The sequence below is a fragment of the Salmonella enterica subsp. arizonae genome (genome assembly GCF_008692845.1).
Lineage (GTDB): Bacteria > Pseudomonadota > Gammaproteobacteria > Enterobacterales > Enterobacteriaceae > Salmonella > Salmonella arizonae.
The window spans coordinates 1-57671 of sequence record NZ_VXJW01000009.1; the positions used below are offsets into that span (position 1 = coordinate 1).

42 protein-coding genes, 1 tRNA gene and 3 pseudogenes (1 of these 46 running past the window's edge) are annotated in these 57671 nt (G+C 51.9%); 23 read left to right on the forward strand and 23 right to left on the reverse strand.

Features of this window, described 5'->3' with window-relative positions:
* Together F4V61_RS16255 and F4V61_RS16260 are read left to right on the forward strand one after the other, a co-directional pair.
* Positions 1-394 (forward strand): annotated as a pseudogene (locus tag F4V61_RS16255) (DDE-type integrase/transposase/recombinase); the annotation flags it as partial.
* A gap of 139 nt (positions 395-533) precedes the next feature.
* Positions 534-1235, forward strand: coding sequence for a M91 family zinc metallopeptidase (locus tag F4V61_RS16260; protein WP_001247921.1), 702 nt, complete (start codon positions 534-536; stop codon positions 1233-1235).
* Positions 1236-1323: 88 nt separating this feature from the next.
* Here the strand turns inward: F4V61_RS16260 and F4V61_RS16265 are convergent.
* Positions 1324-1512, reverse strand: a pseudogene (locus F4V61_RS16265) (DinI-like family protein).
* Between the two features lie 328 nt (positions 1513-1840).
* Here F4V61_RS16265 and F4V61_RS16270 point away from each other — a divergent pair.
* On the forward strand, positions 1841-2164 hold the full coding sequence (locus F4V61_RS16270; RefSeq protein WP_001160725.1) for a heavy metal-binding domain-containing protein: 324 nt from the start codon (positions 1841-1843) through the stop codon (positions 2162-2164).
* Entirely contained in the window at positions 2161-2991 is an 831-nt protein-coding gene (locus F4V61_RS16275) for an N-acetylmuramoyl-L-alanine amidase (RefSeq protein ID WP_079782382.1), read from the forward strand. Before F4V61_RS16270 ends, F4V61_RS16275 begins: the two co-directional genes overlap by 4 nt.
* Here the strand turns inward: F4V61_RS16275 and F4V61_RS16280 are convergent.
* From F4V61_RS16280 to F4V61_RS16310, 7 genes are all read right to left on the reverse strand, one after another.
* Positions 2988-4001, reverse strand: a complete 1014-nt coding sequence (locus F4V61_RS16280; protein WP_079799635.1) for an NAD-dependent epimerase/dehydratase family protein — start codon at positions 3999-4001, stop codon at positions 2988-2990. The two genes, F4V61_RS16275 and F4V61_RS16280, sit on opposite strands and share 4 nt — an antisense overlap.
* Before the next feature lie 95 nt (positions 4002-4096).
* Positions 4097-5530: an SDR family oxidoreductase gene (locus tag F4V61_RS16285; protein ID WP_079782381.1), complete on the reverse strand. Its 1434-nt coding sequence runs from the start codon at positions 5528-5530 to the stop codon at positions 4097-4099.
* A gap of 10 nt (positions 5531-5540) precedes the next feature.
* The gene (gene ltaE, locus F4V61_RS16290) at positions 5541-6542 is read right to left on the reverse strand and encodes a low-specificity L-threonine aldolase (RefSeq protein WP_000566414.1); all 1002 of its coding nucleotides are present in this window, start codon (positions 6540-6542) and stop codon (positions 5541-5543) included.
* Positions 6543-6580: 38 nt separating this feature from the next.
* Positions 6581-8299, reverse strand: a complete 1719-nt coding sequence (gene poxB / locus F4V61_RS16295) for a ubiquinone-dependent pyruvate dehydrogenase (RefSeq protein WP_000815319.1) — start codon at positions 8297-8299, stop codon at positions 6581-6583.
* 119 nt (positions 8300-8418) lie between these two features.
* Positions 8419-9387: an NADH oxidoreductase gene (gene hcr / locus F4V61_RS16300; protein WP_141029328.1), complete on the reverse strand. Its 969-nt coding sequence runs from the start codon at positions 9385-9387 to the stop codon at positions 8419-8421.
* Positions 9388-9398: 11 nt separating this feature from the next.
* A complete protein-coding gene (hcp, locus tag F4V61_RS16305) occupies positions 9399-11051 on the reverse strand; it encodes a hydroxylamine reductase (RefSeq protein WP_000458769.1) in 1653 nt (550 codons plus the stop codon).
* A 143-nt stretch (positions 11052-11194) separates the two neighbouring features.
* The gene (locus F4V61_RS16310; RefSeq protein WP_000491115.1) at positions 11195-12094 is read right to left on the reverse strand and encodes a lysine exporter LysO family protein; all 900 of its coding nucleotides are present in this window, start codon (positions 12092-12094) and stop codon (positions 11195-11197) included.
* Between the two features lie 200 nt (positions 12095-12294).
* On the opposite strand from F4V61_RS16310, the gene F4V61_RS16315 reads away from it, so the two are divergent.
* A complete protein-coding gene (locus F4V61_RS16315) occupies positions 12295-13953 on the forward strand; it encodes an ATP-dependent endonuclease (protein ID WP_038396321.1) in 1659 nt (552 codons plus the stop codon).
* Here F4V61_RS16315 and F4V61_RS16320 read toward each other — a convergent pair.
* Positions 13950-14900, reverse strand: coding sequence for a VirK/YbjX family protein (locus F4V61_RS16320; RefSeq protein WP_038396320.1), 951 nt, complete (start codon positions 14898-14900; stop codon positions 13950-13952). The two genes, F4V61_RS16315 and F4V61_RS16320, sit on opposite strands and share 4 nt — an antisense overlap.
* A 145-nt stretch (positions 14901-15045) precedes the next feature.
* Here F4V61_RS16320 and macA point away from each other — a divergent pair, with 145 nt between their 5' ends.
* Entirely contained in the window at positions 15046-16164 is a 1119-nt protein-coding gene (macA, locus tag F4V61_RS16325; protein WP_038396319.1) for a macrolide transporter subunit MacA, read from the forward strand.
* A complete protein-coding gene (gene macB / locus F4V61_RS16330) occupies positions 16161-18107 on the forward strand; it encodes a macrolide ABC transporter ATP-binding protein/permease MacB (RefSeq protein ID WP_000125883.1) in 1947 nt (648 codons plus the stop codon). The genes macA and macB overlap by 4 nt, the downstream gene beginning before the upstream one ends.
* Before the next feature lie 152 nt (positions 18108-18259).
* Here the strand turns inward: macB and cspD are convergent, their stop codons facing one another.
* Positions 18260-18481 (reverse strand): cold shock-like protein CspD, encoded by a 222-nt coding sequence (gene cspD, locus F4V61_RS16335; protein WP_000447499.1) that lies wholly within the window; start codon positions 18479-18481, stop codon positions 18260-18262.
* Between the two features lie 323 nt (positions 18482-18804).
* Between cspD and clpS the strand changes: the two genes are divergently transcribed.
* Both clpS and clpA read left to right on the forward strand, forming a co-directional pair.
* Positions 18805-19125, forward strand: coding sequence for an ATP-dependent Clp protease adapter ClpS (clpS, locus tag F4V61_RS16340; RefSeq protein ID WP_000520785.1), 321 nt, complete (start codon positions 18805-18807; stop codon positions 19123-19125).
* 30 nt (positions 19126-19155) lie between these two features.
* Complete coding sequence (clpA, locus tag F4V61_RS16345; RefSeq protein ID WP_038396315.1) at positions 19156-21432, forward strand: ATP-dependent Clp protease ATP-binding subunit ClpA; 2277 nt, start codon at positions 19156-19158, stop codon at positions 21430-21432.
* A gap of 326 nt (positions 21433-21758) precedes the next feature.
* Here the strand turns inward: clpA and F4V61_RS16350 are convergent.
* The 3 genes from F4V61_RS16350 to F4V61_RS16360 all read right to left on the reverse strand — a co-directional run bounded on the left by F4V61_RS16350 (position 21759) and on the right by F4V61_RS16360 (position 23551).
* Positions 21759-21846, reverse strand: a tRNA-Ser gene (locus tag F4V61_RS16350).
* A gap of 147 nt (positions 21847-21993) precedes the next feature.
* Positions 21994-22671 (reverse strand): isochorismatase family protein, encoded by a 678-nt coding sequence (locus F4V61_RS16355; RefSeq protein ID WP_038396313.1) that lies wholly within the window; start codon positions 22669-22671, stop codon positions 21994-21996.
* Positions 22672-22690: 19 nt separating this feature from the next.
* Complete coding sequence (locus F4V61_RS16360; protein ID WP_079828392.1) at positions 22691-23551, reverse strand: pirin family protein; 861 nt, start codon at positions 23549-23551, stop codon at positions 22691-22693.
* Positions 23552-23659: 108 nt separating this feature from the next.
* On the opposite strand from F4V61_RS16360, the gene F4V61_RS16365 reads away from it, so the two are divergent.
* Positions 23660-24571: a LysR family transcriptional regulator gene (locus tag F4V61_RS16365; protein ID WP_000977101.1), complete on the forward strand. Its 912-nt coding sequence runs from the start codon at positions 23660-23662 to the stop codon at positions 24569-24571.
* A 92-nt stretch (positions 24572-24663) separates the two neighbouring features.
* On the opposite strand, the gene infA is transcribed toward F4V61_RS16365, so the two are convergent.
* The 5 genes from infA to trxB all read right to left on the reverse strand — a co-directional run bounded on the left by infA (position 24664) and on the right by trxB (position 30514).
* Positions 24664-24882: a translation initiation factor IF-1 gene (infA, locus tag F4V61_RS16370; protein ID WP_001040187.1), complete on the reverse strand. Its 219-nt coding sequence runs from the start codon at positions 24880-24882 to the stop codon at positions 24664-24666.
* 310 nt (positions 24883-25192) lie between these two features.
* The gene (gene aat, locus F4V61_RS16380) at positions 25193-25897 is read right to left on the reverse strand and encodes a leucyl/phenylalanyl-tRNA--protein transferase (RefSeq protein WP_079828394.1); all 705 of its coding nucleotides are present in this window, start codon (positions 25895-25897) and stop codon (positions 25193-25195) included.
* 44 nt (positions 25898-25941) lie between these two features.
* Positions 25942-27663: a heme ABC transporter ATP-binding protein/permease CydC gene (gene cydC, locus F4V61_RS16385; protein ID WP_001202242.1), complete on the reverse strand. Its 1722-nt coding sequence runs from the start codon at positions 27661-27663 to the stop codon at positions 25942-25944.
* The gene (cydD, locus tag F4V61_RS16390; protein ID WP_080160845.1) at positions 27664-29430 is read right to left on the reverse strand and encodes a heme ABC transporter permease/ATP-binding protein CydD; all 1767 of its coding nucleotides are present in this window, start codon (positions 29428-29430) and stop codon (positions 27664-27666) included.
* Between the two features lie 115 nt (positions 29431-29545).
* A complete protein-coding gene (trxB, locus tag F4V61_RS16395) occupies positions 29546-30514 on the reverse strand; it encodes a thioredoxin-disulfide reductase (protein WP_000537410.1) in 969 nt (322 codons plus the stop codon).
* A 546-nt stretch (positions 30515-31060) separates the two neighbouring features.
* On the opposite strand from trxB, the gene lrp reads away from it, so the two are divergent.
* From lrp to F4V61_RS16435, 8 genes are all read left to right on the forward strand, one after another.
* A complete protein-coding gene (gene lrp / locus F4V61_RS16400) occupies positions 31061-31555 on the forward strand; it encodes a leucine-responsive transcriptional regulator Lrp (protein WP_000228469.1) in 495 nt (164 codons plus the stop codon).
* A 134-nt stretch (positions 31556-31689) separates the two neighbouring features.
* A complete protein-coding gene (ftsK, locus tag F4V61_RS16405) occupies positions 31690-35604 on the forward strand; it encodes a DNA translocase FtsK (RefSeq protein WP_085385988.1) in 3915 nt (1304 codons plus the stop codon).
* Positions 35605-35736: 132 nt separating this feature from the next.
* The gene (lolA, locus tag F4V61_RS16410; protein WP_139814956.1) at positions 35737-36348 is read left to right on the forward strand and encodes an outer membrane lipoprotein chaperone LolA; all 612 of its coding nucleotides are present in this window, start codon (positions 35737-35739) and stop codon (positions 36346-36348) included.
* Positions 36349-36357: 9 nt separating this feature from the next.
* Entirely contained in the window at positions 36358-37701 is a 1344-nt protein-coding gene (gene rarA, locus F4V61_RS16415) for a replication-associated recombination protein RarA (protein ID WP_080160843.1), read from the forward strand.
* 251 nt (positions 37702-37952) lie between these two features.
* Positions 37953-39245 carry a serine--tRNA ligase gene (serS, locus tag F4V61_RS16420; RefSeq protein ID WP_080160842.1) on the forward strand — a complete coding sequence of 431 codons (1293 nt, stop codon included), beginning with the start codon at positions 37953-37955 and terminating at the stop codon, positions 39243-39245.
* A 235-nt stretch (positions 39246-39480) separates the two neighbouring features.
* Complete coding sequence (dmsA, locus tag F4V61_RS16425; protein ID WP_080160841.1) at positions 39481-41925, forward strand: dimethylsulfoxide reductase subunit A; 2445 nt, start codon at positions 39481-39483, stop codon at positions 41923-41925.
* Positions 41926-41935: 10 nt separating this feature from the next.
* Positions 41936-42553, forward strand: coding sequence for a dimethylsulfoxide reductase iron-sulfur subunit DmsB (gene dmsB / locus F4V61_RS16430; RefSeq protein ID WP_000213069.1), 618 nt, complete (start codon positions 41936-41938; stop codon positions 42551-42553).
* Between the two features lies 1 nt (position 42554).
* Positions 42555-43418: a dimethyl sulfoxide reductase anchor subunit family protein gene (locus F4V61_RS16435; RefSeq protein ID WP_058345539.1), complete on the forward strand. Its 864-nt coding sequence runs from the start codon at positions 42555-42557 to the stop codon at positions 43416-43418.
* Here F4V61_RS16435 and F4V61_RS22080 read toward each other — a convergent pair.
* Positions 43333-43999, reverse strand: a pseudogene (locus tag F4V61_RS22080) (isochorismatase family protein). The gene F4V61_RS16435 and the pseudogene F4V61_RS22080 overlap by 86 nt on opposite strands.
* Before the next feature lie 304 nt (positions 44000-44303).
* Between F4V61_RS22080 and F4V61_RS16445 the strand changes: the two are divergent.
* Together F4V61_RS16445 and F4V61_RS16450 are read left to right on the forward strand one after the other, a co-directional pair.
* Complete coding sequence (locus F4V61_RS16445; RefSeq protein WP_058819420.1) at positions 44304-45452, forward strand: MFS transporter; 1149 nt, start codon at positions 44304-44306, stop codon at positions 45450-45452.
* Between the two features lie 217 nt (positions 45453-45669).
* Positions 45670-47091, forward strand: coding sequence for an APC family permease (locus F4V61_RS16450; RefSeq protein WP_000073214.1), 1422 nt, complete (start codon positions 45670-45672; stop codon positions 47089-47091).
* A gap of 726 nt (positions 47092-47817) precedes the next feature.
* Here the strand turns inward: F4V61_RS16450 and pflA are convergent.
* Positions 47818-48615 carry a pyruvate formate lyase 1-activating protein gene (gene pflA / locus F4V61_RS16460; protein ID WP_000067924.1) on the reverse strand — a complete coding sequence of 266 codons (798 nt, stop codon included), beginning with the start codon at positions 48613-48615 and terminating at the stop codon, positions 47818-47820.
* 572 nt (positions 48616-49187) lie between these two features.
* On the opposite strand from pflA, the gene sopD2 reads away from it, so the two are divergent.
* Positions 49188-50135 carry a type III secretion system effector SopD2 gene (sopD2, locus tag F4V61_RS16470; RefSeq protein ID WP_080160840.1) on the forward strand — a complete coding sequence of 316 codons (948 nt, stop codon included), beginning with the start codon at positions 49188-49190 and terminating at the stop codon, positions 50133-50135.
* A gap of 76 nt (positions 50136-50211) precedes the next feature.
* Here sopD2 and pflB read toward each other — a convergent pair whose 3' ends face one another.
* The 3 genes from pflB to ycaO form a co-directional block, all read right to left on the reverse strand.
* Positions 50212-52494 carry a formate C-acetyltransferase gene (gene pflB, locus F4V61_RS16475; protein ID WP_058345537.1) on the reverse strand — a complete coding sequence of 761 codons (2283 nt, stop codon included), beginning with the start codon at positions 52492-52494 and terminating at the stop codon, positions 50212-50214.
* 60 nt (positions 52495-52554) lie between these two features.
* Entirely contained in the window at positions 52555-53412 is an 858-nt protein-coding gene (gene focA, locus F4V61_RS16480) for a formate transporter FocA (RefSeq protein WP_058345536.1), read from the reverse strand.
* 403 nt (positions 53413-53815) lie between these two features.
* A complete protein-coding gene (gene ycaO / locus F4V61_RS16485; RefSeq protein ID WP_079832509.1) occupies positions 53816-55576 on the reverse strand; it encodes a 30S ribosomal protein S12 methylthiotransferase accessory factor YcaO in 1761 nt (586 codons plus the stop codon).
* Between the two features lie 136 nt (positions 55577-55712).
* Between ycaO and F4V61_RS16490 the strand changes: the two genes are divergently transcribed.
* A complete protein-coding gene (locus F4V61_RS16490; protein WP_000642865.1) occupies positions 55713-56405 on the forward strand; it encodes a DUF421 domain-containing protein in 693 nt (230 codons plus the stop codon).
* Between the two features lie 189 nt (positions 56406-56594).
* Positions 56595-57671 carry the 5' portion of a 3-phosphoserine/phosphohydroxythreonine transaminase gene (gene serC / locus F4V61_RS16495; protein WP_079829374.1) on the forward strand. Its footprint extends 12 nt past the window's final position, so 1077 of the gene's 1089 nt are visible here — the first part of the coding sequence; its start codon is at positions 56595-56597; its stop codon lies off the right edge, out of view.

The following is a 57671-nucleotide window of genomic DNA, read 5'->3' on the forward strand; positions in this document are numbered from 1 at the left end:
TCGCCAGGAAACCGGTGGGCCGGGCAATGTCGTTCTCACTGGACAGCAGACTGACCATCAAAGCGCTGGAAATGGCGTGGGAAACGCGTGGCAAACCAGCCGGGGTGATGTTCCACAGCGTCCAGGGTAGCCACTATACAAGCAGGCAGTTCCGGCAGTTACTGTGGCGACACCGGATCAGACAAAGTATGAGTCGGCGCGAAACTGCCGGGATAATAGCCCAATGGAACGCTTCTTCAGAAACCTGAAAAATGCGTGGGTACCGGTGACGGGTTACATAAGCTTCAGCGATGCGGCCCATGCAATAACGGACTATATCGTCGGGTGTTACAGTGTACTCAGGCCGCATGAATATAACGGTGGGTTACCACCAAACGAATCGATGAAGCTTTAAACAGCCGTAGCAACTCCGGTATCTTGCACGCATGTTCAAATTACACTACTGTATATAAAAGGGGCTTTCCCTGTTATGGTGGCGTACACGGTCCACCAAGTGTAATCTCTTGACTTGTTCTTATCCTCAGGTGGGGTTAATGCGTCCTACATCCCTTAAACTGACATTACCTTCGTTACATCTACCCTCATCTTCGAATTCAGCTACAGACATACAATCTCTGGTAAAAAGGTCGGGTGTGAGATGGATAAAAAACAATCAGCAACTTTCTTTCCACGGGACTGACCATAAAATCTACCAACAACTTGAAGCTGCTCTCGATAAGATCGAGTCCACAGACACTGGACGTATTCTTTTGAAGTGTATTGAATTAACATCCCAACTCAAATCAGAAAAACTGGCAATACATCTCAATTGTGCTGAGTTAGGGGTGGTCGCACACTGCAACACGGATGCTGAAAACGCCCGAGGAACTGGTTCCGACTTTCACTGCAATCTGAATGCAGTTGCATATCCTTGTGGGCAAGGAATTAGTCTGGTGGACTTTCATGCGTGCATTGTTTTCCATGAGCTTCTCCACGTTCTCCACAACTTAAATGGAGAGCGTCTGAAAGTTGAAAGTTCTCAACCAGAATCACAAACACACTACCCATTTTTACTCGAAGAAGCCAGGACTGTTGGGTTAGGCTCTTTTTCTGAGGAAGTTCTGTCAGAAAATAAATTCCGTGAAGAGATTGGGGTGCCCCGCAGAACATTCTATCCGCGTGATCCATATCTCATACATGATGACAATACAGTGACTCAGGGACTCCAACGGAAAAAACTGCATCCATTACTTTAGCTACGTTGCTAATATGAGGATTTATCTGCATATATGGATGAAAAATCGCTATACGCCCACATTTTCAACCTGTCTGCCCCATGGCAGGTCAAATCAGTTTTTCCCGATCACTTTTGCTGGCGTCACTATTCAAGCCGTTCGCCTGCATAGGCTTACCCCGAACATCAGCATCGGGAAAGATTTAGTGTACGCGTTTGGTTAGTTCATTCAGGATGATGTCTTTTGCCTTGGGCAAACCTACAACATTGCATTTGTCATAAACGAGTTCGACGACTATTTTTCATCTTCTCTCTTTTCTGATTGGATATGCAGTTGTTTTATCTGGTTATTTGTACAGCGTTAATATAAAGGTAGAGAAAGGCCTGGGGTAGTATTAGGGCAAAAAGGGGGCTTTTGGGGCTGCTTTGGGGCAAAAAAGAAGTTATAAAATTCGGTAAAGTTCACATAGTACCAAAATGAAACTTTTGTAACTCACTGAGAAATCATATGCTCTTGGACGATCTTTATTGATTTTGAAAATTACACAATCACATCCTTTCAATGATAGCGTATCAGCTTGATAATGCGTTTGAGATCGTGTGCTTAGCTAACCCGGGAGATTCACTATGCAGTTTTCAACTACCCCTACGCTGGAAGGACAAAGCATCGTGGAGTATTGCGGTGTGGTAACGGGCGAAGCCATTTTAGGTGCCAATATCTTCCGTGATTTTTTCGCCGGCATTCGGGATATCGTCGGCGGACGTTCCGGCGCGTATGAAAAAGAGCTGCGTAAAGCGCGAGAAATCGCTTTTCAGGAGCTTGGCGAGCAGGCTAAAGCGCTGGGCGCCGATGCGGTTGTGGGGATTGATATTGATTATGAAACCGTAGGCAAGGATGGCAGTATGTTGATGGTCAGCGTCAGCGGAACGGCGGTGAAAACGCGCCGATGAGAGCGCTACTGTGGCTGGTTGGTCTCGCGTTGCTGTTAACGGGCTGCGCGAGCGAAAAAGGGATTATCGACAAAGATGGATATCAGCTTGATAGTCGACATCGGGCGCAGGCGGCCTATCCGCGCATTAAAGTCCTGGTTATTCACTATACGGCGGAAAACTTTGACGTTTCGCTGGCGACGTTGACGGGTCGCAACGTCAGTTCGCATTACCTGATTCCCGCGATCCCGCTATTATATGGCGGTAAACCACGCATCTGGCAACTGGTGCCGGAACAGGATCAGGCCTGGCATGCGGGCGTCAGTTTCTGGCGAGGCGCCACACGTCTCAATGATACGTCTATTGGCATTGAGCTGGAAAATCGCGGCTGGCGAATGTCCGGCGGGGTGAAATCTTTCGCGCCGTTTGAATCTGCGCAAATTCAGGCATTGATTCCGTTAGCGAAGGACATTATCGCGCGCTATGACATCAAGCCGCAGAATGTGGTGGCCCATGCGGATATCGCGCCGCAGCGTAAAGATGATCCCGGTCCGCGCTTCCCGTGGCGCGAGTTGGCGGCGCAGGGTATTGGCGCCTGGCCTGACGCCCAGCGTGTGGCGTTTTATCTGGCCGGACGCGCGCCGTATACGCCAGTCGATACCGCAACGGTTCTTGCGTTACTCTCTCGCTATGGCTATGAAGTCAAAGCCGATATGACGGCGCGCGAGCAGCAACGGGTGATTATGGCGTTCCAGATGCACTTCCGTCCGGCGCAATGGAACGGTATCGCAGATGCCGAAACGCAGGCGATTGTCAAAGCATTACTGGAGAAGTACGGCCAGGATTAACGCGGTAAATTTCCGTGATCGCGCAGCCAGGCGGCGGTGCGCTCAATGCCTTCGTCCAGCGTGACGATGGGCTGGTAGCCCAGCTCATCCTGCGCGCGAGTCGTATCGAGCGTAAAGTCAAAATTCAGTTTTGACACGCCGTAATGCGTTAGCGGGGGCTCTTTGGCGGATTTTTTGCCGAATCGCTCCATACTGCGGGCGATCATATCCAGCATCGGGTAAGGAACAGAACGAATGCGGCAGTCTATAGCCAGTTCATCAATCAACTTTTGCACGATGCTACGTAAAGTGCGGTTTTCGCCGTTAGTGATGTTATAAGCGCGGCCAGAAGGCAGATGATCGCAGACCGGCTGGCTGGCCAGCCACATGGCATGGATCGCATTTTCATAATAGGTCATATCGACCAGCGCGCTGCCCCCGTGCGGTAATAAGACGCTGCCATAATGGTGCATCATATGCGCCAGACGCGGGATAAAGACTTTATCGTGCTGGCCAAACAGGCTTTGCGGACGCAGTACCGTAAAACGTGTTTGCGGATTAGCCTGCGCCAGCATATTAATCACCTCTTCGCCTGCGGCCTTACTGCGGGCAAACTCATTGGCAAAGCGATGCGGACGGAAATCTTCTTTGATATCTCGGTGATGGTGGTAATCAAAATAGAGTGAGGGAGAGGAGATATGAATAAAATTACGCACGCCCCAGGCGACCGCCCATTCGCCCAGACGGCGAGTGGCGCGAACATTCGCCAGATCGAAAGCTTGTTGGGTTCCCCAGGGCGAGGTAAAGCTGGAGCAGTGCCACAACGTGTCGATCCCGGCGAGCATCACTTTAGCCTGCGAGGAGACCAGTTCGGTTAAGTCCGCATGGACGAATTCTGCGCCCATCTTTTCAAGCAGCTTGCCCATCGCTTCATTGCGACCTGTTGCTCTGACGCTGATGCCCTTATTGCGTAAAAATTCAACCGCGTTTCGACCTAAGCCGCTGGTGGCGCCGGTAACCAGTACCTTCATATCAATCCACTGTGTTTAATAAACCGTCGTACGCATTCTTCCGTGAATTACGTCGGTATGCAATGGGAAACATGAAAGAATACAGTAAGTTTTTCTCATTTTTCTGTGATTTGTTCTGCAAGTCTGGCAATACGCTTTGCCATTCCACGGAAAATAAACAGGTGCGCCGGAATCATCAATAGCCAGTAAATCAGGCCCGGCATACCGTGTGGATGCCACCAGGCACGTACGTCAATTTCGCGATAGCGGCCTTTATCGCGCAGCGTGAAGCTAAGCCGCCCCAGACCCGGTGCTTTCATACCAAACAAGAGCGTGAGCTGTTTTTCGGGTTCGACAATGATCACTTTCCAGCTATCTACCGTATCGCCAGGTTTGAGAAGCGCATGCGGAGGCCGACCTTTCGCCAGCTTATGCCCCACCAGACGATCCATCGCGGCGCGTGTCTCCCACAAAATATTGCCGAAAAAATAGCCTTCCTTCCCGCCCAGCCGGTTCACGACCTGCCACAGCGCCGATAGGCTGGCCGGGGTCTGCGCGATAAAACCAGCCTGCTTTGGAAAATAACCGTATTCGGGTCGCCAGCGGGCAAAGGCCAGTGCGTCGTAGCCCCAGTCGCTGGAGTTCACCAGTTTTTCTTCTTCTTTCAGCGTACGGCGAACGGCGTCGTCAAAGGTGATAAGCGTTTGGGGAAGCAGCGTTTTTAACGCGGCGTCATCGGCCAGCAAATCGTGTCTTAATCCCTGGATTAACGCTTTTGCGATAGTCGGCGGCACGGAGGTAATGACGTTTAAAAACCAGACCGAAATCCAGCGGGTTGGAAAAGGTATCGGGATCAGCGGACGCCGTTTACCGCTGACCGCCATAAAACGTTCAAACTGCTGCTGATAGCTTAATACCTGCGGCCCTGCGGCTTCCAGAATACGGTGCTCGCGCGTGGGATGGTCCAATAATCCGACCAGGTAGTAGAGTAAATTATCCAGAGCGATGGGCGTGGTTCGCGAACGTACCCAGCGCGGCGGCGTGAGTATTGGCAGGTTGTAAACCATGTCGCGCATGACTTCGAAGGCGGCGGAACCTGCGCCGACGATGATCCCGGCGCGTAATTCCGTTACCGGTACGCCCGAGTCGCGCAGCGTGTCAGCCGTAAGCTGGCGGGCGCGCAAGTGATCGGATTGTTCATGTTCCGGCGCCTGCAATGAACTGAGGAAAATAAGTTGATTAACCGGCGTCTGCCGCAGCGCGTCGCGCACATTGAGCGCTGCCTGACGCTCATGAGCGATAAAATCGCCGCCTTCGCCCATACCGTGTACCAGATAGTAAACGGTATCAATATCGCGAAGCAGCGCGGGTAAATTTTCCGGCCAGTGCAGATCGACCTGATGACAACTGACGTTGGCGAGGCGCTGTTTTTCCAGACGTTCAATACAACGCGCCGCCGCGCGCACCTGATATCCTTGCTGACTTAGCGCAAAGACCAGGTGCTGGCCGATATAGCCGCTGGCGCCGAGAACCAGAATGCGTTGCGGCACGTTGCTCTCCTTAGCGGGCTAAAAAGGCGCGCCAGTGGGCGATGACGTCGGCAAGCTGCTGGCGAGAGACATCCAGATGTGTCACCAGACGCACAATCGGCGCGGCGTTGATCAGGATATTCCGTTCCCGCAAATAATCGCCAAGCGCGGCGGCCTGTCCTTCGCCAACGCGCACAAAAAGCATATTCGTTTCGTGGCGCATCACCTCCGCGCCCGCCTCGCGAAGCTGCTGCGCCAGCCAGGCGGCGTTATCGTGATCTTCTTGCAGACGCGCCACGTTATGCTCCAGCGCATACAGTCCGGCCGCTGCCAGAATTCCAGCCTGACGCATTCCGCCGCCGACCATTTTACGCCAGCGCGTCGCGCGTTTAATGTAGTCGCGGTTGCCGACCAGCAGCGAACCGACCGGCGTCCCGAGACCTTTTGACAGGCAGATGGTAAAAGAGTCGCAATACTGCGTAACCTCTTTTAGCTCACAACCGTAGGCTACCACCGCGTTAAAAATTCGGGCGCCGTCAACGTGCAGTGCCAGCCCACGTTCGCGGGTAAACGCCCAGGCGTCTTTCAGATACGCGCGCGGCAGCACTTTCCCGTTATGCGTATTTTCCAGACTGAGCAAGCGCGTACGCGCGAAGTGGATGTCATCCGCTTTAATCTTTGCCGCCACGTTCTCCAGCGGCAGCGTACCGTCTGCGGCGGCATCGATGGGCTGCGGCTGAATGCTGCCGAGTACCGCAGCGCCGCCGGCTTCATAGAGATAATTATGCGCGCCTTGACCGACGATATACTCTTCGCCGCGTTCACAATGGCTAAGCAGAGCGACCAGATTGGCCTGGGTGCCGGTAGGTAAAAAAAGCGCCGCTTCTTTGCCGGAAAGGGCGGCGGCATAGTGCTGGAGGGCGTTAACGGTAGGATCATCTCCGTATACGTCGTCCCCGACCGGGGCGGCCATCATTGCTTCAAGCATGGCGCGGCTCGGTCGGGTAACGGTATCACTGCGTAAATCAATCATGGCACATCCCTGGATTTTAAAAGGTGATGTGCATTGTTTTACCTTAGCCAGTTTGTTTTCGCCAGTTCGATTACTTCATCGCCGCGACCGCTAATAATAGCGCGCAGCATATACAGGCTAAATCCTTTGGCTTGTTCCAGTTTGATCTGCGGCGGGATCGCCAGCTCTTCTTTTGCCACTACCACGTCAACCAGTACCGGGCCGTTGATGGAAAACGCGCGCTGTAGCGCACTGTCCACGTCAGCGGCTTTTTCCACGCGAATACCGGTAATACCGCAGGCTTCGGCGATACGTGCGAAATTGGTGTCGTGCAGTTCGGTGCCGTTGGTAAGGTAGCCGCCGGCCTTCATTTCCATCGCCACAAAGCCCAGTACGCTGTTATTAAAGACCACGATTTTTACCGGCAGTTTCATCTGTACCACCGAGAGAAAATCGCCCATCAGCATACTGAAACCGCCATCGCCGCACATCGCGATAACCTGACGGCCAAGCGCCGTGGCCTGAGCGCCGAGTGCCTGCGGCATGGCGTTGGCCATTGATCCATGGTTAAACGAGCCCAGCAGGCGGCGCTTGCCGTTCATTTTCAGATAGCGGGCCGCCCAAACGGTCGGCGTGCCGACATCGCAGGTAAAAATGGCGTCGTCAGCGGCAAAATGACTAATCTGTTGCGCCAGATATTGCGGATGAATGGCTTTGTCGCTGAGTTTGGCCAGGTCATCCAGCCCCTTGCGGGCATCCCGGTAATGCTCCAGGGCTTTATCGAGAAATTTACGATCGCTTTTTTCTTCCACCAGCGGCAGCATGGCGCGAAGCGTGGCTTTAATATCGCCCACCAGCGCCATGTCGACTTTGCTATGCGCGCCAATACTGCCTGGGTTGATATCAATCTGAATGATTTTGGCATCGCTCGGATAAAAGGCGCGATAGGGAAACTGGGTGCCGAGCAGGATGAGCGTATCGGCGTTCATCATAGTGTGGAAACCGGAAGAGAAACCAATCAGGCCGGTCATCCCCACATCATAAGGGTTATCGTACTCAATGTGTTCTTTACCGCGCAGGGCATGAACGATTGGCGCTTTTAGTTTCGCCGCAAACGCAACCAACTCCTCATGCGCGCCCGCGCAGCCGCTACCGCACATCAATGCGATATTGCTGGAGTAGCGCAGCAGTTGCGCCAGTTTCTTCAGCTCTTCCTCCGCCGGCGTGACGACGGGAAGCGGGGCATGATACCAGTGGGTAACGGCGTTTTCAGGCGCGGGTTTTAGCGCCACATCGCCCGGAAGTACTACCACGGAGACGCCGCGGTTTAGCACCGCTTTACGCATGGCGATGGTGAGCACCTGAGGGATCTGCTCCGGGCTGGAAACCAACTCGCAATAGTGGCTGCATTCACGGAACAACTCCTGCGGGTGGGTCTCCTGGAAATAACCGCTGCCGATTTCACTGGACGGAATGTGCGCGGCGATCGCCAGAACAGGGACGTGGTTACGGTGGCAATCAAACAGGCCATTGATCAGGTGCAGGTTGCCCGGTCCGCATGAACCGGCGCACACTGCCAGCTCGCCGGTAAGCTGCGCTTCCGCGCCCGCGGCAAAAGCGGCGACCTCTTCGTGGCGGGTTGGCATCCATTCAATGCTTCCCATACGATTAAGACTATCGCTCAGGCCGTTCAGGGAGTCGCCTGTGACGCCCCAGATTCGTTTTACGCCAGCCTGTTCCAGCGTTTTGGCGATAAAAGCGGCAACGGTTTGTTTCATGGTTTGCCATCTCCTTAAATGTGATAACGGTTACAAGTTTAGTTGAAGATGGCGATGACGTTTTTCTTTGAAGGAGGCAGGGCAGGAAAAATGCCGGATAAGTGGATCCGGCAAAGAGATTATGCGAGTACAAGATCGCTCTGCGGATGGCAGGAACAGGCCAGTACGTAACCTTCGGCGATCTCCGTCTCGCTCAGCGTCATGGTGCTGCTGACCGTATAGTCGCCGGAAACGATTTTGGTTTTACAGCAGCCGCAAACGCCAGCCCGACAGGCGGCGGCAACCGGTACTTTATTACTCTCCAGCGCCTCCAGCAGCGTAGTGCCGACCGGGGAATAAAATTCCTGCGCAGGCTGCAGTTTGGTGAACTTCAGGCCGCTGGTTGCCGTTTCCGCCACCGGAGTGAAGAATTTCTCTTTAAAGAAGCGCGTTACGCCAAGCGCTTTCACTTGCTGTTCGACGAAATCCATATAGGGCGCCGGGCCGCATGTCATGATGGTGCGTGAAGCCAAATCGGGTACACGCTGTAACAGTTCCGTGGTCAGACGGCCCGCGACAAAACCTTCAGTGGCATGATTTTCCGCCACCAGCGTGACCGGGTACTGTCGCCACTCATCGGCAAAAATCACATCTTCCGGCGAGCGGATGTTAAAAATGACCTGCACGTCGGCCTGCGGGCGGTGTTTCGCCAGCCAGCGACGCATTGACATGATCGGCGTCACGCCACAACCGGCGGCGAGCAGCAGAAACTTATCTTCTATTTTATCGTCGCAGGTAAAATCGCCCATCGCGTCGGACAGCCATATATAGTCGCCGCGCTTGATGTCGCGAGTTAGCCACTGTGAACCCGCGCCATCGTCAATTCGACGAACGGTCAGCGTAATATATTCGCTGACGCCCGGCGTAGAAGAAAGGGTGTAGGCGCGCAGGGTCTGTGCTGAATTACGCACGCTTACCAGCGCATACTGTCCAGCGCGGTAAGGGTAGTAGTCATGGCATAATAGCGCAATTGACCATACATCCGGCGTCTCCTGGTGGATATGGTGAACCTGCATTCGCCAGGGACATTGTGAGGTTGGCATCGTCATCATTGACCTCCTTACGCGCTCAGCAATTGCTTCATATCTTCTTCAACGGTCGTGATCGACCGCAGGCCAAATTTCTCGTTCAGAATGGCCAGCAAATCGGGAGTGAAGAATCCTGGCGCGGTCGGCCCGGTGACAATATTTTTCACGCCTAACGACAGCAGCGTTAGCAGAATAACAATCGCTTTCTGCTCAAACCATGAGAGCACCAGCGATAGCGGAAGATCGTTTACGCCGCAGCCCAGTTTTTCCGCCAGCGTCACCGCCAGGATAATCGCGGAGTAAGCATCGTTACACTGACCGGCATCGACCAGACGCGGCAGCCCTTCGATGTCGCCGAACTCCAGTTTGTTGAAACGGTATTTACCGCACGCCAGAGTCAGGATCAGGCAGTCATCCGGTACGCTGGTGGCGAAATCGGTAAAGTAGTTGCGCTCGCCGCGCGCGCCGTCACAGCCGCCGACCAGGAAGATGTGGCGCAGTTTTTCACGACTGACCAGATCGATTAGCGTATCGGCTGCGCCGAGCAGGGTCTGACGGCCAAAACCGACGGTGATGAGATGCGGGATTTCGCTGTACGGGAAGCCCGCCATCTGCTGCGCCTGGGCGATAACCGGCCCGAAATCGTCGCCTTCAAGATGGCTAACGCCTGGCCAACCGACGATGCTGCGGGTCCAGATACGGTCGTCATAGCTGCCCACGGTTGGGTCAATAATGCAGTTCGAGGTCATCACAATCGGGCCTGGGAAGCGAGCGAACTCGACCTGCTGATTCTGCCAGCCGCTGCCGTAGTTACCGACCAGATGCCTGAATTTACGCAGTTGTGGATACCCGTGCGCGGGCAGCATTTCGCCGTGGGTATAGACATTAACGCCGGTGCCTTCGGTCTGTTCCAGTAGGTTGTAGAGATCTTTCAGGTCGTGACCGGAGATCAGAATGCATTTACCCTCAGTCGCTTTGACGTTGACCTGGGTCGGCGTTGGATGCCCGTATTTGCTGGTTTCACCGGCATCCAGAATACTCATCACTTTGAAGTTCATCTGGCCGATTTCCATCGCGCACTCCAGCAACGCGTTCATATCGGCAGGCCAGGTACCCAGCCAGGCCATGATTTTATGGTACTGTGCGTAGATGTCGTTATCGTATTGGCCGAGAACATGGGCGTGTTCCATATAAGCCGCCGCGCCTTTCAGGCCATACAGACAAAGCAGGCGCAGGCCGAGGATGTTCTCGCCAATGGCCGCTTTGTCTTTATTGGGGGTAAATTCCGCTGCCTGGCGTTGCAGCTCGCCCAGATCGTCGCTAATCAGTTGCAGTTCGGCCATCGGATTGTCGCAATGCGCATTGGTATCCACGCTCAGGCACTGGGCTTTCAACGCTTCACGCATGGCGATAGCGTCACTGGCATAGCCGACGATACGCGGAGAGTCGAAGTTAACGTTGGTTAGCGTGGAGAAAAACGCGCGCGGCGCAAAGTTATCAACGTCGTGATTAATGATGCCATATTCACGGGCTTTCGCCGCCCAGGCAGACAAACCTTGCAAGGCCGCAATCAGCAGATCCTGCAGATCGGACGTTTCAGCCGTTTTACCGCACATTCCCTGCGCGTAGGAGCAGCCGTTTCCGGCTGGCGTACGGATGGTTTGTTCACATTGCACACAAAACATGGTCACACCCTTTAAAGTTATATTTAATATACATGTTTAAGATTATGCCTGTGAACAAAGGGATAAAAGGGATTTCTGCCATAACTTGCAGGGAGATTGATTTAGCGCAATTTTGGCGGCAGATGCCTACCGCCAGAGTGGTATCAGGCCGAGAAGAACGCCATTAAGAGTGGTACCAACAGGCTGAGGATAAAGCCATGTACGATAGCCGCCGGAACAATCTCTACGCCGCCGGAGCGCTGTAATACCGGTAACGTAAAGTCCATTGAGGTCGCACCGCACAGGCCCAGTGCCGTAGAGCGGCTGCGGCGTACCAGACCGGGAATAAGCATAATGGCCAATAGCTCGCGGGCCAGATCGTTAAAGAATGCCGCGCTGCCGATAACCGGCCCAAATGACTCCGTCAGCAAAATACCGGAAAGAGAATACCAGCCGAAACCTGACGCCATCGCCAGGGCGGTTTTCAGTGGTAAGTCCAGGATAAACGCATTAATTACACCGCCCAGTAATGAGCTTGCGACAACAACAACCGCGACAATCATTCCCCGGCGGTTAAGCACAATTTGCTTTAAGGTCATGCCGCTATTTCGTAGCTGAATCCCCACCAGAAACAATAAAAATATCAGCGTATATTCACTGGCTTCCGTGGCGTGCTGTAAAAAAGAGAGCCCGCTCAGACCGACAACAAATCCCAATACAACCACGCCGCACAGTTGCAGCGACTCAAGCGCCATGGCAATACGCGAGGGTAGTTTTTCTTGCTGATGATGGTGGCGCCACGGTAGGGTACGTTCCAGCCAGAATAAGGCGGCGATATTGCACAATAAAATGATGGTAATACTGACGGCGGAATAATGAAAAATGGCGACCAGATTACTGGCGAGGTTATCCAAAAACGCCAGGCTTATCCCCATAAAAAAGAGAATAAGGTACACGATCCAGCTCAGTAGCCGGTTAATAAGTTGTAATGCGGCTTTATGTCGCAGTGGAATGAGATAACCCACAATCAGTGGGACCAGTATGATTAAAAGTCCTGAAAACATGAACAGCCGGGCCCTTTTTTATTGTTTGAATAGCGTCCATGACACTACCGAATTCCAGACTATCAGTAAAGTGACACCGCCATCTGTACATTTATCAGACAGTTGCCCCTGACTGGCGGGGGAAAGTCACGTCAGGCGGAAGCATTTACCGTTATACTGCGGTGAGTTTACTGGAGTGGTGACGCTTTTCTGGAGGAAGCATGATTCTCGAACGCGTTGAAATAGTGGGATTTCGCGGTATCAATCGGTTGTCGTTGATGCTGGAGCAAAACAACGTGCTGATTGGGGAGAACGCCTGGGGCAAATCTAGCCTGCTGGATGCGCTGACTCTGTTACTGTCGCCGGAGCTCGATCTCTACCATTTTGTGCGTGAAGATTTCTGGTTTCCACCTGGCGACATAAAAGGACGCGAGCATCACCTGCATATTATTCTGACTTTTCGCGAAACGCAGCCAGGGCGGCATCGGGTACGTCGTTATCGGGCGCTGGAGGCGTGCTGGTCACCTTGCCAGGATGGTTTTCATCGTATTTTTTACCGACTTGAGGGGGAATGCAGCGCCGATGGCAGCGTGATGACGCTGCGCAGTTTTCTCAATAGCGATGGGCAGCCGTTGCCGGTTGAAAATATTAACGAGCAGGTACGTCACCTGGTTCGCCTGATGCCAGTGCTACGTTTGCGCGATGCGCGTTTTATGCGACGTATTCGCAACGGTACCATGCCCAATGTTCCGGATGTTGAAGTCACGGCCCGGCAACTGGATTTTCTGGCGCGTGAACTGGCGACCCGACCACAAAATTTAACCGATGGGCAGATTCGTCAGGGGTTGTCCGCGATGGTGCAACTACTTGAGCACTATTTTTCGGAGCAGGGCGCAGGGCAGGCGCGTCACCGACTCATGCGCCGCCGTTCGCAAAACGAACAGCGTAGCTGGCGCTATCTGGATATTATTAATCGGATGATCGACAAACCGGGCAGCCGGTCGCATCGGGTGATTCTGCTAGGGCTTTTCTCAACGTTATTACAGGCGAAAGGAACGCTGCGGTTACATAAAGACGCACGACCGTTATTGCTGGTAGAAGATCCGGAAACCCGTTTACATCCCATTATGCTCTCGGTCGCCTGGCAATTGCTCAATCTGTTACCGCTACAGCGGATAGCGACAACCAACTCAGGCGAACTGCTCTCGCTGACGCCGGTGGAGCATGTAGTACGCCTGGTGCGCGAATCTTCCCGCGTCGCAGCCTGGCGTCTGGGGCCGGGCGGATTAAGCGCAGAAGATGGACGGCGTATCGCGTTTCATATCCGCTTTAATCGCGCGTCGTCGCTGTTTGCGCGTTGCTGGCTACTGGTAGAAGGCGAGACGGAGACCTGGGTTATTAATGAGCTGGCGCGTCAGTGTGGACATCACTTTGATGCGGAAGGCATTAAAGTGATTGAGTTTGCTCAGTCCGGCCTGAAACCGTTGGTGAAGTTCGCCCGCCGTATGGGAATCGAGTGGCATGTACTGGTAGACGGCGACGAAGCGGGGAAAAAATATGCCGCGACGGTCCGTAGCCTGCTCAATAACGATCGTGAAGAAGAGCGAGAACATCTCACCGCGCTGCCTGCGCTGGATATGGAACATTTTATGTATCGTCAGGGCTTTGCCGATGTTTTTTATCGGGTTGCGCAGCTTCCGCCTAATGTGTCGATGAATACCCGAAAAATTATCACTAAAGCTATCCATCGCTCGTCAAAGCCGGATTTGGCGATTGAAGTCGCGATGGAAGCAGGACGGCGAGGAATTGACGCGGTGCCCCCGCTGTTCAGAAAGATGTTTTCGCGCGTGGTTTGGCTGGCACGGGGCCGGGCGGATTAGCGCATGAATATGGCCGGAACCTGTTCGACGATGCTATCGAGTAAAGCATAGCGACGGCGATACTCGGCCCGTTTTTTACTGGCGATCTCCGCTTCGCTTTTTCGGGCGATCGTCAGCGGTAGCGCATAGTAATTCCCTTTAATCCTTTCACCGCCTAACGATTCCCAGAACGCGTCGTAGTCGGCATGCATTTGCGTCTTTTTATCCATATATCGCCAGCTACGGTAAACGTGCGCATCGTTACTCACGGCAATAATTTGCTTTGCCTGTAAGGCTTGCGCAAACTGACAGAGAGCCTCCATCACAATGCGTTTTGGAAAAAGACCATGGCAGGCTTTGGTCGCCTGCTGGATAACATCGTGAGGAACGTCGTTTGCCGCGCCCTGTAATCCGCCGATAAATAGTGTGCGTTTTTGGTTAAAGCGACACAGGGTAAATGTGATCTCTGCCAGAATACGTAACTGCGCGTCGCGAACAACAATGGTGCTTTCGCCTTCTTTATCCAGTGAGACCAAACTGACTAAATCAAGTTGAAACAACTCCCCGTTTTTAGTTTCAAATTTAGCAAGATTCAGGCCATACTGACTTAAATAGCTAACTTGTTGTTCTCGCGATAAAAGCTGGCGCATCTGTTGATAATGAAAACACAGAGCATCTAAGGCGAAATCGCGTTTAATATTCACAGCCATATAAGGACGATGTAATCGAATAGGCAAACGTGGCTGACGAGCAAGTAAAGTATTTAGCTCCGGCCATTGGGTGAGATTCGTCAGTAATTGGCTGGTCGCACGCGGCATGACTAATGAGCGGATTAAAAATTTGCGGCGAAAGCTGGCTTTACGCCAGAATTTTCCTGGCTGTAATTGCCCGCGCGTCAGACGAATAAATAATTGTAAAGGAGAGACGTAATCTGAAGTATACCAAGTATTATCTGTAAGCTGTGTCATGATCGTAATCCGCGACATAAGATTGCCGAGATTGAACCACAGAAAACATTAACCAATCGTCAATACAGTCCGCACTATCTTTATTGTGTTAGTTTTGTTTAGATTTGGTTTACTTTATGGTTAAATTTTTGCCGTTGGGATTTCTATGCGTGCTAAGGAAAAGAAATTTAAAAAGCGTTATCTGGTCATTATTTTAATTCTTTTGGTAGGGGGAATGGCCATCTGGCGAATGTTAAATGCGCCGCTGCCAAATTATCAGACATTAATCGTGCGGCCAGGCGATCTTGAACAGAGTGTACTGGCGACGGGAAAACTGGACGCGTTGCGCAAAGTGGATGTTGGCGCGCAGGTTAGCGGTCAGTTGAAAACGTTGTTGGTCTCCATTGGCGATAGCGTCAAAAAAGATCAGTTGCTCGGCGTGATTGATCCCGAGCAGGCGGAGAACCAGATAAAAGAAGTCGAGGCCACCCTGATGGAGCTGAACGCGGAGCGTCAGCAGGCGGCCGCCGAGTTGAAACTGGCGCGGGTCACGCTGACGCGCCGGCAGCAGTTGGCTAAGACGCAGTCGGTATCGCAACAGGATCTGGATACCGCCGCAACGGAGTTGGCGGTCAAACAGGCGCGTATTGGCACCATTGATGCCCAGATCAAGCGTAATCAGGCCTCTTTAGATACGGCGAAAACCAACCTGGAATATACCCGTATCGTCGCGCCGATGGCGGGGGAAGTGACGCAAATTACCACTCTGCAAGGACAAACGGTGATTGCGGCTCAGCAGGCGCCCAATATTCTGACGCTGGCGGATATGAGCACCATGCTGGTAAAAGCGCAGGTCTCGGAAGCGGACGTGATCCATCTTCGGCCAGGGCAGAAAGCGTGGTTCACCATTCCAGGCGATCCGCAGACGCGCTATGAAGGCGTCTTAAAAGATATTCTGCCGACGCCGGAAAAGGTCAACGACGCTATTTTTTATTATGCCCGGTTTGAAGTACCGAACCCCAAAAGAATTTTGCGTCTTGATATGACGGCGCAGGTTTATATTCAACTCATGGATGTAAAAAATGTGCTGATTATTCCCCTCGCCGCGCTTGGCGAGCCGGTGGACAACAATCGTTATAAAGTGGCGCTGCTGCGTAACGGCGAAAAACGTGAGCGCGAAGTGGTAATTGGCGAGCGTAACGATACAGACGTGGAAGTGGTTAAAGGGCTGGAAGCGGGCGATGAGGTGATCATCGGCGAGGGCCGGCCGGGAGCGACGCCATGACGGCATTGCTTGAACTGCGCAATATTAGACGCAGCTACCCCTCCGGAGAAGAACAGGTGGAGGTGTTAAAAGACATATCCCTGCAAATCCACGCCGGGGAGATGGTGGCGATTGTCGGCGTTTCCGGTTCCGGAAAATCAACGTTGATGAATATCCTCGGGTGCCTGGATAAACCAACCAGCGGCACTTATCGGGTGGCGGGGCGGGACGTCTCGATGCTGGATCCGGACGCACTGGCGCAGCTACGGCGTGAACATTTTGGTTTTATCTTTCAGCGCTACCATTTGTTGTCGCATTTAACGGCGGCGCAAAACGTTGAAGTCCCAGCCGTCTACGCCGGCATTGAACGCAAAAAACGACAGGCGCGCGCCAGGGAACTGCTTCAGCGGTTGGGGCTAAGCGATCGCGTCGACTACCATCCTTCGCAGCTTTCTGGCGGGCAACAGCAGCGCGTCAGTATTGCCCGCGCGCTGATGAACGGCGGACAAGTGATTCTGGCGGATGAACCGACCGGCGCGCTGGATAGTCATTCCGGCGAAGAGGTGATGGCGATTTTGCGCCAACTGCGCGATCGCGGGCATACGGTGATCATTGTCACGCATGATCCGCTGGTTGCCGCCCAGGCGGGGCGGGTTATTGAAATTCACGATGGCAAGATTGTCCATAACCCGCCCGCTCAGGAAAATGGACGCGAACAAGGCGTTGCCGCTGCCGCGGTTAATACAGCGTCCGGCTGGCGTCAATTTGCCAGCAGCTTTCGCGAAGCGCTGGCGATGGCATGGTTAGCGATGGCCGCTAACAAAATGCGTACTTTACTGACCATGCTGGGAATTATTATCGGTATTGCGTCGGTGGTGTCGATTGTGGTGGTCGGCGACGCCGCAAAACAGATGGTGCTGGCGGATATCCGCGCGATGGGCACTAACACGATTGATATTCATCCGGGCAAGGATTTTGGCGACGACAATCCGCAGTACCGACAGGTGCTGAAATATGACGATCTGGCCGCTATTCAGAAACAGCCGTGGGTCAACTCTGCGACGCCTACTGTTTCAAAGAGTTTACGTCTTCGCTATGGCAATATGGATATTGCGGTAAATGCTAATGGCGTCAGTGGCGATTATTTTAACGTTTACGGCATGTCCTTTAGCGAGGGGAATACCTTCAATGTGGTACAGCAACGGGATCGCGCGCAGGTGGTGGTGCTGGATGCCAACACGCGACGCCAGCTATTTCCAAATCAAGCGAATGTCGTAGGGGAAGTGGTGCTGGTGGGCAATATGCCGGTCATTGTTATTGGCGTAGCGGAAGAGAAACCGTCCATGTATGGCAATCGCAATCTGTTGCAGGTTTGGTTGCCCTACAGCACGATGTCAGATCGTATTATGGGTCAGTCATGGCTTAACTCGATCACCGTTCGCGTGAAAGATGGCGTTAACAGCGATCAGGCTGAACAGCAGCTTACCCGCCTGCTTACATTGCGCCACGGTCAAAAAGACTTCTTCACCTGGAACATGGACAGCATCCTGAAAACCGCTGAGAAAACCACCTATACTCTTCAGTTATTTCTGACGCTGGTGGCTGTCATTTCGCTGGTTGTCGGCGGTATAGGCGTTATGAATATTATGCTGGTTTCCGTCACCGAGCGAACGCGTGAAATCGGCATCCGTATGGCGGTAGGCGCACGCGCCAGCGATGTGCTACAGCAGTTTCTTATTGAAGCGGTGCTGGTTTGTCTGGTTGGCGGGGCGCTGGGGATAAGCTTGTCGATGTTAATCGCCTTTATGCTACAGCTTTTCCTGCCTGGCTGGGAGATAAGCTTTTCACTGATCGCGCTGGCGAGCGCGTTTTTATGTTCGACCTTTACCGGTATTCTCTTTGGCTGGTTGCCAGCGAGAAACGCGGCGCGACTGGACCCGGTGGACGCGCTGGCAAGGGAGTAATCTAGCCGGAGCCTTATTTTGCGCTAGTTGTAGCTCTGATAAGAGGCAACGGCGTCGTCATCAGGTAGTGGCGTGTTATCAGCCAGAAATAAAAATGCCAGCCGATCGGGCTGGCATTTTGCCTCCTGGATGTACACAATGAGACAGAGGAGCTATGCAACGGCCTCTGCTTCGATGGGCACGATGACGCTGGCGTGATTGCCTTTTGGCCCCTGGTGTACATCAAACCGGACAGACTGCCCGGCTTTAAGCGTTCTGTAACCATCCATCTGAATGGTGGAGTAATGGGCGAAAATATCCTCGCCGCCGCCTTCAGGGCAGATGAAACCAAACCCTTTGGCATTGTTGAACCACTTTACAGTACCCGTTTCCATGCTTCGACATCCTTCGTAAATCTTATATAAGTAAGATGGAATGAACCGGTGACGGAGTGGGGGCTGTTCAAAACCTCACCAACTCTCGACAGTACAATTTAGAGAAATCAGACGAGGCGTCAAGCATCTGGCAGGGGGAAACGGGTAAAAATGAATCAAAAATTTGAAGCAGTTAACGCTATTACCGGGAATGTGACAGATGTCGCGAATGGTACTGATAGATGTTAGTTATCTATCAATTGAGGTAGATTGATTGTGTGCATAGACTCTGGTCAACGGCAGATTTTCCTGCCGGCAACCGTAACCGATAATGACGACTGACAATGGGTAAGACGAACGATTGGCTGGATTTTGACCAGTTGGTGGAAGATGACCTGCGCGACGCGCTAAAACCGCCATCTATGTATAAAGTGATATTAGTCAATGATGATTACACTCCGATGGAGTTTGTTATTGACGTGTTACAAAAATTCTTTTCTTATGATGTAGAACGTGCAACGCAATTGATGCTTGCAGTTCACTATCAAGGCAAAGCCATCTGCGGCGTGTTTACCGCTGAAGTGGCGGAAACCAAAGTGGAGATGGTGAACCAGTATGCAAGGGAGAACGAGCATCCGTTGCTGTGTACGCTGGAAAAAGCCTGAATGCAGGTATAAAAATTGGGGGAGGTGCCTATGCTCAATCAAGAACTGGAACTCAGTTTAAACATGGCTTTCGCCAGAGCGCGCGAGCACCGTCATGAGTTTATGACCGTCGAGCATCTGTTGTTGGCGCTGCTCAGCAATCCATCAGCTCGCGAAGCGCTGGAAGCATGCTCCGTGGATCTGGTGGCGCTCCGTCAGGAACTCGAAGCCTTCATTGAACAAACCACACCTGTACTGCCTGCCAGTGAAGAAGAGCGTGATACGCAACCGACGTTAAGTTTCCAGCGTGTCCTGCAACGTGCCGTCTTCCATGTTCAGTCTTCCGGGCGTAGTGAAGTGACTGGCGCGAATGTGCTGGTGGCTATCTTTAGCGAACAGGAATCACAGGCGGCTTATCTGCTGCGTAAGCATGAAGTGAGCCGTCTGGATATCGTGAACTTTATTTCTCACGGGACGCGAAAAGACGAACCGAGCCAATCTTCCGATCTCGGCAATCAGCCAACTGGTGACGAACAAGCTGGCGGGGAGGAACGTATGGAAAACTTCACGACGAATCTTAACCAACTTGCTCGCGTGGGCGGCATCGATCCGCTGATTGGTCGTGAAAAAGAACTGGAACGCGCGATTCAGGTATTGTGTCGTCGCCGTAAAAACAACCCGCTGTTGGTGGGCGAATCGGGCGTCGGTAAAACGGCGATTGCTGAAGGACTGGCCTGGCGTATAGTTCAGGGGGATGTGCCGGAAGTGATGGCCGATTGCATCCTCTACTCGCTGGATATCGGTTCGCTGCTGGCGGGCACCAAATACCGCGGCGATTTTGAAAAACGGTTTAAGGCGTTGCTGAAACAGCTTGAGCAGGATACCAACAGCATCCTGTTTATCGATGAAATCCATACCATTATCGGCGCTGGCGCGGCGTCGGGCGGACAGGTGGATGCGGCAAATCTGATTAAACCACTGCTTTCCAGCGGCAAGATCCGGGTGATCGGCTCAACGACCTATCAGGAATTCAGTAATATTTTTGAGAAAGACCGCGCATTAGCGCGCCGTTTCCAGAAAATTGATATTACCGAGCCTTCGGTGGAAGAGACGGTGCAAATTATCAACGGCCTGAAGCCTAAGTACGAAGCGCACCACGACGTGCGTTATACCGCGAAGGCGGTACGTGCGGCGGTTGAGCTGGCGGTAAAATATATCAATGACCGTCATCTGCCGGATAAAGCCATTGACGTGATTGACGAAGCGGGCGCTCGGGCGCGTTTGCTGCCGGTGAGCAAACGAAAGAAAACGGTCAACGTAGCGGATATTGAGTCTGTGGTGGCGCGAATTGCGCGAATCCCTGAAAAGAGCGTCTCGCAAAGCGATCGCGATACGCTGAAGAATTTGGGCGATCGTCTGAAAATGTTGGTCTTCGGCCAGGATAATGCTATTGAGGCGCTGACTGAAGCTATTAAGATGAGTCGTGCGGGGCTGGGCCATGAGCATAAACCTGTCGGCTCGTTCTTGTTCGCCGGACCCACTGGCGTAGGGAAAACTGAGGTTACGGTACAGCTTTCCAAAGCGCTGGGTATTGAGCTGCTGCGTTTCGATATGTCCGAATATATGGAACGTCATACAGTGAGCCGTTTGATCGGCGCGCCTCCGGGATACGTTGGTTTCGACCAGGGCGGGTTGCTGACGGATGCGGTGATTAAACATCCACACGCCGTATTGCTGCTGGATGAGATCGAAAAAGCGCACCCTGATGTCTTTAACCTGCTGCTGCAGGTGATGGATAACGGTACGCTGACGGATAACAACGGACGTAAGGCGGATTTCCGCAACGTGGTGCTGGTGATGACCACCAACGCTGGCGTGCGAGAAACTGAACGTAAATCTATTGGTCTTATTCATCAGGACAACAGTACCGATGCGATGGGCGAGATCAAGAAAGTGTTTACGCCTGAGTTCCGTAACCGTCTCGACAACATTATTTGGTTCGATCATCTGTCTGGCGAGGTGATTCATCAGGTTGTCGATAAGTTTATCGTTGAGTTGCAGGCGCAGTTGGACCAGAAAGGCGTCTCCCTGGAAGTTAGCCAGGAAGCGCGCGACTGGCTGGCGGAAAAGGGCTATGACCGGGCGATGGGCGCAAGACCGATGGCGCGTGTGATTCAGGATAACCTGAAAAAACCGCTGGCCAATGAGTTGCTGTTTGGTTCGCTGGTTGACGGCGGACAGGTCACTGTCGCGCTGGATAAAGAGAAAAATGCATTGACGTACGGTTTTCAGAGTGCGCAAAAGCACAAGCCGGAAGCCGCGCATTAATCTTCGTTTCACTATCGTACAAGCCGGGCCTTAGCGCCCGGTTTTTTTATGCCGGATATAAGCCCTTGCGCAGCCATCCGGCAATGGGGTGGTGGCTTTATGTGAAAAAAAAGCCCGTACTTTCGTACGAGCTCTTCTTTGAAGATGGCGGTGAGGGGGGGATTGACTCGCTGCGCTCGCCCTGCGGGCAGTCTCCTCGCAGGCTCGTCGTCTGTCCAACTGGCTGCGCCAGTTGTCGAACCCCGGCCGGGTGTTCTCATCCCCCCGGTAAGGTGGCGTAATGCGAAAAAAAAGCCCGTACTTTCATACGAGCTCTTCTTTGAAGATGGCGGTGAGGGGGGGATTCGAACCCCCGATACGTTGCCGTATACACACTTTCCAGGCGTGCTCCTTCAGCCACTCGGACACCTCACCATATTGTATTGCTGCCTGACCGCTTGGGGGCAACGGGGCGCTACTATAGGGAGTTGCGCTAAAACGGTCAAGCAGAATTTACATATTCACTGTCGTTTGCTCATGCAATAGACATCATCCCTGCCTGAACCAGCGCGGGGAAGCAAATTAGCGTTGCGAATCTAACCTCTCGTTGTTCTTTACCACATCCTGCACTTTGCTGTAGCTTTCCATCAACAACTGATATGCCGGGAATACCTGAGTATAAACGTCGGCCCACGCGGCGGCATCTTCACGGTTCCAGGTGCCTTGCATCTCAGAGGCGACTGCAGCGGTATCCATCGGTACGACGCCAGCCTGCACGATGCGCGCCAAAGTGATTTCTTGCGCCATTTTGCTGTAGGTGCCGGAAGCGTCGATCACAGCAAACACTTTATAACCTTCCGCTACCGCGCTAATGGCCGGAAATGCCATGCACACGCTGGTAATCGTCCCGGCAATGATCAGCGTCTTACGGCCAGTCGCTTTTACCGCGTTGACGAAATCTTCGTTATCCCAGGCGTTAATTTCGCCTTTGCGCGCGATGTACTGCGCATGCGGCGCATTAGCATGAATTTCCGGGATCAGCGGGCCGTTCGGACCTTGCGGTACGGATGCCGTGGTAATGACCGGCATTTTCGCCAACATCGCCATTTTCGCCAACGCCGCTGCGCGAGCGCGTAATTCCGGCAATGGCATATCGCCTACGGTCTGGAAAAGACCGCTTTGATGATCGATTAAAAGCATCACGGAATCGTTAACATCAATTACCGGGCGCAAACCATTAAAATTAGCAGGACTGGACATCGTATTCTCCTTCATTTTTTCAGATTTGGCCAAAACGGCCGGAGTTGAAATCGCGTACTGCTTCTGCGATCTCTTGTTTCGTGTTCATGACAAACGGGCCGTAACCCACAATCGGTTCATTCAGCGGCTTGCCTGATAACAGCAATACGCTGGCGTCGCTGCTGGTCTCAAAGTGCAGAGTTTTACCTTGCTGGCTCAACACCACCAGTTGCGCTTCATTGACCGATGTCGTGCCGTTCAGCGTGATATTGCCTTTCAGTACCACCAGCGCGGTGCTCCATCCTTCCGGCTGAGACAGCGTGAGCTGGCGATCGCGTAGCAGGCGCATATCCCAGACATTGAGCGGCGAGAAAGTGTCCGCCGGGCCTTTTGCCTCTTCATAACGCCCTGCGATGACGCGCATGGTTCCGGCGTCATCCGGCAGCGTAACGGTCGGGATAACATCCTGGGTGATGCTTTGATAAGCTGGGGTGGTCATTTTGTCCTTCATTGGAAGGTTGACCCACAACTGCACCATTTCCAGTTCGCCGCCCTGACGGGTAAACGCGTCGGAATGGAATTCTTCATGCAAAATACCTGCGCCTGCGGTCATCCACTGAACGTCGCCTGGGCCGATAACGCCTCCGCGACCGGTAGAATCCCGGTGCTCGACTTCACCGCTATAAACAATCGTCACGGTCTCGAAACCGCGGTGTGGATGCTCCCCCACGCCGCGTTTTTCATTACCCGGCGTAAATGTGTGCGGTCCGGCATAATCCAGCAGCAGGAACGGACTCAACTGTTGCGTATGTGACTGATAAGAAAAGAGTGAACGAACCGGAAATCCATCGCCAACCCAGTGCGGGCGAGGTGCGGTATAGACGCCTGTAATCTGTTTCATTGTGTTCTCCTCGGTGGCATTGTCTTGATGTGAATAAGCTTATATTCATGACAAAGTGATGAGTAGTGGCTAAAATGGTTCATACTGTTCTATTAATAGGACAATGCCATGATGAAAATGGATCTCAATGATTTTGCGTGGTTTGTGCATGTGGTCGAAGAGGGTGGGTTTGCCGCGGCGGGGCGGGCGCTTAATGAACCAAAATCAAAACTGAGTCGGCGTATTGCGCAACTGGAAGAGCGACTGGGCGTGCGTTTGATTCAGCGAACCACGCGGCAGTTTAATGTCACCGAAGTGGGGCAAACATTCTATGAGCACTGTAAAGCGATGCTGGTAGAAGCACAGGCGGCGCAGGATGCCATTGCCGCGTTGCAGGTAGAGCCTCGCGGTATCGTGAAGCTGACCTGTCCGGTGACGCTGCTGCATGTACACATTGGCCCAATGTTGGCGAAGTTTATGGCGCGCTATCCTGATGTTTCGCTACAACTTGAAGCGACCAATCGTCGGGTGGACGTCGTAGGGGAAGGGGTGGATGTGGCGATTCGCGTCAGGCCGCGCCCGTTTGAGGATAGCGACCTGGTGATGCGAGTTCTGGCTGACAGAGGGCATCGCTTGTTTGCCAGCCCGGATCTCATCGCGCGGATGGGCAGTCCTTCCGCGCCAGCGGAGTTGAGCCATTGGCCAGGGCTAAGTCTTGCATCGGGTAAGCATATCTACCGCTGGGAACTTTATGGCCCGCAGGGCGCGCGTGCAGAAGTCCATTTCACCCCGCGTATGATTACGACCGATATGCTGGCGTTACGTGAGGCGGCGATGGCGGGCGTGGGACTTGTTCAGTTACCTATCTTAATGGTGAAAGAACAACTGGCCGCAGGTGAACTGGTCGCGGTACTGGAAGCGTGGGAGCCCCGGCGGGAGGTGATTCATGCCGTATTTCCATCCCGGCGAGGATTATTACCTTCGGTACGCGCGTTGGTCGATTTTTTGACAGAAGAATATGCGCGCATGGCGGAAGAATAATCCTTCTCGTTATTCATCTCATTAACGGACGCAAAAAAGGCCGGTTAAACCGACCTTTTATCCAGCCGCCCTTCAGGACGTGGGGGGAACAATTAGCGGCTACGGAAGACAATGCGGCCTTTGCTCAGGTCGTACGGGGTCAGCTCAACGGTCACTTTGTCGCCCGTCAGGATGCGGATATAGTTCTTACGCATTTTACCGGAGATGTGTGCAGTAACCACGTGACCGTTTTCTAACTCTACGCGGAACATGGTATTAGGTAACGTTTCGAGAACGGTACCTTGCATTTCAATATTGTCTTCTTTGGCCATCTAATCCTCTGGGGTATCACTACCATAATTTGAACCGGCAAGATAATGCCGAAGTTCTTTTAATAAGTAAAGATTTGTGCGTTTAAAACACAGCAAACCAGATTTAGCGCATGATTCCGCGACACACGACAACGCCGCGCCATACACCTTTTCCCTGATACTACCGCCTGATGTATCGACATAAGCGCAACATATAAGGGAACGATGAAATAAACGATGGGCGTTACCTGGCAACGGGCTGCGGGATAATGAGCTAAACCAACTCTGCGGCCCAATTATAACACCCCAATAAAAAATGTGCCGAAAACATTCACTTTCGGGGCAAAAATAATGTCCGCGGCACCCAAAAACGGGAGGCCAGCGGCTGTTGACGCAAGCGTGAGAGGTGTTCAAGGTAGTCGCAACGTGGGATTTCAATTGCGCCAAGCGAGGCGGTATGACTATTAAGCACCTGACAATCAATAAGTTTACCGCCGTGATGGAGAAATTCAGCGCAAAAAACCAGCAGTGCGGTTTTAGAGGCATTTTCCTTGCGACTAAACATTGATTCGCCGCAAAACAGCGCTCCCTGCGAGACGCCATACATCCCGCCGACCAATTCCTGATCGCGCCACACTTCAATCGAGTGCGCATGCCCCAATTCATGTAATCGACGATAGGCTTCCTCAATACCGCGCGTTATCCAGGTGCCTTCGTCACGATGGTTTGTGCATCCATCAATAACCCGGTCGAAAGCGTAATTGAGCGTCACGCGGTAGGGGGATGTGTTATGAAAACGTTTCATACTACGACTGAGGTGAAATTCTTCAGGCCACAGCACGGCGCGCGGATCGGGCGACCACCACAGAATCGGGTCGCCTGGCGAAAACCATGGAAAAATCCCGTGCTGATAGGCCATTAACAACCGGGCAGGGCTGAGATCGCCGCCAAGCGCCAGTAAACCGTTAGGCTCACGTAACGCGCCTTCCGGCGAAGGGAAGGCGATAGAATGTCGGGAAAGCTGAACCAGGCGCATGACGGCGAAACTCCAGTACGCAAGTCTGAACGTTCAATAATAGCTTACAGACGTTGTTTAAACTGATAATAGCGCCCTTGCCCGGCTAACAATTCTGCGTGAGTGCCTCGCTCAATGATGCGTCCGTCGTCCATCACGATGATTTGATCAAAACGGGCCAGGCCGCGCAAACGGTGAGTCACCATAAGGACGGTTTTCTGACGCATAACATCGGCAAGTAGTTCAAGCATTTCACTCTCGGTGGTTGCATCCAGCCCTTCAGTAGGCTCATCCAGCAGCATTAAGGGGGCATCGTGCAACAGCGCTCGGGCGATGGCCAGACGACGAAGTTCGCCGCCGGATAGCAGGCGACCGCCTTCGCCGAGCCAGCTATTGAGCCCGCTATCTTCGAGCAGTTTTTCCAGGCCGACGCGACGCAGCATGTCGGAAAGGGCATCGTCGCTGGCATTGGGCGCCGCCAGCAATAAGTTATCACGCAACGTGGCGCTGAACAGATGGACACGCTGCGGCACCACGCTGATGGTCCGGCGTAATGCGGATTCGCTCAGCGAAGATAGCGGAAGGCCGTTGACCAGAATTTCGCCTTGTTGCGGGTCCCTGGCGCGGGTGAGTAGCTGCAATAGCGTTGATTTTCCGCAGCCGGTACGCCCCAGAATAGCGATATGTTCGCCAGGAGTAGCCTGTAATGAAAGGGCATTAAGCGCATTAATCGGCTGGCCGGGATAATGAAACGAAACGTCCCGCAGCGTGAGCGTGACGTTCTCCGGCGCGATAGATTCTGTCTGCGGAAAGGTCACTTCCGGCTTTTGCTCCGTTAATTCCGTGATACGAAGCGCAGAGGCGATAACCTGCCCCAGATGCTGGAACGCGCCGGTAACAGGCGCAAGCGCCTCGAAAGCCGCCAGCGCGCAGAAGACAAACAGCGCGATGAGCGCGCCGGGCTGCGTATTGCCGCCAACGCCGCCGGAGGCCATCCACAACATTAACATCACCGCCAGCGCGCCAATCAGCAGCATTAACGCCTGCGATAAGGCGGTCAGTTCAGACTGCCGGCGTTGGGCCTCATGCCATTGTAATTCGGTGGCTTCCATTTGCGCCCGATAGCGTTTGCTGGCGCCAAAAATAGTGAGTTCCGCCTGGCCCTGTAACCATGACGTTAACTGCTGGCGATACTGACCACGTAGATATGTCAGATTTTGGCCGGTATTTTTGCCAGCGCGATAAAACACCGGCGGCATAATAAACAGCGTCAACAGCATAATGCCGCCCAGCGTAATAGCCAGCGTAAAATCAAGAACGCTAAGCCCCAGGGTGACAATCATAATCACCACAAAAGCGCCGACCAGCGGGGAGATGACGCGCAAATAGAGATGATCCAGCGTGTCGACGTCGGCCACGATACGGTTAAGCAATTCACCTTGCTGATAACGCGCCAGACCTGCAGGGGAGAGCGGCAAAAGTTTACTGAAGGTATAAATACGCAGGTGTTGCAGCACGCGGAACGTGGCGTCATGACTGACCAGACGTTCAAAATAACGGCCGGCGGTACGGGTAATAGCCGCGCCGCGAACGCCTGCCGCCGGGAGCATGTAGTTAAAACTGTAAATTCCCGCGAAGCCTGCGATAGCGGATGCGGACAGGAACCAACCGGAAAGCGTCAACAGTCCGATACTGGCAAGCAGAGTCAGGATCGCCAACGCAATTCCCAGCGTTAGCATCCATTTATGGCGTTTATAAAGCGTCAGATAAGGGAGTAGCGCGCGCATTTAAATATCCTCCTGACGGTGAGCCAGTAACATCGCAAAAGCGCCGTTGGCGACGCTGAGTTCAGCATAGCTGCCTTGTTCGACAATCGCGCCATCTTGCATAACCCAGATAGCATCCCAGTCGGCGAGGTCTTCCAGTTGATGCGTCACCATTAATGTGGTCTGGCGTTTTGACGCCGCTTTTAACGCCTGCATGACGCGCTGCTCGCTGTGAGCGTCCAGGCTTGCCGCCGGTTCATCCAGCAACAGTAGTTGACAGGGGTTAAGTAGCGCGCGGGCAACCGCCACACGCTGCGCCTGGCCGACAGAAAGTCTGCTGGCATGATTGCCGAGCGGAGTATCCACTCCCTGCGGGAGCAGCGGTAAAAACTCGCTTACCCATGCGGCGTCAAGCGCGGCGTGAAGTTCCTGCTCACTGGCGTCCGGACGCGCCAGTAATATGTTTTCGCGTAGCGTCGCCGCAGGCAATTGTGGATTTTGTCCGACCCAGGAGAGATGGCGGCGCCAGGATTCCGGCGAGAGATCGCGAAGCTCGACACCGTTAATACGCAAAGAGCCCTGATAGGAGAGAAAACCTGATAGTACATTCAGCAGAGAGCTTTTGCCGGAACCGCTGCGTCCTACCAGAACGGCGCGTTCCCCTGCCGCTAAGGAGAAATTCAGCGGCCCGGCAAGCGTTTTGCCTTCTGGCGAGGTGATAATGAGATTGACCGCGTCAATGGTGACAGGTTCGTTTTCCGCCAACTCGACTTCGCCGCGCTCCGGGTGGGCGAGGGGCGTTTCCAGAAAGGTCTTCAGGCTATCCGCCGCGCCAACCGCCTGCGCCTTAGCATGATAAAACGTGCCGAGGTCGCGTAACGGCTGGAAAAACTCCGGCGCGAGGATTAAGGCGAGGAACCCGGCGGCGAGCGTAACGCCAGTACCGTAATGACCAAAGTTCAGTTCGCCCAGGTAAGAGAAGCCGAAATAAACGGCGACCAGTGCAATAGAAAGAGAGGTGAAAAATTCCAGCACGCCGGAAGATAAAAAGGCCAGGCGCAGCACTTCCATCGTGCGCTGACGAAAATCCTGCGATGCTGCGCGAATACTTTCGGTTTCCGCTTCGCCGCGTCCGAAAATTCGCAGCGTTTCCATCCCGCGCAGGCGGTCAAGAAAATGGCCGCTTAGCCGGGCAAGCGCAAGGAAATTGCGGCGGTTGGCGTCAGCTGCGCCCATCCCCACCATCGCCATAAATAAGGGAATGAGCGGGGCGGTGCCCAGCAGAATCAGCGCCGCCGCCCAGTTTGACGGGAAAATCGCCGCCACGATTAAGAGCGGTACGCAAACGGCAAGCGCCATTTGCGGCAGATAGCGCGCATAATAGTCATGCATATTGTCAATCTGTTCCATCACTAGCGTCGCCCAGCTACCGGCTGGTTTACCCTGAATCCAGGCGGGGCCGGCTTGTTGCAGGCGATCTAATACCTGACGGCGGATCTCAAAGCGAATATGTTGCCCAGCATGGAAACCGACGCGCTCGCGCAGCCACACTACCCAGGCGCGGAGGACAAAGACCAGTATCAGAAGGGTAAAAGGGAGCAACAGCGCTTCCCGTGGGATGTTCTCCATGATCATATATTGCAGGATACGTGCCATGATCCAGGCCTGAGCGACAATTAATACACTACTCATAAACCCCAACAGGCGGGAAATGTTCAACCACCGTTGGGAGATTGCGCTTTGCTGTTTTAACCAGCGGGTCAGCTCTTTTTGACGGGTTTTATTCATTGCACGCTTAGCAGGTGAGTTATTGGAATTTCAGGCAGGGGCAATGTTACAACGACGCAAAAATAAAGGCGACTTATAGTCGCCTTTTTTTACTTTTGTTACTGATTTGTAAAAGCTATTCGCTCGTGTCGGCCAGACTATCGAGATAGCGTTCAGCATCCAGCGCCGCCATACAGCCCGTCCCCGCAGAGGTGATCGCCTGCCGGTAAATATGATCCATTACGTCGCCCGCCGCGAATACGCCAGGGATACTGGTTTGCGTGGCGTTGCCATGGGTGCCGGACTGAACTTTGATATAACCATTTTCCAGTTCAAGCTGGCCTTCAAAGATCGCCGTGTTTGGACTATGACCGATGGCGACGAAAAGTCCGGCGATGTCCAGCGTCTCTATATTATCGCTCTGCTGCGTGTCGCGAAGACGCAGACCAGTGACGCCCATCTGATCGCCGGTCACTTCTTCCAGCGTCCGGTTGGTGTGCAGTACGATATTGCCATTTTCGACTTTATCCATCAGGCGTTTAATCAGGATTTTTTCTGCGCGGAAACCGTCACGGCGGTGGATAAGATGCACTTCCGAGGCGATGTTCGACAGATAAAGCGCTTCTTCAACCGCAGTGTTACCGCCGCCGATCACTGCCACTTTCTGATTGCGGTAGAAGAAACCGTCGCAGGTGGCACAGGCGGAAACGCCGCGTCCTTTAAAGGCTTCTTCAGACGGCAGACCAAGATAGCGCGCGGAAGCGCCTGTCGCGATAATTAACGCATCGCAGGTATACTCGCCGCTGTCGCCCTTCAGGCGGAAGGGACGGTTTTGCAGATCCACGCTATTGATGTGATCAAAAATGATCTCGGTAGCAAATTTTTCCGCGTGTTCATGCATGCGTTCCATCAGCAGTGGACCGGTTAGATCGTTTGGATCGCCGGGCCAGTTTTCCACTTCCGTCGTGGTAGTCAGTTGACCGCCTTTTTCCATACCGGTAATAAGTACTGGCTGTAAATTTGCGCGCGCGGCATATACCGCCGCAGTATATCCCGCCGGTCCTGAGCCCAGAATAAGCAGCTTACTGTGTTTGGTCGTGCCCATGAGATCCCCATAGTTGTTGGCAGACAATGGGCAGAATTGTAGGGAATTTACAGACGTAAAAAAAGAGCATAACGATTTTGTTAACAATATGTGTAATAGCACGAACCGATGGACGAGCGCTACAGCGGCGTGATTATCACAAATCTTACTTAAAATCGGTGACGTATAAGGTGACAAAATGACAGTTTACTGCTCTCTCAAATGAATAACTGGCATGTTGTACTAAAAATCGATGTTTTGCTTTGACAATCACCTGCTGTTTTGCGAAAACATTCGAGGAAGAAAAAACTGTGTTATGTATGTGCTGCATAATAATGCATATAAATACCATGTTTACCGGGCTAGTGAAATCTACGCATGGCGTGGACAGACGCCATTCGTGATGTCGATAGCTGCTGCGAGGCAACGGTCTTCTCACTATAGACCCAGGCATTGCGCGCCGTTAATCCCACTGGGTTTCGGTCTATTGTGATGGGCAGCGACTCTGAACAGTGATGTGAATAGAGTCAGGCAGGAGTAGGGAAGGAATACAGAGAGACAATAATAATGGTAGATAGCAAGAAGCGCCCTGGCAAAGATCTCGACCGTATCGATCGCAACATTCTTAATGAACTGCAAAAGGATGGGCGTATTTCCAACGTCGAGCTTTCTAAACGAGTAGGACTTTCGCCGACACCTTGCCTTGAGCGTGTGCGTCGGCTGGAGCGACAGGGGTTTATCCAGGGCTATACGGCACTGCTGAACCCGCATTATCTGGATGCGTCACTTCTGGTATTCGTTGAGATTACCTTAAATCGCGGCGCGCCGGATGTGTTCGAACAGTTTAACGCCGCCGTGCAAAAGCTTGAAGAGATTCAGGAGTGTCATTTGGTTTCCGGTGATTTCGACTATCTGTTGAAAACCCGTGTACCGGATATGTCAGCGTATCGAAAACTATTGGGAGAGACATTGCTGCGTTTGCCGGGTGTGAACGACACCCGAACTTACGTAGTGATGGAAGAGGTAAAACAGAGTAATCGTCTGGTTATTAAGACGCGCTAACACGGAACAGGTGCAAAATCGCCGTAGTTTGATTACACTCCTGTTAATCCATACAGCAACGGTGCCGGGTTAACCCGGTACTGTTGTCCGTTTTAGCATCGGGCGGGAAGAGCCTGGAACCTGGAGAGCCTTTTTTGAGCCAGGAATACACTGAAGACAAAGACGTCACATTGACGAAGTTAAGCAGCGGGCGCCGACTTCTGGAAGCGTTGTTGATACTTATTGCCCTTTTTGCCGTCTGGCTGATGGCGGCCTTGTTGAGCTTTAATCCTTCGGACCCCAGTTGGTCGCAAACCGCCTGGCATGAACCCATCCATAATTTAGGCGGCGCGCCGGGCGCGTGGCTGGCCGATACTCTGTTCTTTATTTTTGGCGTAATGGCCTACACTATCCCTGTCATTATTGTCGGAGGATGCTGGTTTGCGTGGCGTCATCAGTCTACGGATGATTACATCGACTATTTCGCAGTGTCGCTACGCCTTATCGGCGTGCTGGCGCTGATTCTCACCTCCTGCGGTCTGGCGGCCATTAATGCCGACGATATCTGGTATTTCGCCTCCGGCGGCGTGATCGGCAGCCTGTTAAGCACCACGCTGCAGCCGTTGTTGCACAGTAGTGGCGGAACGATAACGCTTCTCTGTATTTGGGCTGCCGGGCTGACGCTCTTTACCGGCTGGTCCTGGGTTAGCATCGCCGAAAAATTAGGCGGTTGGCTGCTTAATATACTGACCTTTGCCAGCAACCGTACCCGGCGTGATGATACGTGGGTTGACGATGAAGAATATGAAGATGAATACGACGAAGAAACAGACGGCGTGCAGCGTGAATCTCGCCGGGCGCGTATTTTGCGCGGCGCATTGGCGCGTCGTAAACGACTGGCTGCAAAATTCAGCAATCCACGGGGAGGTCAGACCGATGCCGCGCTCTTTTCCGGCAAGCGTATGGATGATGGTGAAGATATCCAGTATAGCGCGCGCGGTGTCGCTGCCGATCCTGACGATGTTTTGTTTTCGGGCAACCGGGCGACGCAGCCGGAATATGACGAATACGATCCTCTGCTAAACGGCCATTCTGTGGCTGAACCAGTCGCCGCCGCTGCGGCCGCAACCGCAGTCACCCAGACGTGGGCTACATCCGCCGATCCCGTAACGCAAACCCCGTCCATGCCGGAGGCGGTTGTCGCTCAACCGACCGTGGAGTGGCAGCCCGTACCGGGGCCGCAAACCGGCGAACCGGTTATCGCGCCTGCGCCGGAGGGTTACCCATCGCATCCTCAATATGCTCAACCGCAGGCGGCGCAGGATGCGCCGTGGCAGCAACCTGCGCCTGTTGCATCGGCGCCGAAATACGCTGTGTCGCCAGAGATCGCAGCGGAATATGAATCTCCTGCGCCGCAGGAAACACAGCCGCAACGGCAGGCGCCGGGAGTCGAGCAACACTGGCAGCCAGAGCCGACCCACCAGCCGACGCCGGTTTATCAGCCAGATCCGGTAGCGGCGGAACCTTCTCACATACCGCCAGTTGTCGAACAACCTGTTGTGACCGAGCCTGAACCCGTCATAGAAGAGACCAGACCAGCTCGTCCTCCGCTTTACTATTTTGAAGAGGTGGAAGAGAAACGCGCCCGTGAGCGCGAGCAACTTGCGGCATGGTATCAGCCGATACCGGAGCCGATTAAAGAGACCGCGCCGGTAAAAGCGGCTGCGCCGGTCAAACCCTCGGTATCTGCTGCGCCATCCATACCGCCAGTAGAAGCGGTAGCCGCTGCCGCAGGCATCAAGAGTGGTGCTCTGGCAGCAGGTGCCGCCGCCGCTGCGCCTGCATTTGGTCTGGCTACCAGCGGCGCGCCGCGTCCGCAGGTGAAAGAGGGGATTGGTCCGCAATTGCCGCGCCCGAACCGCGTTCGCGTGCCGACCCGTCGGGAACTGGCGTCGTACGGCATTAAACTGCCGTCGCAGAGAATTGCAGAAGAAAAAGCCCGCGAGGCGGAGCGCTATCAGTATGAGACTGGCGCGCAGCTAACGGATGAAGAAATAGATGCAATGCATCAGGACGAGTTAGCAAGACAGTTTGCGCAATCGCAGCAGCATCGTTATGGTGAGGCGTATCAGCACGATACTCAGCAGGCAGAAGATGACGATACCGCCGCAGAAGCTGAATTAGCCCGTCAGTTTGCCGCTTCGCAACAACAGCGCTATTCCGGCGAACAACCCGCTGGCGCGCAGCCGTTCTCACTGGACGACCTTGATTTCTCGCCAATGAAAATATTGGTTGATGAAGGGCCTCACGAACCACTGTTCACGCCAGGCGTAATGCCCGAGTCAGCGCCTATTCAGCAGCCGGTAGCGCCGCAGCCGCAGTATCAGCAGCCGCAACAGCCGGTAGCGCCGCAGCCGCAGTATCAGCAGCCGCAACAGCCGGTAGCGCCGCAGCCGCAGTATCAGCAGCCGCAACAGCCGGTAGCGCCGCAGTCGCAATATCAGCAGCCGCAACAGCCGGCAGCGCCTCAGGACAGCCTGATCCACCCATTGTTGATGCGTAATGGTGACAGTCGTCCATTGCAGCGTCCGACGACGCCGTTGCCCTCGTTAGATCTCCTGACGCCGCCGCCGAGCGAAGTCGAACCGGTAGATACCTTTGCGCTGGAACAAATGGCGCGTTTGGTTGAAGCGCGTCTGGCGGATTTCCGCATTAAAGCTGATGTGGTGAACTATTCGCCAGGTCCGGTTATTACTCGCTTTGAACTGAATCTGGCGCCGGGCGTTAAAGCGGCGCGTATCTCCAACCTTTCCCGCGATCTGGCGCGTTCATTGTCAACCGTAGCCGTACGCGTTGTGGAAGTCATTCCAGGCAAACCTTACGTAGGGCTGGAATTACCGAACAAGAAACGGCAAACCGTTTATCTGCGCGAAGTGTTGGATAACGCCAAATTCCGTGACAATCCGTCGCCGCTTACCGTGGTGTTGGGTAAGGATATCGCGGGCGATCCGGTGGTGGCGGATCTGGCGAAAATGCCTCACCTGCTGGTGGCCGGTACGACCGGTTCCGGCAAGTCGGTCGGGGTTAACGCCATGATCCTCAGTATGTTATATAAAGCGCAGCCGGAAGACGTTCGCTTTATCATGATCGACCCGAAAATGCTGGAACTTTCGGTCTATGAAGGTATCCCACATCTGCTGACCGAAGTTGTCACTGACATGAAAGACGCAGCTAATGCGTTGCGCTGGAGCGTCAATGAGATGGAGCGCCGCTATAAGCTGATGTCCGCGCTCGGCGTGCGTAATCTGGCGGGGTATAACGAAAAAATCGCCGAGGCGGCCCGTATGGGACGTCCAATTCCGGACCCATACTGGAAGCCGGGCGACAGTATGGATGTTCAACATCCGGTCCTGGAAAAACTGCCATATATCGTGGTACTGGTCGATGAATTTGCCGATCTGATGATGACTGTCGGCAAAAAAGTCGAAGAGTTGATCGCACGCCTGGCGCAGAAAGCGCGTGCGGCTGGGATTCACCTGGTACTGGCGACGCAACGTCCATCGGTCGATGTGATTACTGGTTTAATTAAAGCCAATATTCCGACCCGTATCGCCTTTACCGTATCCAGTAAGATCGACTCCCGTACCATTCTCGATCAGGGCGGCGCTGAGTCGCTATTAGGGATGGGGGATATGCTCTTCTCTGGACCAAACTCCACCATGCCGGTACGCGTCCACGGGGCGTTTGTGCGTGACCAGGAAGTCCATGCAGTGGTCCAGGACTGGAAAGCGCGCGGTCGTCCGCAATACGTGGATGGCATTACTTCCGACAGCGAAAGCGAAGGCGGCGGCAGTTTTGACGGCGGAGAAGAATTAGATCCGCTATTCGATCAGGCCGTTAATTTCGTTACCCAAAAGCGTAAAGCATCTATTTCCGGCGTTCAGCGTCAGTTCCGGATCGGCTATAACCGTGCGGCGCGTATTATCGAGCAGATGGAAGCCCAGGGCATCGTCAGCGCTCAGGGACATAACGGTAATCGTGAGGTACTGGCGCCTCCGCCTTTTGAGTAAACCAGATAGCGACGTTGGCTGCCATCCGGCAACAAAATTCAGTATTTTCTTCTTTCCTCATGCTGATTTTTGGCCTGGAATAGAAAGCAAAAGGAGCTCCTGGTCGGGAGTATCGAAATTTGAGGAATCATGATGAAAAAAATGGCAATCGCCTGCGCATTACTTTCAAGTGTTGTAGTCAGCAGCGTATGGGCTGACGCCACCAGTGATTTAAAAAGCCGTCTGGATAAAGTGAGCAGCTTTCACGCCAGCTTTACCCAAAAAGTCACCGATGGCAGCGGAGCGGCGGTGCAGGAAGGTCAGGGTGATTTATGGGTTAAGCGACCCAATTTATTCAATTGGCATATGACGCAACCCGACGAGAGTATCCTGGTTTCTGACGGTAAAACGTTATGGTTCTATAATCCGTTTGTGGAGCAGGCTACTGCTACGTGGCTGAAAGATGCCACCGGTAATACGCCGTTCATGCTGATTGCCCGCAACCAGTCCAGCGACTGGCAACAGTATAATATTAAGCAAGATGGCGATAATTTTGTGCTGACGCCGAAAGCCAGCAACGGCAATCTGAAACAGTTCACCATCAACGTAGGACGCGACGGGACTATCCACCAGTTCAGTGCCGTAGAACAAGACGATCAGCGCAGTGCCTATCAACTGAAATCCCAGCAAAATGGCGCTGTCGACCCATCGAAATTTACGTTTACTCCGCCGCAAGGGGTAACGATAGATGACCAACGTAAGTAGAGGCGATGAGTGAGCAACCTGTCGCTCGATTTTTCGGATAGTACGTTTCAACCGCTGGCCGCGCGAATGCGGCCGGAAAATTTAGCGCAGTATATCGGCCAGCAGCATTTGCTGGCCGCAGGTAAACCATTGCCCCGCGCTATTGAGGCAGGACATCTGCACTCTATGATTTTATGGGGGCCGCCAGGCACGGGGAAAACCACGCTCGCCGAAGTTATCGCCCGCTACGCCAGCGCCGATGTTGAGCGTATTTCCGCTGTTACTTCCGGCGTGAAAGAGATTCGCGAAGCTATCGAACGCGCCCGCCAGAATCGTAATGCCGGACGCCGCACCATCCTGTTTGTCGATGAAGTCCATCGCTTTAACAAAAGCCAGCAGGACGCCTTTTTACCGCATATCGAAGATGGCACTATCACCTTTATCGGCGCGACTACGGAAAACCCCTCTTTTGAACTGAACTCGGCGCTACTGTCGCGAGCGCGTGTCTATCTGCTGAAATCGTTGACCATCGACGATATTGAACAGGTGCTGGACCAGGCGATGCAGGACAAAACGCGTGGTTATGGCGATCAGGATATCGTGTTGCCGGATGAGACACGGCGAGCGATTGCTGAACTGGTCAATGGCGATGCGCGGCGCGCCTTAAATACGCTTGAAATGATGGCCGATATGGCGGAGGTGGATGACAGCGGCAAACGTGTTTTATTGCCCGCGTTATTGACCGAGATCGCCGGCGAGCGTAGCGCGCGTTTTGATAACAAAGGCGATCGCTTCTACGATCTTATTTCCGCCTTACATAAATCGGTGCGCGGTAGCGCGCCGGATGCCGCCCTCTATTGGTATGCCCGTATTATTACCGCGGGAGGCGATCCGCTGTACGTGGCGCGTCGCTGCCTGGCGATCGCTTCGGAAGATGTCGGTAATGCCGATCCGCGTGCGATGCAGGTTGCCATTGCCGCCTGGGATTGTTTTACCCGCGTTGGCCCGGCTGAAGGCGAAAGGGCGATCGCTCAGGCTATCGTTTATCTCGCCTGCGCGCCGAAGAGCAACGCTGTCTATACCGCTTTTAAAGCTGCATTGGCCGACGCGTGTGAACGTCCTGATTATGACGTTCCAGTACACTTACGCAATGCGCCGACCAAACTGATGAAAGAGATGGGATATGGTCAGGAGTACCGTTATGCCCATGATGAACCCAATGCCTATGCTGCGGGTGAAGTGTACTTCCCGCCGGAAATCGCGAAAACGCGTTATTATCATCCGACAAATCGCGGTCTGGAAGGCAAGATTGGCGAAAAGCTCGCCTGGCTGGCTGAACAGGATCAAAATAGCCCCACAAAACGCTACCGCTAGTGTAAACGTTGCGGTAAGGTTATCTCTAAATATGATGCCGTAGGTATCATGGCGTTGATGATGAATCTCGTTATGCCTGATAGCGCGTTGCTTATGAGCCGACGGGGATGGCGCAATGGATGCGTTGTTGTTGGCCTGATAAGGCGAAAACGTCGCCATCAGGTAAACGGGTTTTACGTTCATCAATACAATCAGATGCGATCGTCAATTGATCGCGTTTCCTTTTATTATTCGATAAGCACAGGATAAGCATGCTCGATCCCAATCTGCTGCGTAATGAGCCAGACGCAGTCGCTGAAAAACTGGTACGCCGGGGCTTTAAGCTGGATGTAGATAAGCTGCGCGCTCTTGAAGAGCGTCGTAAAGTTTTGCAGGTCAACACGGAAAACCTGCAGGCAGAGCGTAATTCTCGATCGAAATCCATCGGCCAGGCGAAAGCGCGCGGGGAAGATATCGAGCCTTTACGCCGGGAAGTGAATAAACTGGGCGAAGAGCTGGATGCGGCGAAAGCCGAGCTGGAGACCTTGCTGGCGGAGATCCGCGATATCGCGCTAACCATTCCAAATCTGCCTGCGGATGAAGTGCCGGTAGGCAAAGATGAAAACGACAACGTTGAAGTCAGCCGCTGGGGTACTCCGCGTGAGTTTGATTTTGAAATCCGCGATCACGTCACATTAGGTGAAATGCATTCTGGCCTCGACTTTGCCGCCGCGGTTAAGCTGACCGGCTCCCGTTTTGTGGTGATGAGAGGGCAGATTGCGCGTATGCATCGCGCATTGTCGCAGTTTATGCTGGATTTGCACACGGAACAGCACGGTTATAGTGAAAATTACGTACCGTATCTGGTTAACCACGACACGCTATACGGCACCGGCCAACTGCCGAAGTTTGCAGGCGATCTGTTCCACACCCGTCCGCTGGAAGAAGAAGCGGACAGCAGCAACTATGCATTGATCCCGACGGCGGAGGTACCGCTGACCAACCTGGTGCGCGATGAAATCATCGACGAAGATCAACTACCGATTAAAATGACCGCGCATACGCCATGTTTCCGCTCTGAAGCGGGTTCTTATGGTCGTGATACCCGTGGTCTGATCCGTATGCATCAGTTCGATAAAGTGGAGATGGTGCAGATCGTTCGCCCGGAAGATTCCATGGCTGCGCTGGAAGAGATGACCGGCCATGCGGAAAAAGTGCTCCAGCTACTGGGACTGCCGTACCGTAAAATCATCCTGTGTACCGGCGATATGGGCTTCGGCGCCTGCAAAACTTATGACCTTGAAGTCTGGGTTCCGGCGCAGAATACCTACCGTGAGATCTCCTCCTGTTCTAACATCTGGGACTTCCAGGCGCGCCGTATGCAGGCACGCTGTCGCAGCAAGTCCGACAAAAAGACCCGTCTGGTACATACCCTGAACGGTTCTGGTCTGGCGGTAGGACGTACCCTGGTGGCCGTGATGGAAAACTATCAGCAGGCTGATGGTCGCATTGAGGTGCCGGAAGTATTACGTCCGTACATGAACGGGCTGGAATATATCGGCTAATCCTCGCTTTCTCCTCTTCTAAAAAGCGCCTTCGGGCGCTTTTTTTATGCCAATTTGATACTGGACAATAATCCCTACTCTATTAGGGGTAATACTGGTTTCGAATGAAGGTCAGTTTTTAACGCTATTTTTCTACTTTTTCGATATATATCAGGCTTTATAACGATACTATCGCTATACAAAATTCTATGCATCGATTTATTGTTTTTTATTGTGAGCAGCAGAGTGAGCCCTTATGAAAACTGAGATCCCTGATGTCGTGCTGGCAGCCGAGGTGAGCCGTCGTGGTTTAGTCAAAACCACCGCGATAGGCGGCCTGGCGATGGCCTGCAGCGCATTTACCCTGCCATTTACCCGCATCGCTCACGCCGCAGAGGCGATAAGTCCGGCGAAAATAGGCGAGAAAGTCGTCTGGAGCGCCTGTACGGTAAACTGCGGCAGCCGTTGTCCGCTACGTATGCATGTCGTGGATGGCGAAATCAAATATGTAGAAACGGATAATACCGGAAACGATGATTACGATGGCCTGCACCAGGTTCGCGCCTGCCTGCGCGGTCGCTCTATGCGTCGTCGCGTTTATAACCCGGATCGTCTCAAGTATCCGATGAAGCGCGTCGGCGCGCGTGGCGAAGGTAAATTTGAGCGTATTAGCTGGGATGAAGCCTACGATATCATCGCTACCAATATGCAGCGTCTGATCAAAGAGTATGGCAACGAGTCCATTTACCTGAACTATGGCACGGGAACTCTGGGGGGAACCATGACACGTTCATGGCCGCCGGGAAAAACGCTGGTCGCCCGTCTGATGAACTGCTGTGGCGGTTATCTCAACCATTACGGCGATTACTCTTCCGCGCAAATCGCCGCGGGTCTGAACTACACCTATGGCGGCTGGGCGGATGGTAATAGTCCGTCCGACATTGAAAACAGTAAGCTGGTGGTGTTGTTTGGCAATAATCCTGGCGAAACCCGAATGAGCGGGGGCGGCGTAACGTATTACCTTGAACAGGCGCGGCAGAAATCAAATGCGCGGATGATCATTATCGATCCCCGTTACACCGATACCGGCGCCGGTCGCGAAGATGAGTGGATTCCGATTCGTCCCGGTACCGATGCGGCGTTGGTCAATGGCCTGGCGTATGTTTTAATCACTGAGAACATGGTCGATCAGCCGTTCCTGAATAAATACTGCGTCGGTTATGACGAAAAAACCTTGCCTGCCAGCGCGCCGAAAAACGGTCACTATAAAGCTTATATCCTGGGCCAGGGCAAAGACGGTATTGCGAAGACGCCGGAATGGGCGGCGCAGATTACCGGCATCCCGGCGGATCGCATTATTAAACTGGCGCGAGAAATCGGCAGCGCTAAACCCGCCTATATTTGCCAGGGGTGGGGACCACAGCGTCATGCTAATGGAGAAATCGCCACGCGCGCTATCTCGATGCTGGCGATCCTGACGGGTAATGTCGGGATTAACGGCGGTAACAGCGGCGCGCGCGAAGGCTCATACGATTTGCCGTTTGAGCGTATGCCCACGCTGGAAAACCCGGTTGAAACCAGCATCTCCATGTTTATGTGGACCGATGCCATTGAGCGCGGCCCGGAAATGACGGCGCTGCGTGATGGCGTGCGGGGTAAAGATAAGCTGGATGTGCCGATCAAAATGATCTGGAACTATGCTGGCAACTGTCTGATTAACCAGCACTCTGAGATTAACCGCACCCACGAAATCCTGCAGGATGACAAGAAGTGCGAAATGATTGTCGTCATCGACTGTCATATGACCTCGTCGGCGAAATACGCCGATATTCTGTTACCGGATTGCACTGCTTCTGAGCAGATGGACTTTGCGCTGGATGCCTCCTGCGGGAACATGTCTTACGTTATCTTCACTGACCAGGCGATTAAACCGCGCTTCGAGTGTAAGACGATTTATGAGATGACCAGCGAACTGGCTAAACGTCTTGGCGTGGAGCAACAGTTTACCGAAGGGCGGACGCAAGAAGAGTGGATGCGTCATCTTTACGAACAGTCGCGTAAATCCATTCCGAATCTGCCCACCTTTGAGGAGTTCCGTAAGCAAGGCATCTTCAAACAGCGTGACCCTGAAGGCCACCATGTCGCCTATAAAGACTTCCGCGAAGATCCGCAAGCGAATCCACTGACAACGCCATCGGGCAAGATTGAAATCTATTCACAGGCGTTGGCGGATATCGCCGCTACCTGGGAACTGCCGGAAGGCGACGTGATCGATCCATTACCGATCTACACGCCAGGTTTTGAAAACTATAACGATCCGCTGACAGATAAATTCCCGCTACAGTTGACGGGCTTCCACTATAAAGCGCGTGTTCATTCCACTTATGGCAACGTAGACGTACTGAAAGCCGCCTGCCGCCAGGAAATGTGGATCAACCCAATGGATGCCCAGAAACGCGGTATCAACAATGGTGATAAAGTCCGCATCTTTAACGATCGCGGCGAAGTACATATCGAGGCTAAAGTGACGCCGCGCATGATGCCGGGCGTGGTCGCCTTGGGAGAAGGCGCATGGTACGACCCGGATGCAAAACGTGTGGATCAGGGCGGATGTATTAACGTACTGACGACCCAACGTCCTTCCCCGCTTGCGAAGGGGAACCCGTCACATACGAACCTCGTTCAGGTTGAAAAGGCGTAAGGAGTAACCGATGACAACCCAGTATGGATTTTTTATTGATTCCAGCCGTTGCACCGGTTGCAAAACCTGCGAACTGGCCTGCAAGGACTACAAAGATTTGACCCCGGATGTCAGCTTCCGCCGCATTTATGAGTATGCAGGCGGCGACTGGCAGGAAGATAACGGCGTCTGGCACCAGAACGTCTTCGCCTATTACCTCTCCATTTCGTGCAATCACTGCGAAGACCCGGCCTGTACCAAAGTCTGCCCGAGCGGCGCGATGCACAAGCGCGATGACGGTTTTGTGGTGGTGAATGAAGAGGTCTGTATCGGCTGCCGCTACTGCCACATGGCCTGCCCGTACGGTGCGCCGCAATACAACGCGGCCAAAGGTCATATGACCAAGTGCGACGGGTGTTATGACCGGGTGGCGGAAGGCAAGAAACCGATTTGCGTGGAATCCTGCCCGCTGCGGGCGCTGGATTTCGGCCCGATAGACGAGCTGCGTAAAAAACACGGTGAGCTGGCTGCCGTCGCGCCGCTGCCGCGCGCGCATTTCACGAAGCCGAATATTGTGATTAAACCCAACGCCAACAGCCGCCCGACCGGGGACACCACCGGTTATCTGGCCAATCCGAAGGAGGTATAAGATGGGAAGTGGATGGCATGAATGGCCGTTGATGATCTTCACGGTCTTTGGTCAGTGCGTGGCCGGTGGTTTTATTGTTCTGGCTCTGGCGCTGATGAAAGGCGATCTGCGCGCGGAAACGCAGCAGCGGGTGATCGCCTGTATGTTTGGTCTGTGGGTGCTGATGGGGATTGGCTTTATCGCCTCGATGCTGCATCTGGGCTCGCCGATGCGTGCGTTTAACTCGCTTAACCGTGTGGGCGCTTCCGCACTGAGCAATGAAATTGCCAGCGGCTCGGTGTTTTTTGCGGTCGGCGGGATTGGCTGGCTGCTGGCGGTACTGAAAAAGCTGCCGTCGGCATTGCGCACACTCTGGCTGATTATCACGATGGTACTGGGCGTCGTCTTCGTCTGGATGATGGTACGCGTGTATAACAGCATCGATACAGTACCGACCTGGTATAGCATCTGGACGCCGCTGTGCTTCTTCCTGACGCTCTTTATGGGTGGCCCGCTACTGGGGTATCTGCTGCTGCGCATCGCGGGCGTGAACGGTTGGGCGATGCGTCTGTTGCCTGCGGTTTCGGTGCTGGCGCTGGTGGTTATCGCTATTATGGCGGCCATGCAGGGCGCGGAACTGGCGACAATTCACAGTTCCATCCAGCAGGCGTCTGCTCTGGTGCCGGATTATGGTTCGCTGATGGCCTGGCGTATGGTGCTGCTGGCGGCGGCGTTGTGCTGCTGGATTGTGCCGCAGTTAAAAGGGTATCAACCTGCGGTACCGTTGCTCTCTGTCGCCTTCATTTTGATGCTGGTAGGGGAACTGATTGGCCGCGGCGTATTCTATGGTCTGCATATGACCGTGGGCATGGCGGTAGCCAGCTAATATACTGCCGCTTATTCGGCTGTGGAATACAACCGGGGCGAAAGCCCCGGTTTTCTATTTTCTGTTTCGTCAGCGTATCATAGCTGGTCATCAAATTGCGATAATCCAGAATGTGATTTAAAAACAGCGTAGCCAGACCTGCAATATCGTTTCGTCAGTCTCGGTGTAATTCGTACGCGACGCCAAACCATGTCATTAACTGAGCGCCAGCCTGAGACATACGATCTCACGCGTAGTGGCGGGTAATTTCATTAAATGTGCCCGAAGCATCGGTCACAACAAAAACGTCAAAACCTTCCTCAATAGCCGACAGAGCGGGGAATGCCACGCATACCTCGGTGACGACGCCCGCGATAATTAATTACTGTTTGCCGGTTGCCTTGACTGCATTGACGAAATCTTCATTATCCCCAGGTATTAATAGGCTGGTTGAAGGATTTCGCTAAATCGTTGAGGACGAGCATATTATTCTTAAACTTATCCGGTTCGATATCCCGAGCCAGTAAAAGCAAACCGGCCTGATAATCAACCAACAGCACGGCGGCATCATTTTTATCGAGACGAACATAAGGTCTGGTCATTACCTTCTCCGTTTGAAGGGGGAGAGAAAGTCTTGCGGTGTAACCTTTTCCTGAATGCATAGAACGGAAAAACGAGCCTGAAGGAACCATGAAATTTTTCGACTGAACGAAACGCCGCTTTTGCAAGTTAGATCAATAAAAACAAGGGGATGAAATTTTAGCGTTTCAATATATTCACCTTCAGAATCAGTAAATCAAATCGATAGTCTCAAAAGTCGCAGATCGCCCATGTGGAGCCGATTGACAATGTTTTTGGCGATGGCATGATGCGCATGAAATTTGAACTTCCTCACGGTTTTTATTCATGTCCACCTATACCCGTCCCGTCAAGCTTTTGCTGTGCGGGCTACTTTTGTTGACTCTGGCCATTGCGGTACTGAATACCCTTGTTCCGCTGTGGCTTGCTCAGGCAAGCCTTCCTACCTGGCAGGTAGGTATGGTCAGTTCATCTTATTTTACCGGCAATCTGGTCGGGACGTTATTTACCGGGTATTTAATTAAACGCATTGGATTTAACCGCAGCTATTATCTTGCCTCGCTGATTTTCGCCGCAGGTTGTGTTGGATTGGGAGTAATGGTGGGATTCTGGAGCTGGATGAGCTGGCGTTTTATTGCAGGCATCGGCTGCGCAATGATTTGGGTTGTTGTCGAAAGCGCGCTGATGTGCAGCGGAACCTCGCATAATCGCGGGCGCCTGCTTGCGGCATATATGATGGTCTATTACGTGGGGACCTTTCTCGGACAGTTACTGGTCAGTAAAGTGTCTGGCGAATTGCTGCACGTCCTCCCTTGGGTTACGGGTATGATTCTGGCGGGAATTTTACCGCTACTCTTTACCCGGATTGTTAATCAGCAAACGGAAGCGCGTTATTCCACTTCTATTAGCGCCATGCTGAAGCTACGCCAGGCGCGTCTTGGCGTGAATGGTTGTATTATTTCCGGCATTGTTCTCGGTTCATTATATGGCCTGATGCCGTTATATCTGAAGCATCAGGGGATGGCTAACGCCAGCATCGGTTTCTGGATGGCGGTTTTGGTTAGTGCCGGTATTTTGGGGCAATGGCCAGTGGGGCGTCTGGCGGATAAATTTGGTCGCTTACTGGTGTTACGCGTACAGGTATTCGTTGTGATACTTGGCAGTATTGTCATGTTAACCCAGGCGGCGATGGCGCCTGCGCTGTTTATTCTTGGGGCGGCGGGTTTTACGCTTTATCCGGTCGCGATGGCCTGGGCCTGTGAAAAAGTCGAACATCACCAGCTTGTGGCTATGAACCAGGCGCTGTTGTTAAGTTATACGGTAGGGAGCTTGTTGGGACCGTCTTTTACCGCGATGTTAATGCAGAATTATTCAGATAATCTGCTGTTTATCATGATTGCCAGCGTATCATTTATTTATCTGCTGATGCTGTTGCGTAACGCCGGCCAGACGCCCAATCCTGTCGCCCATATCTAATTGTTCTCTGAATCGTATGCAGGACGTGAGTCTTGCATACTCTTTGTTTACGTTTTACGTGGAATAATTGACCTGCATAATTTTCTTGCGTCGCTGAAAAATAAAATGTGCCGAAGCTTATAATTTTGCGTTCCTCTATTTTCTCTCCTCGTTTTTACCGCGCATAATTCCCCGCTTCATTTATAGCAATAACATTGTGTTCACGAAGGATCGCGTTATGTCGAATGTGCAAGAAAAACAGTTGCGATGGTACAACATCGCCTTGATGTCGTTTATTACCGTTTGGGGATTCGGCAATGTTGTCAATAACTATGCTAACCAGGGGTTAGTGGTTGTCTTTTCCTGGGTGTTTATTTTTGCGCTCTATTTTATTCCTTATGCCTTGATCGTGGGTCAACTGGGCTCCACCTTCAAAGAGGGAAAAGGGGGCGTCAGTACCTGGATTAAGCATACCATGGGGCCGGGACTGGCTTACCTTGCGGCATGGACCTATTGGGTGGTGCATATACCCTACCTGGCGCAAAAGCCGCAGGCGATACTCATTGCATTGGGATGGGCATTAAAAGGCGACGGCTCGTTGATAAAAGAGTATACCGTCGTTGCGTTGCAGGGGCTGACGCTGGCGTTGTTTGTTTTCTTTATGTGGGTTGCTTCCCGGGGGATGAAATCGTTAAAGGTTGTTGGGTCTGTGGCTGGGATTGCCATGTTTATCATGTCAATTTTATACGTTGTGATGGCAGTAACCGCGCCGGCAATTACAAGCGTTGAAATTGCGACCGCTAACATCACCTGGCAGTCATTTATTCCCCATATCGATTTTACCTATATCACCACCATATCTATGTTGGTCTTTGCGGTTGGCGGGGCGGAGAAGATCTCGCCTTACGTCAACCAGACGCGGAATCCTGGAAAAGAGTTTCCGAAAGGGATGCTCTTTTTAGCTGTCATGGTTGCGGTCTGCGCTATCCTCGGTTCGTTGGCGATGGGAATGATGTTTGACTCCCGCCACATACCCGACGATTTAATGACCAACGGGCAGTATTATGCGTTCCAGAAACTGGGTGAGTATTACCATCTGGGTAATACATTAATGGTGATTTATGCCATTGCCAATACGCTGGGGCAAATCGCCGCGCTGGTGTTTTCTATTGATGCGCCACTGAAAGTATTGCTGGGTGATGCAGACAGTAAATATATCCCGCAGCGCTTATGTCGTACTAACGCTTCAGGTACGCCAGTTAACGGCTATTTGCTGACGTTAGTGCTGGTCGCCATCTTGATTATGCTGCCAACACTAGGCATCGGCGATATGAACAACCTGTATAAATGGCTGCTTAATCTCAACTCAGTCGTTATGCCGCTGCGCTATCTGTGGGTATTTGTCGCCTTTATTGCCGTCATTCGACTGGCGCAAAAGTACAAACCCGAATATGTGTTTATTCGCAATCGGGCATTGGCGTTAACCGTGGGGATTTGGTGCTTTGCCTTCACCGCTTTCGCTTGCCTTACCGGTATTTTTCCCAAAATGGAGGCGTTCACGCCAGAGTGGGTATTCCAGCTTACGCTTAATATTGGAACGCCTTTCGTACTGGTCGGATTGGGCTTAATTTTTCCGTTACTGGCGCGTAGAAACGCATAACGGGAGTCTTTTTAACGGCGCTCCTTATATGCGGGCGCCTTTATAAAATTATTAAGGATATTATTAAGCATATTCCTTTGAAAATTATGTAATTTATTGCATTGGAGGATGTTGCTGCACTTTTTGACTGGTTTATTTACCTTGCGATTTTTGAAGAGGCAACGATATATTTTTTATTTTTATAAATGATTTATAGGTAGAATGCTATTCAAAAAATAAACCACTAGCGATTCATTTTCTATGGTGATGTTGTTTACTCAGTCTGCCCTGTGGGCGCCGGATGAACTCGTGTAACTTTGCTTTTGTAGCGTTCGGACCGCTGGTGGTTGAACCTGAACACCGTAGAGATGCTGAGGCAATTAATGTGGCAACCGTCAGTAATGGCCTTGAGTTTGCCCGTGGATGCGTATGCGGGAATGGCCGAAGACTATCAGATTACCACTAGTTTTAAGGTTACTGGTGCTGTTAATCCTGATCGCCATGAGGAACTATCCTACCGGACATCACCCTTCCAGTATATACCGTTACGGCCTCTGAAGTAGGATAACCCATCGCTCTTACGTTTGATAGTAACGAATTGCCTGGGCTCCAGGAAGATATAACAGCGTTAACAGGCACCGGAACAGCAAATAATTGTCCTGGTATTCTAGCGGTAAGAGCGTTATCCAGAAAACAAAACGGCTACCATTATTGGAGCCGTTCAAAAGCGGATAACTTAGTCGGCGGTTAATACATCACTTTATGACCATACTGCTCAAGAATACCTTTTACGCGCTCCATGGTTTCTTTTTTAGGCGGTTTCACGCCATCCAGCTTGTATTCTTCGCCCATTGCTACCCATTTATGTTTGCCCAACTCATGATAGGGCAGCAGTTCGATTTTTTCGACATTGCCCATATCGCGAGTAAACTCTCCCAGACGATGCGCAGAATCATCGTCGTCAGACCAGCCGGGAACTACAACGTAACGGATCCAGACCTTTACATTTTTCGTTGATAAGTACTGAGCGAATTCCAGTGTCCGGTGATTGGATACGCCAACCAGATTCTGGTGGATCTCATCATTCATCTGTTTGAGATCGAGCATCACCAAATCGGTGACTTCCAGTAGTTCATCAATCACCGGATCATAACGGCGTACAAAACCGTTAGTGTCGAGACAGGTGTGGATACCTTCTTTTTTACAGGCACGAAACCAGTCTCGCACAAATTCTGCCTGTAAAATGGCCTCGCCACCGGACGCTGTCACGCCGCCGCCGGAAGCATTCATAAAATGACGATAGGTCACAACCTCTTTCATTAAGTCTTCAACAGTGACTTCTTTACCGCCATGCGTATCCCATGTGTCGCGATTATGGCAATACAGGCAGCGCATCAGGCAGCCCTGGAAAAAGGTAATAAAGCGGATGCCTGGGCCATCAACAGTGCCACAGGATTCAAAAGAGTGAATGCGGCCAATAAGAGGATTTTTATCAGCGGTTACTGCAATATTTTCTTTTTTAATACAATCAGTTAAGTTACTCATATCGCTTCGGCTAGCTCTAAATAACGTGGGGTTTATGGACACATTCCGGGTATTTTGAGCACCATATTATGGGGGCTGCATCCTGTAAAACAGCAGTATTGCGAGCGTAAATTTTGGACTACAGAATGTGTGAGTATTCCAAAATGTGCTGCAATGGCCCTATTTTACCTCTATTTACTATAAAATATACGGCAAATGTATGCTGTATAACTAGACCACAAGGCAATCCTGACTTATTAACCTATGCTGAACCTCTGTTTAACGCCTGAATCGCATGCATGTCGTAAGTGTAGCATCCATATCTCCCTGGTTTTAATGTTATCCTGTTTGAAGGAGCGTTGTTCCATTCTGGTCAGAACGAAAATAATTCTCAACAGAATTCAGATGTTTCCAAAATCATTATGTTTGATCCAGTCAGAAGTCACATTCAAGGTGTAATCAGGTATAAATCTGATGTCATTTCTAAAACCGGACTGATTCAATCTTTTAAGAGTTTGGCTGGGTAAATCAGAAAAAATGAGAGCAGCGGGATTGAGATTGGATTTTGCTTATAATCAATCAAGTGAGTTATTATGCCAGTTACGTTAAATTTTGGTGATCGTCGTTATGAAGTTAATCATACACGGATATCCCGTTTGCTGAGTTCTGACAAAAAAGAAGCGCTATACATGGGGCCATGGGATCGACTTAAGGAATATTTCAGAACACACAAAAAAGAAGAGGCTCTGAAGGTATTATATGAACTCATCCACGGATGTGAGCGTGAAAAGCAAGCTGAACTTGGCGTTGATGTAAGCGGCATGGATAAGATATATGCTTTTGAACGATTAAAACAATACGCTAACCCAGCTCAACAAGACCGCTTTGTTATGCGTTTTAATATGAATCAGACACATGTTTTATTTATGATCGACGGCCAGGTTATTGATAAATTGAATTTGAAACGTCTCCTCAACGTTTGGGATGAATGTATTTTAAAACCGATGGAGTGGGATGAAGAAGAGTTGTTTTTTAAAATATGTATTTGTTATGGTAAAAGAATTTTTTCAGATGCAGAATTGTTACAAAACTTAGCTTCCAACCTTAGACGCTCAGTTAATGAAGATGACTCAATCAAGGATGCAGTTTATGAACTTATGCGATCTGGAGAAGATCGACACATGGCATGCGTTGAATGGAATGGTAACCTTACTCGTGAGGAGATAGAAAAACTAAAATGTCTTAATATGGGTTCTTTTGATGCTTCTACCCAATTTTTTAAAATAGGTTACTGGGATTTAGAGGGGGAAGTCTTATTTGATATGTTGCATCCAACGATTCTTTTTATGCTACAGGGATATACACCATCAGTACAGCTTACAGAGGCTAATACCAGGCTGTTAGAAATATTAAAGGCGGATGATGATGATTATCATAATAATAAAAGAGAAATTGATCTCATTTTGGAAAGACTATACAAGTCACATAATGGCTCTTTATTTATAAGTAAAGATTCTTGTTGTCGCAATATGCTTGTATAAAAAGCTGTTAAAAAGGCCCCACTGACGTGGAGCCTTTATTGTACGCTTTTTATTACGTAATTTCAGTCAAAAACCATTACATGGTCTGAGTGAAGGTACGAGTAATAACGTCCTGCTGTTGTTCTTTCGTCAGGGAGTTAAAACGTACCGCGTAACCAGATACGCGGATGGTCAACTGCGGATATTTTTCCGGATGTTCCATCGCGTCCAGCAGCATTTCACGGTTCATGACATTCACGTTCAGGTGCTGACCACCTTCGATGGACGCTTCGTGATGGAAGTAACCATCCATCAGGCCCGCCAGGTTGGTTTTACGAACTTCGTCGTCTTTACCTAATGCGTTTGGAACGATAGAGAAGGTGTAAGAGATACCATCTTTAGCGTAAGCAAACGGCAGTTTAGCAACTGATGTCAAAGAGGCGACAGCACCTTTCTGGTCACGACCGTGCATCGGGTTAGCACCTGGTCCGAACGGCGCGCCTGCGCGACGACCGTCTGGGGTATTACCCGTTTTCTTACCATACACAACGTTAGAGGTGATGGTCAGAACAGATTGCGTCGGGATAGCGCCACGGTAGGTGGTCAGTTTCTGAATTTTCTTCATGAAACGTTCTACAAGGTCAACCGCCATGTCATCAACACGAGCGTCGTTGTTACCAAACTGCGGATATTCGCCTTCGATTTCGAAGTCGATAGCCAGACCATCTTCGTCACGAATTGGTTTAACTTTCGCATATTTGATGGCAGACAGAGAGTCAGCAGCAACGGACAGGCCCGCAATACCACACGCCATGGTGCGGATAACGTCACGGTCATGCAGTGCCATCAGAGAAGCTTCGTAGCTGTACTTGTCGTGCATGTAGTGGATAACATTCAGCGCGGTGACGTACTGTTTCGCCAGCCAGTCCATGAAGTGATCCATGCGATCCATGACCTCATCGAAGTTCAGAACGTCGCCTTTGATCGGTTCAGATTTCGGACCAACCTGCATTTTCAGTTTTTCATCAACGCCGCCGTTGATAGCGTACAGCATGGTTTTCGCCAGGTTTGCACGAGCGCCGAAGAACTGCATTTGTTTACCAACGATCATCGGGCTTACGCAGCACGCGATAGCATAGTCATCGTTGTTGAAGTCCGGACGCATCAGGTCATCATTCTCGTACTGCAGAGAAGAGGTGTCGATGGAAACTTTAGCGGCGAATTTCTTGAAGTTCAGCGGCAGTTTTTCAGACCACAGAACGGTGATGTTCGGCTCCGGAGATGGCCCCATGGTGTACAGGGTGTTCAGGAAGCGGAAGCTGTTTTTAGTCACCAGAGTACGGCCGTCAACGCCCATACCACCGATAGATTCTGTTGCCCAAATCGGGTCGCCGGAGAACAGTTCATCGTATTCAGGAGTACGCAGGAAGCGAACCATACGCAGTTTCATGACCAGGTGGTCAATCATTTCCTGAGCGTCTTGCTCTGTGATTTTGCCTGCTTTCAGGTCACGTTCGATGTACACATCCAGGAAGGTGGATACGCGACCGAAGGACATAGCCGCGCCGTTCTGAGATTTAACCGCAGCCAGGTAACCGAAGTAAGTCCACTGGATAGCTTCCTGAGCGTTAGTCGCCGGACCAGAGATATCGCAGCCGTATTTAGCCGCCATTTCTTTGATCTGACCCAGTGCGCGGTGCTGTTCAGCGATTTCTTCACGCAGACGGATAGTCGCTTCCAGGTTTACGCCGTTTTCCAGATCGGATTGCAGAGACGTAAACTGCGCGAATTTGTCTTTCATCAGGTAGTCAATACCGTACAGCGCTACGCGACGATAGTCACCGATGATACGACCGCGGCCATACGCATCCGGCAGACCGGTCAGAACGCCGGACTTGCGGCAACGCAGAATGTCCGGGGTATAAACGTCAAATACGCCCTGGTTGTGAGTCTTACGGTATTCAGTGAAGATTTTTTTCAGCATCGGGTCCAGTTCGCGATTATACGCTTTGCAGGAACCTTCAACCATTTTGATGCCGCCGAACGGGATAATCGCACGCTTCAGCGGAGCTTCAGTTTGCAGACCAACAATTTTTTCTAACGCTTTGTTGATATAACCCGCGTCATGCGAAGTGATGGTAGAAGCAACAGAGGTGTCAAAGTCAACAGGCGCATGAGTGCGGTTTTCCTGTTTAACGCCTTCCATTACGCTGTCCCACAGAGTGGTAGTGGCTTCAGTAGCGCCAGCGAGGAAGGATTCGTCACCCTCATAGGGAGTGTAGTTTTTCTGGATGAAGTCACGGACGTTTACTTCATTCTGCCAGTCACCTTTGGTAAAACCTTCCCAGGCTGTGGCTAACTTTTCATTAAGCTCGGACATGTAACACCTACCTTCTTAAGTGGATTTTTTATTTACTGCGTACAACGAGCATCGACCAGATTAATGATGATCGTTTCCACGCAGGTAAATGACCCAGTATGTCAACCCAACCAGCAAACCGCCGCCGATAATGTTACCGATCGTGACCGGAATCAGATTATCGGTGATGAAGCTCGTCACGGTCAGGTGAGAAAAACTTTCCGGAGACGAACCGACCGCGGTCCAAAACTCCGGTGTAGCGAAATCGCGTATTACAATACCCATAGGGATCATAAACATGTTTGCGATACTGTGCTCAAAACCGCTGGCGACAAACATGGCGACAGGCAGTACCATAATGAACGCTTTGTCCATCAGGCTGCGACCTGAATAGCTCATCCACACGGCCAGACAAACCATCAGGTTTGCCAGGATACCAAGGCAGACAGCTTCAATAAAAGTGTGGTGCATTTTGTGGTCGGCGGTTTGCAGGACGTTAAATCCCCATTGACCGTTGGCAGTCATATACTCGCCGGAAAGCCACATCAGTAACACGAAAAGCAGAGCGCCAATCAGGTTACCAAAATAGACGTTTAACCAGTTTTTAGCCAGTTGCCCCCAGGTGATGCGACCGCTGGCTTTAGCCACAACAATCAGAACAGTGGAGGTGAAAAGATCAGCGCCGCAAATAACACAGAGAATCAGTCCCAACGAGAAACAGATACCCCCGATAAGTTTCGCTATGCCATAAGGCATCGCGCCAGTACCGGTTGTCGCAGTAATATAAAAAACAAAGGCAATTGAAATGAATACGCCGGCAGTAATCGCCAGGTAGAAAGTCTTAAGCGGATGTTTCGTTGCTTTATAGACGCCCGCTTCTTCAGCCACTTTGGCCATCGCTGCAGGGAGTAAAAGGTCAAAAGGGTTGTCAGCTTTCACACTAACTCTCTCTTTATTAAGTCGGCGACGAGATACTAACAAAGCATTATAGATGAGAATTTGATGTAGATCATATCTCGCCTGGCTTATAGGCCCGTAAGGCGCATGGTTTTTATGCGATTACGGTGTAATTTATTGAATATAAAAATAAAAATAAATTTTAAAAATTATAAAGTGAGTTGAATTTTTTCTTTTATCCTCCTGTTACGTGGTTAATTAAAATGGGGTAATCAATAAATAAAGCAACATCACTACGTTAATTTATTTAATATCAATCACCAATATTTAACCTTGCTATTACATTTTTGGCGTTTATCGAAAATAAATAAAACGGGGCCCCAAAGGCGCCCCATAATATAACGCAGCCGATAGTGTAAACCTACCCTAAGTCACTCATATGGCCTTATTTTAACCAGTATGCCGCTTTCGCGCGCTGCAATTTTTCATAGGCTTTTAATAAGGACTGATGGGCCGGGAACACTTGCAGATCGCAGTCTACAGGCGGTAATCCGTAAAAGGCCGCTTCGCCGCTAAGCGCGGCGCTGGCGGCTTCTACAGCCTCTGCGCCATACATTTTTATAAAAGCATTGAGATATTGTAGTGGCTGGCGTGCTTCTTCTTGCGACAGTAACAGTAGCGTTTGCAGGCAACGGTAATAGTTCGCGCGTGTCGGACTAAAGACTGAGGAATTAAACTCCATCGTCCATTCTGTCCAGATCAGCGCCTGTTCCAGATCGCCGCCCGCCAATGCCAGCATCGCTTTTAACTCGCCGATACGCAGTGTATACCAACCATTGTCCGCTCCAGTCGCCAGACCCAGCAGTTCACGCACACGGGTGAAATCGTCAAAACCTTCTTCATCTAATTGTTCAATCAGATTGAGATAGTCTTCTTTATTCCAGGCGCTGCCCGGTAGCGAAAGTAAAGTCTCACGAAGATGGCTACCCATATTGTTGTTGGCCAGCCACAGATCTTCGGTAGGATAAATATCAGACATTCCCGGTACGATAATACGACAAGCGTAGACGCCGAGATGTTCGTAATCGGCAATGTAGACTTCTTTATCTTCAGCAGCGAAGATGGCCATCAGCGTGGCGAATTCTTCTTCGGTAGTGCCGGAGAAACTCCAGTCCGTGAACGGGTAATCGGCGTCCTGTTTGAACAGATCCCAGGAAATCAGGCCGCTGGAGTCGATGAAGTGGGTTTCCAGATTAGTGTGTTCCGCGACTTCTTCATCATCGAACGTTGGTGGGGTGAAGACATCAAGATCTTTCAGACCGCGTCCCTGGAGTAGCTCGGTCACCGTGCGTTCCAGCGCAACGCCAAAGTCAGGATGCGCGCCAAAAGAAGCAAAGCAGGTACCGTTAGCCGGGTTTAATAGCACGACGCAGATAACCGGATACTTACCGCCCAGCGAGCCGTCATAGGCGAAAATCGGGAAACCCTCGGCTTCCAGCGTGGCGATTGACTCCATTACCGCCGGATAACGCGCCATCACCTCTGCGGGAATCTCCGGCAGACTGATACTTTCCGCAATGATGCGATTTTTCACATAACGCTCGAAGACTTCCGACAGTCCCTGAACGCGGGCTTCATTACGCGTATTGCCGGCGGACATTCCGTTAGAGACGTACAGGTTGCCGATGATATTCATCGGAATATACACGGTCTGGTTATCGGACTGACGGGTAAATGGCAGGCCGCAGACGCCGCGTGCTTCATTGCCGGACTGAAGATCAATTAACTGGCTTCCGGTGAGTTCATTTTCCGGATCGTAAAACGCGCGCAGACGGGTATCAAGCAAGCCTTCCGGTACATCGTCATTTTCAGTCAGCGGGAACCACTTTTCGTTCGGGTAATGCACGAATGGCCCGTTGGCGACCGTTTCGCCAAGCCAGAAATCAGCAAAAAAGTAGTTGGTTGACAGACGCTCGAAGTATTCGCCCAGCGCCGAGGCCAGCGCCGCTTTTTTGGTCGCGCCTTTTCCGTTGGTAAAGCATAACGCGCACTCTTTATCGCGAATATGCACTGACCAGACGTTTGGCACAGGGTTCAGCCAGGCCGCCTCTTCGATGTGAAAGCCGAGGTCGAGTAACTTTTGCTGGAAGCGGGCGATGGAGTCTTCCAGCGCGGCGTCTTTGCCGGGAATAAATGTTTGCGTCATGAAAATCACTTTTGTCGTACGGAAAGCGCGCAATGATACGGGTTTTACGTGACGGGCGCTATCTCGCCGGGACATCGGCGGAAATAAAAGTATTGGCTATGCTTTTACACAGGAATTCACAGGAAGAGCATAAAAAATGAAGGCATTTGATTTGCAACGAATGGCGCTGGATAACGTGCCGGTAGCGTTTTTGGGAGAAGTGGCGCTACGTAGCTTTTATACCTTTGTCCTGGTGTTTCTTTTCTTAAAGGTGACAGGACGACGGGGTGTACGGCAAATGTCGCTTTTTGAAGTGCTGATCATTTTGACATTGGGATCTGCGGCAGGCGACGTCGCGTTTTATGATGATGTTCCGATGCTCCCTGTTCTGGTGGTATTCATCACCCTGGCGCTGCTCTATCGTCTGGTCATGTGGCTGATGGCGCATAGTGAAAAGTTGGAGGATCTGCTGGAAGGCAAGTCGGTGGTCATTGTTGAAGACGGAGAACTGGCGTGGGAAAAACTGCAACGCTCGAACATGACGGAGTTTGAATTTTTTATGGAGCTTCGTTTGAACGGCGTTGAACAACTGGGGCAGGTCAGACTGGCAATTCTTGAGACGAACGGACAAATCAGTGTCTATTTCTTTGAAGATAAAGACGTTAAACCGGGATTAAGCATTCTTCCTGAGCACTGTACGCCACGCTTTACGGAGATCCCGGAGGCTGGCGACTATGCCTGTGTACGTTGCAGTGAAGTGGTACGAATGACCGTCGGAGAAAAACAATTATGTCCGCGCTGCGCAAATCCAGAATGGACGAAGGCAAGTTGGGCTAAGCGCGTTGTTTAACAGCGAAAATACCGGATTTATACGGTTAATTCGGAAGATTCTGTTGTGAGACGCACGCCGCATTTTTCCCTCTCCTTGTTTTACCCGTTGCGGCGCGTGTCACTGAGTGATAAAACCGATATCCACATGAATAACGTTTGCCTGATGTCTGTCTGTCAGGCAGGCAACAATGCAGCGTGGTGAGGGGAAATGGCTCAAGTCTTTAATTTTAGTTCAGGTCCGGCAATGCTACCGACGGAAGTACTTAAACTGGCGCAACAGGAACTGCGTGACTGGCACGATCTTGGTACGTCGGTAATGGAAATTAGCCATCGAGGCAAGGAATTTATCCAGGTTGCTGAGGAGGCGGAACAGGATTTTCGCGATCTTCTTAGCATCCCCTCCAACTATAAGGTCCTGTTTTGTCACGGCGGCGGTCGTGGTCAGTTTGCTGGCGTACCATTAAATTTGCTGGGCGATAGAACCACGGCGGATTATGTCGATGCCGGTTACTGGGCGGCAAGCGCCATCAAAGAAGCCAAAAAATACTGTGCGCCGCAAATTATCGACGCCAAAATCACCGTCGACGGCAAACGCGCCGTGAAACCGATGCGTGAATGGCAACTTTCCGATAACGCCGCTTATTTACATTATTGCCCGAATGAGACCATTGACGGTATCGCCATTGATGAAACGCCTGATTTTGGCCCGGAGGTGGTCGTCACGGCGGATTTCTCTTCTACCATCCTTTCTGCGCCGCTGGACGTCTCTCGCTATGGCGTGATTTATGCTGGCGCGCAGAAGAATATCGGTCCGGCAGGGCTGACGCTGGTTATCGTCCGGGAAGATCTGTTAGGTAAAGCGCACGAGAACTGCCCGTCTATCCTGGACTACACTGTCCTGAACGACAACGACTCCATGTTTAATACGCCGCCGACTTTCGCCTGGTATCTTTCTGGTCTGGTATTCAAGTGGTTGAAAGCGCAGGGCGGCGTAGCGGCAATGCACAAAATAAATCAGCAAAAAGCACAGCTGCTGTACGGTGTGATTGATAACAGCGATTTCTACCGTAACGATGTCGCGCAGGCCAACCGTTCTCGGATGAACGTTCCGTTCCAGTTAGCGGACAATGCGCTGGACAAGGTCTTTCTGGAAGAGTCTTTCGCCGCCGGTCTGCATGCCTTAAAAGGGCACCGTGTTGTTGGCGGTATGCGCGCCTCTATCTATAACGCCATGCCGATTGAAGGGGTGAAAGCGCTGACCGATTTCATGATCGATTTTGAGCGT

Coding starts and splice junctions, on each gene's coding strand:
- F4V61_RS16260 (WP_001247921.1), top strand. CDS start 534: ATGCGTCCTACATCCCTTAAACTGACATTACCTTCGTTACATCTACCC.
- F4V61_RS16270 (WP_001160725.1), top strand. CDS start 1,841: ATGCAGTTTTCAACTACCCCTACGCTGGAAGGACAAAGCATCGTGGAG.
- F4V61_RS16275 (WP_079782382.1), top strand. CDS start 2,161: ATGAGAGCGCTACTGTGGCTGGTTGGTCTCGCGTTGCTGTTAACGGGC.
- F4V61_RS16280 (WP_079799635.1), bottom strand. CDS start 4,001: ATGAAGGTACTGGTTACCGGCGCCACCAGCGGCTTAGGTCGAAACGCG.
- ltaE (WP_000566414.1), bottom strand. CDS start 6,542: ATGATTGATTTACGCAGTGATACCGTTACCCGACCGAGCCGCGCCATG.
- poxB (WP_000815319.1), bottom strand. CDS start 8,299: ATGAAACAAACCGTTGCCGCTTTTATCGCCAAAACGCTGGAACAGGCT.
- hcr (WP_141029328.1), bottom strand. CDS start 9,387: ATGACGATGCCAACCTCACAATGTCCCTGGCGAATGCAGGTTCACCAT.
- hcp (WP_000458769.1), bottom strand. CDS start 11,051: ATGTTTTGTGTGCAATGTGAACAAACCATCCGTACGCCAGCCGGAAAC.
- F4V61_RS16310 (WP_000491115.1), bottom strand. CDS start 12,094: ATGTTTTCAGGACTTTTAATCATACTGGTCCCACTGATTGTGGGTTAT.
- F4V61_RS16315 (WP_038396321.1), top strand. CDS start 12,295: ATGATTCTCGAACGCGTTGAAATAGTGGGATTTCGCGGTATCAATCGG.
- F4V61_RS16320 (WP_038396320.1), bottom strand. CDS start 14,900: ATGACACAGCTTACAGATAATACTTGGTATACTTCAGATTACGTCTCT.
- macA (WP_038396319.1), top strand. CDS start 15,046: ATGCGTGCTAAGGAAAAGAAATTTAAAAAGCGTTATCTGGTCATTATT.
- macB (WP_000125883.1), top strand. CDS start 16,161: ATGACGGCATTGCTTGAACTGCGCAATATTAGACGCAGCTACCCCTCC.
- cspD (WP_000447499.1), bottom strand. CDS start 18,481: ATGGAAACGGGTACTGTAAAGTGGTTCAACAATGCCAAAGGGTTTGGT.
- clpS (WP_000520785.1), top strand. CDS start 18,805: ATGGGTAAGACGAACGATTGGCTGGATTTTGACCAGTTGGTGGAAGAT.
- clpA (WP_038396315.1), top strand. CDS start 19,156: ATGCTCAATCAAGAACTGGAACTCAGTTTAAACATGGCTTTCGCCAGA.
- F4V61_RS16355 (WP_038396313.1), bottom strand. CDS start 22,671: ATGTCCAGTCCTGCTAATTTTAATGGTTTGCGCCCGGTAATTGATGTT.
- F4V61_RS16360 (WP_079828392.1), bottom strand. CDS start 23,551: ATGAAACAGATTACAGGCGTCTATACCGCACCTCGCCCGCACTGGGTT.
- F4V61_RS16365 (WP_000977101.1), top strand. CDS start 23,660: ATGATGAAAATGGATCTCAATGATTTTGCGTGGTTTGTGCATGTGGTC.
- infA (WP_001040187.1), bottom strand. CDS start 24,882: ATGGCCAAAGAAGACAATATTGAAATGCAAGGTACCGTTCTCGAAACG.
- aat (WP_079828394.1), bottom strand. CDS start 25,897: ATGCGCCTGGTTCAGCTTTCCCGACATTCTATCGCCTTCCCTTCGCCG.
- cydC (WP_001202242.1), bottom strand. CDS start 27,663: ATGCGCGCGCTACTCCCTTATCTGACGCTTTATAAACGCCATAAATGG.
- cydD (WP_080160845.1), bottom strand. CDS start 29,430: ATGAATAAAACCCGTCAAAAAGAGCTGACCCGCTGGTTAAAACAGCAA.
- trxB (WP_000537410.1), bottom strand. CDS start 30,514: ATGGGCACGACCAAACACAGTAAGCTGCTTATTCTGGGCTCAGGACCG.
- lrp (WP_000228469.1), top strand. CDS start 31,061: ATGGTAGATAGCAAGAAGCGCCCTGGCAAAGATCTCGACCGTATCGAT.
- lolA (WP_139814956.1), top strand. CDS start 35,737: ATGAAAAAAATGGCAATCGCCTGCGCATTACTTTCAAGTGTTGTAGTC.
- serS (WP_080160842.1), top strand. CDS start 37,953: ATGCTCGATCCCAATCTGCTGCGTAATGAGCCAGACGCAGTCGCTGAA.
- dmsA (WP_080160841.1), top strand. CDS start 39,481: ATGAAAACTGAGATCCCTGATGTCGTGCTGGCAGCCGAGGTGAGCCGT.
- dmsB (WP_000213069.1), top strand. CDS start 41,936: ATGACAACCCAGTATGGATTTTTTATTGATTCCAGCCGTTGCACCGGT.
- F4V61_RS16435 (WP_058345539.1), top strand. CDS start 42,555: ATGGGAAGTGGATGGCATGAATGGCCGTTGATGATCTTCACGGTCTTT.
- F4V61_RS16445 (WP_058819420.1), top strand. CDS start 44,304: ATGTCCACCTATACCCGTCCCGTCAAGCTTTTGCTGTGCGGGCTACTT.
- F4V61_RS16450 (WP_000073214.1), top strand. CDS start 45,670: ATGTCGAATGTGCAAGAAAAACAGTTGCGATGGTACAACATCGCCTTG.
- pflA (WP_000067924.1), bottom strand. CDS start 48,615: ATGAGTAACTTAACTGATTGTATTAAAAAAGAAAATATTGCAGTAACC.
- sopD2 (WP_080160840.1), top strand. CDS start 49,188: ATGCCAGTTACGTTAAATTTTGGTGATCGTCGTTATGAAGTTAATCAT.
- pflB (WP_058345537.1), bottom strand. CDS start 52,494: ATGTCCGAGCTTAATGAAAAGTTAGCCACAGCCTGGGAAGGTTTTACC.
- ycaO (WP_079832509.1), bottom strand. CDS start 55,576: ATGACGCAAACATTTATTCCCGGCAAAGACGCCGCGCTGGAAGACTCC.
- F4V61_RS16490 (WP_000642865.1), top strand. CDS start 55,713: ATGAAGGCATTTGATTTGCAACGAATGGCGCTGGATAACGTGCCGGTA.